The following is a 57,671-nucleotide window of genomic DNA, read 5'->3' on the forward strand; positions in this document are numbered from 1 at the left end:
ACCGCCCTACGGCCTGGGCCAACGATTTTCGTAACACTGCCTAGCTGACCTACCTAGAAATCGGGCACGGCCAGGGGCAATCCGGGCAGGACTGTAGCCACCGGCGGCGTCCCGGCCGCTCCTGGCGAAATCCCACCGGTACTACTTGGCGGGCGGGGACAGGGAGGGTGTACCGGTTCCTCCGGTGTCGGGGGTGGCCACCTCCTCGACACCCCGGGTGCTGTCGCCCCTCCCCCGCAGCTGTCGGCTGAGCAGAAAAGCGACGAAGGCCAGCGGGAGGACACCTGTGGCCCAGGCCAGGACGGCGGCGCGTTGGTCGGCGAGCAGGTCCAGCTCCCAGGGCAGGAGTAGTGAGCGGTAGAACGCCTGGCCCAAGATGGTGTCGAGCTGGAGGAGGTAGACGCCGAAGGGCAGGTGGACCGGCAGGGAAGCGATCAGCCATCCCAGGCGGACCGCGGCTGGGCGGCGGTGCGGAAGAGGATCAGGTCCACACATCCCCCAGAAGTAGAAGCAGCCGGAGACCAGGAGCACGGTGTTCATGATCAGATGTCCTGCGTGCTCGGAGATCAGCAGCTCATAGAGCGGGATGAGCAGGTACATCACGTAGAAGAAGAATAAGAACTGCATGGTGTTGACCACCGGATGAGTGATCATCGCCACCAACCGGCTGCGGGTGAAGGCACACACCCAGTCATGGATGCCTGGCCGGCCGGCCGGGTCGGAGTCATAGGCGGTCATCAGCAGGGTCAGCGGGGCGCCGAGCACGAGGAAGATGGGGATGACCAGCGACAAGATCATGTGACCGAGCATGTGCATCGAGAAGCTGGCGGGCATGTTCATCCCGATCCCTGAGCTCATCGTCGCCAGCAGGGTCACACATCCGGCCAGCCACCAGGCGGTGGAGGTGGTCGACCAGGTTCTGCCGGCCTGGTGGGTGCGCCACACCGCGTAGAGGTAGCCGGCGGCCAGCAGCAGAGCGAGGGTGCCAAAGAGCAGGTCAAAGCGCCACATGCCCCACACGTTGAGGGCGGTGGGTTTCTCGGACAGCTCGTAGCCGAGCTCGGTGGCCATCTGTGAGAGGTTCGGGATGCGCGGTGGCGGCGGCGGGGTGCGCCCCATCGTGATAGCGATACCGGTGACCGCGGCCATGACGAGGATCTCGACGATGGCGACCTGGCGGAACAGGCGGTGATCAGTGGGATCGGCCTGCACCTGCGGGATGACCCAGGCCCGGTGGATCCAGCCGAAGACACCGAGGATGATCACGCCGATGGTCTTGGCGACGATGATCAGCCCATAGCGGGTGGTCAACAGGTCGGTCAGCTCGATACGGATGGCAGCGTTGACCAGCCCGGACACGGCCATGATGATGATCGAGACCAGGGCGATCGTCGAATAGCGGCGCAGTGCGATATTCAGGTCAGGTCCCAGGCGTCGTCCGTGAGCGAGCAGGGCCATGAGCCCGCCGATCCAGATGACCAGGAAGATCAGGTGCCACAGGTAGGAGTTGGTGCCGTGGTCGTGGTCACCGCCCGAGGAGGAGTGTCCCGTCAGGCCGAGGGGGATGATCATGAGGATCGCCCCGAGCAGGAGCAGGGGTTGGGTGATCCACGCCCGGCCCATCAGGCCCGTAAGTCCGGTGACCAGGGCAATAAGGGCCACGATCAGCCACACCTGGGCCATGGCCACCTGTTGGAGGGCCACCACCAGGGCCTCGGGACCCAGTGTCTGGGCCAGGGGTGTGCCGGAGACATCCGAGAGCACCAGCGGGATCATCAATAACGCAACAAGCCCGAAGCAGAGGGCCGCGACCGCACCGGTACGCGAGGCCAGGTGCCCGTCCACACTCAACGAGGCCTGGTGCAGGCGGGCGTTATCACCGCCGGGCAACCGGGGGGAGATGAGGAAGGCAGAGAACAGGAAGGAACCGGCCGACAGGGCAGCGAGCATCCAACCGACCGCGCGGAAAAACGGCAACCCGAAGGTGGTCGCGATGCCCGGGTCGGGGATCCCCAGGGCCGCGAGGGATTCGCCGAGGAAGCTGTAGGCGATCGTCCCGCCGATGACACCGGCGACACCGAGGAAGAGCAGGTACAGCGGCCACGTGGGGCGTACCCGCTCCTGTGGTCGACCCCCGGTGGGGGGAGCCTTCCCCGCCGTTGTATCCGTGACAGGGGGGATGGTGGTGTCGTTTACCGGGTGGGTCATCTGTGTCCATTTCGCCGTCCAAGCCGCCTCCGCTCTCCTGATGCGTTCGGAAGCTGGCGTGGGGTTCACCCTAATGGGGCCGGCGGGTGTTCGTATAAAGTGCCCGCCCTCCGGCCGATCCGTCCGGTGCACCCCTGCGGGGTGCACCCTGCTGTGGGTAACAACACGTGGTGAACGCGGCGTCGCCGGGAACTTTCCCCCCGTCCGTTCCGACCAGTCCCTTAGTGCCTCCCGCAAGCAGGTGCCTTAGTCGCTCACATCCGGTTGAAGAATCAGCCCAGTCCAGGAGGACGTTCGTGATCATCTCCCCCATGCCCCCTCGTCGTGTCATCGCCGCTGTGGTGGCGGTCGGTGCCCTGAGTGTCGTAGCCACCCCGGCTGCCCTCGCGCATGACTCGGTGATCGGTGGCAATCCCGCCGACGGTGAGGTGGTCGAGGAGTTCCCGCGCAGCATCGAACTGGAGTTCTCGGGGCTTCCCCAGGAGGGTTTCAGCACCGTGGCCATCACCGATCAGGATTCCGGTGACCTCCTGTTCAGTGGTGAGCCGACCATCGAGGATCGACTGGTGACCCTCGACCTGCCGGCGGATATCAGTGGTGGGCCAGGCGACTACACCGTGGGTTTCCAGATCCTCTCCTCCGACGGCCACGCCACCCGCAGCTCAACCACCTTCACCGTCGCCGGCGACGCGGCCGCTGCCACCACGGGTGACGCCGAGCCGGTGGAGGAGACCCCCGCTGCCGAGAACACTGCCGAGGAAGACACCTCCGGATGGAGCGATCTGATAGTCCCGACCCTCGTGGGACTGGCCGTCTTCGGGGCCATCGCCGGTGCCGGTGTCCTGGTCGTCCGACGTCGTGACGCGCGTTAAAGAGTGAAAGAGGCACCCTGTACGTCCTCCCGTGCAGATGTGCCATGCCACGGGCCCCTCTTCCTGCCTCCGGAGGTATTTCAGGACCACACCCCACTTGATGCTGGCCCGGTACCCGAGGATGACTCCGCCGGGGGATGCTTGCAGATTAGTCATTCACCACTGTATGGTCAGCCTATGCTGACCATTGTTTCCCGTCTCGATGTGATGAACCGCCTGGGTCGTGCCATGGCCGATCCCACGCGGTCCCGGATTCTGTTGTCCCTGCTCGATGCCCCGAACTATCCGGCGCAACTGGCCCGGGAACTAGGGTTGACGCGCTCAAACGTCTCCAATCACCTGACGTGCCTGCGGGACTGCGGGATCGTGGTCGCCGAGCCAGAGGGGCGGCGCACCCGCTATGACATTGCTGATGCCCACCTGGCTCAGGCCTTGACCGCTCTGCTGGAGACCACCCTGGCCGTGGATGAAAGCGCACCGTGCCTGGACCCGTCCTGCCCGGTTGAGGGTTGCTGCGACGCTACAGAGGGGCGGTAGAACAATGGACGCCTGTTGCGCGCCCGCCACGGCCACCGCGACCCGAGACCATGAGGAGCCCACCCCGTGGTGGCGTGACCGCGCCATCCTCATCCCGGTGGCTTCCGGACTGACCCTGCTCCTCGGCCTGATCCTCGAGTGGTTTATCCCCGGGGCCGGGTTGGTGGCCACCGCCTTGTTCTGGGTCTCCCTGCTGCTGGGTGCCTCCCAGTTCGTTCCCGGGGCCCTCACGGGACTGTTTACCCGGGGAAAGCTGGGTATCGGGTTGCTGATGACCATCAGCGCCACCGGTGCGGTCCTGCTGGGATTCATTGAGGAGGCCGCCGCCCTGGCCTTCCTCTACTCCATCGCCGAGGCGCTGGAGGATAAGGCGATGGACAAGGCCCGTTCGGGCCTGCGCGCCCTGCTGACCCTCATCCCCTCGACCGCCACGATCGTCGCTGCTCACGGGGGTGCCCGCACCGTACAGGTCGAAGACCTCGTCCCCGGGGACATTCTGCGCCTGGCCGCCGGGGAACGCCTGGCCACCGACGGGGTGGTCCGCTCAGGTCACAGCAGCCTGGATGTCTCGGCGATCACGGGCGAATCCATCCCCGTCGAAGTCGGGCCCGGCGATGCGGTGCTGGCCGGATCCATCAACACCTCCGGCGCCCTCGAGGTCAAGGCCACCGCCGCCGGCACGGACAACTCCCTGACCACCGTCGTCAAGCTGGTGGAGCAGGCCCAGAACGACAAGGGCCGACGGGCCCGGATCGCTGACCGTCTGGCCCGCCCCCTGGTGCCCGGGGTCCTCATCCTGGCCATCCTCGTGGCCGTCATCGGTTCCCTGCTCGGTGATCCCGGTGTGTGGATCGAGCGTGCCCTGGTCGTCCTGGTGGCCGCTTCCCCGTGCGCGTTGGCGATCTCGGTGCCGGTCACGGTGGTCTCGGCGATCGGGGCGGCCAGTAAATTCGGTGTGGTCATCAAATCCGGCGCCGCCTTTGAACGCCTCGGCGGCATCCGGCATCTGGCCCTGGACAAGACCGGCACCCTGACCCGCAACCGACCCACCGTCACGGAGGTGCTCACCACCGGGGGAGTCAGCCGGGCCGAGGTCCTCGACTGGGCGGCGGCACTGGAGGCTCACTCCACCCATCCGCTGGCCGCGGCGATCACCGCCGCCGCACCCCACCCTCCGGTGGCCCAGCAGGTTTCGGAGGCCGCCGGCCAGGGCATTACCGGAGTCATCAACGGAACCCGGATTGCCGTGGGTAGCCCCCGCTGGCTTTCCCCTGGGCCTCTGGCCACCGAGGTGGAGTCCCTGGAAGAACAGGGCATGACCGTGGTCATCGTCCACCGCGACGACCAACCCGTCGGGATAGTCGGGGTCCGCGATGAATTGCGCCCCGAAACCCCCGAGGTCATCAGGTCACTGACTGCCGAAGGCTTCGGGATCACCATGCTCACCGGCGATAACACCCGCACCGCCCAGGCCCTGGCTGTCGAGGCCGGCATCCAGGACGTCCGTGCGCAGCTGCGCCCGGAGGACAAGGCCCGGGCCGTGGCTGACCTGCATGAGCGGGGTCCGGTGGCGATGATCGGCGACGGCATCAACGACGCCCCCGCCCTGGCCTCGGCAGACATCGGCATCGCCATGGGTGCCAGGGGCTCGGACGCCGCTATCGAGTCCGCGGACGTGGCGTTTACCGGCGATGACCTGCGCCTGATCCCCCGTGCCTTGCACCATGCCCGCCGGGGACGGGCCATCATCAACCAGAACATCGTCCTGTCCCTGGCGATCATCATCGTTTTGCTCCCGTTGGCGATCACCGGCGTGCTGGGACTGGCGGCGGTGGTTCTGGTCCACGAGGTGGCCGAGGTCATCGTCATCGCCAACGGTCTGCGGGCCGCCCGCACCCGGCATCCCGACCTCAACCCGGTGGCGACGGCCACGGTTCCCACGGATGAGGATGCGCACGGAAAGACCCGGGTCTACTAGTGTTTTCACCCATCAGCACACTGGAAAAGAATGCATTTTCTCACCGGACGGGGAAGTAGAAGTCATGGCCGTGAGCAGCACACATGAGCACAGGTACGAGCGGGCCCCGCAGAAGAAGGGCTGGAGGACATTCCTCCGTCCCGGCTGGGTGTTCGGTGTCCTCGCCATCATCACCTTCTCCTATTTCTCCTTTACCTTTCTGGCCCCGTGGCAGCTGAGCAGGGACGGTGCCATCGTCGAGCGCAACGATCAGATCGAGGCCGCCTTCGAGGTCGAGCCTGTCCCCGCCGAGGAGGTCTTCGACGCCCAGGGCGGCATCGAGTCTGAGGAGGAATGGGCACGGGTCATCCTTGAGGGCCACTATCTGCCCGAGGATGAGGTCTTGATGCGCAACCGTCCGGTCGACTCCTCCCCTGCCTTCCACGCCCTGACCCCCTTCCAGCTGAACTCCGGTGAGGTGATCCTGGTCAACCGTGGTTTTCAACCGCCGTTCGAGGGCGGTGTCCCCCCGATGGACACCCCGCCGACCGGTGAGCAGTCCATTCTCGGCCACGCCCGATTTGCCGAGCAGACACCGATGTCCCCGCCGATCGAGGACCAGGGCTACCGCCAGGTCTACGGCATCAATACCGAGCAGATCGCCGAGGTGACCGGCACAGATCTCGCACAGGACTATGTGCAGCTCGCCGAGGGACAGGCCGGGGAGATCAACGCCATCCCGGTGCCCATGCTCGACCGCGGCTCACACCTGTCCTACGCCTTCCAGTGGATCGCCTTTGGCATCATGGCCCCGCTCGGCCTGGGCTACTTCATCTGGGCGGAGCTGAAGGAACGCCGCCGCGTGCGCCGCGAGGAGGCCGAGCTTTCCGTCGACGCCGCATCCGCCGAGCAGACCACGGACCGACAGGACGGTGACACGGATTCCGGCACGATGGGCACCCTCCGCACCACCCTCCTGGAGAACGACACCCCTGGCCTCGCCCCTACCGGAACCACCACGTCCGCATCCTCCGGTGCCCGTTCACGCATGTTGCACGACCGCTACGGTGACAGTCGACCGGATCACTCCCGGAAATTCGCTCGTCGCCAGCGCGAGCGGTTCTAACCGTGGCCTTCCCCGCAGCACCGTTCGACCCGCCTCACACTTGCGTGGGCCGTACCAGACCGGATGCCATCAAGCATTTTCAATAAGCTTTCAATAAGGGGTTTTCCCGGCTAGGCTACAGGCATGAGCACGCCCGACCACGGCCATGACCCCGACCAGCCCCATGCCCCGAATGGATCCCCCACAACCCTGACACCGACAGCGCCGACCACCCCTACCGACGATCATGCCCACGGTTCCGCACGCTGGGAGTTGGGGTTTTCGATCGCCGCCGGCGTGACTTACGCCGGTGGGATGATTGCGCAGTTCGCCTTGGGGTTGCCGATGGTCGGATGGCCGTTGGCGTTCTTTCTCGCCACCTACTTCTTCGGCGGGTTCTTCACCATCCGCACCGCGATCTCCTCCACGCTGCGGGGGAAGTTCGAGGTTGACTTCCTCATGCTTGTCGCCGCGGTCGGCGCTGCCCTCATCGGCCGGTGGGCGGAGGGAGCGGTGCTGCTGTTCTTGTTCAGCCTCGGCCACGCCCTCGAGGAGTACGCCCTCAGCCGCGCCAGCAAGTCCATTGAGGCCCTCGCCGAACTCGCCCCCCGCCACGCCCTGGTGCGCCGCGGTGATACCGAACCCGTGGAAGTGCCCGTGGAGGAACTCGTGGTCGGAGACATCGTGGTCATCCGCCCGAATTCCCGCATCCCCTCGGACGGGTTCGTGATCTCCGGGATGTCCGCCGTTGATCAATCAGCGGTCACGGGCGAGTCGATCCCCGTGGAGAAGGAACCGGTGGCCGACCCACAGCGGACGATGCACATGATCGACACCCTCCCCGCTGTCAATCGAGTGTTCGCCGGCACCGTGAACGGGTCCGGCGTGCTCGAGATCGAGGTCACCGCGACCGCCGCCGACTCAACGCTGAGCAAAGTCGTCGAGCTCGTTCGCACCGCCGATCAGGCCGCGTCCCCGACCCAGCAGTTCATCGACCGGTTCCAGCGCTGGTACGTGCCCGCCGTGATCCTCGGGGTCATCGCCACCTTGTTGGTGTCGATGTTCGTGTTCGCGCAGCTGTTCTCCGACGCTTTCTACCTCGCCATGACCGTGCTCGTCGCCGCGAGTCCATGTGCTCTCGCGATCGCCACCCCAGCCGCGGTCCTGGCGGGTGTGGCTCGCGCTGCCCGTGCCGGCGTGCTCGTCAAGGGCGGTGCCCCGCTCGAGACACTGGGCCGAGTAAAGGCGATAGCGTTCGACAAGACCGGCACCCTCACGTGGGGCGCGCCCCGAGTGACCTCACTGGCTCCCGCCAACGATACGTCCGAAGCGGAACTGATCCCCACACTGGTGGCGGTCGAATCGCTCAGCGATCACCCCCTCGCTGCCGCGATCGTCCGCGACCTTGCCCCCCGCGTCCCGGAGACCGAGCGGTTGGTGGCCACCGATCTCTCTGCCCTCACTGGACGCGGCATCACTGCGACGATCGACGGAGAACGGGTGGAAGTGGGCAACCTCCGCATGTTCGACGAGCAGCAGCTTAAGCTGCCTCCTTCGCTGGCCGAGGCCTACACGAAGGCCCGCGACTCGGGGCAGACGTTGATGGTGGTCCGTCGCGGTGACCGCTTCCTTGGGGTCGTCGGAGTGATGGATGCCTCCCGCAACGAATCTGCCCAGGTGCTCAGCATGCTCCGGGACACAGGGGTGGGCCATCTGATCATGATCTCCGGCGACAACCAGCGGGTGGCCGACGCGGTCGGCCGGGAAGTCGGCGTCGACACGGCGATCGGAGAGCTGCTCCCCGAGGATAAGGTCACCCACATCACGGGCCTGGCCAAGACATACCATCCGATCGCGATGGTCGGCGACGGTGTCAACGATGCCCCCGCCATGGCCCGCGCTGATGTCGGCATTGCGATGGGTGCCGCTGGATCGACGGTCGCGCTGGAGACCTGTGACATCGCGTTGATGAGTGACGACCTCGGACGCGTCCCGTTCGCTGTCCGGCTGAGCCGGGCGACTGGCCAGATCATCCGGCAGAACCTCATCGCCAGCCTCGCAGTCGTCGTTGTCCTCATCATCGCGACCTTCCTCGGGTTGAATATCGGCGCCGTCGTGCTCATCCACGAGGGATCCACTCTCATCGTCGTCGCGAACGCGCTGCGCCTGCTCAACTTCCAGAAGGGCAAGGAACACGCCGGCATCGACCACGAAGATAAGCCCACGCACTGACGCTTCCCCCTGCCAGTCACCAGTGGGGGCAGTTTCGAGAACAGTCCGAAGCCGCGTTCACCCTCAGGCCAGCGAAACCGTCTCTGACCTACTATCGACTCCGCGTGACAGTGTCATACCTCGGCGCCTAGCTGTACTGACCGGGGAGGTTAGTTAACCGGCTCACCGGTGGCTGACCTCCGCACGCGGAATGGGGCCGGTGGTGATTGGAGTCATGGATCCACCGGCCCAACGCGTTTCTCCGCTCTTGCTCGGACAGGTAGTGCTTCGCGTAGGCCCACCCGTCGGCCATCGTCCGGTGGAACCGTTCGACCTTGCCGTTTGTCTGCGGGCGGTAGGGCCTGGTCCACTTCGGCGTGATCCCCAACTTCCCGCAGGTCTGAGCCCACAACCGCGACCGGTAGGCGGAGCCGTTGTCGCTGATCACCCGGGCCACGGTGATCCCCCGGTCGGCGAACCAGGCCGTAGCCCGTTGAAGTACCCCGGCAGCGGTGACAGCTTTTTCATCGTCATGGATCTCGGCATAGGCCACCCTGGAGTGGTCATCGATGACGGTATGGACGAAACAGTGCCCCATCTTCGGGTTGCGGTGGGCGCTTTTTGGTTTGCCCGGGGTGGCGGCCCGGTGGCGGTCACCCTGTTGGCGTCCGACAAACCGCCAGCCACCCCCATCGGGGATCTGCCCGAACTTGGTGACGTCGACATGGAGGAGATCACCCGGGGCATCGTGCTCATAGCGGCGCACGGTTTCCCCGGTGGCGCGGTCGGTGTACGACAGGCGGCCCAGCCGACACCGCCGGAGGATCTGGTGCGCGGTCGAGGGGGCGACCCCACACAGCACACCCAACTGCAGGGGCCCGAGGCGTTTGCGCAGGCGCAGGGACACGATCCGTTGGACGACCTTTTTCGGTGTCTTTGTCGGGCTGGTGTGCGGTCGGGAGGAGCGGTCAGCCATGGATTCCCCGGCCCGGTAGCGATCCGCCCAGCGTTTGACGGTGGGCCAGGAGCACTGGAACCGGGCGGCGACCTCGCTGATGGGGTATCCGTCGTCGACGACGAGTTTCGCGGCCTTGAGACGGTGACGGGGCGTGAGGGCTGCATTAGTGTGGAGCACAGAAGACCTCCTGTGTGGCTGGGTTGGATTAAGGCACTTCCCATTCCACACGGAGGTCTTCGTCATGTCAGCGGGTCACACAGATCCGACCAACGTCTCCGGTCAGTACACCTAGCCACACACATCCTCCGTAAGGTAAAGGCAGGCAAACGACTTCTGCCCCTGACAGCAAGAATCGTCTGACGTGATCATTCAACTGCCCTCCCCTGCAGATAAAGACAGCCACCCAGGATGAGTTCCTGCATGTCCTCTCTGATGAAGAATTCGTGAAGATTCTCGCCCCAGGCTGGCTTTATGCCTCATTCTCCTCAATAGTCGAGGTAGGAGAACATGCCACCTATTCTGGTGGCCACAGGCAGAAGAAGAGCTGCTGGCGGTACTGATCCGGAAAATTCGGAAGGCCTGGCGTTCCCCCGGCGACGATGGTCAGCTGCTCGGGAAACCCCGAAGGAGTGAAACATGCACTGGGATGGAGACCACATGGGGGGTTGGGGCCTGGGAATGGGCTGGTTGGTCCTGGCCCTACTCGTGCTCGGTATCGTGGTCTTGATCATGATCATGGTCGGCATTTTCCGCGGCGGAATAGGACGAGGCCCAGGAGGCGATGACAGGGCTCAGGGACCGGAGCGCAATCGGGCACGAGACATGCTCGATGAGCGCTATGCCCGAGGTGAGATCGACGCCACTGAGTACGACGAGAAACGGCGGCGTCTTGAGAACCGTAAGGATAAAGACTAGGCCCTGACGCCACTCAGCCGAGGACAATGGGCCCGGGTGGAATCCGTCTCCAAGACCGGGTTGCCCTGGGCCCCACCCATCCGCCTCTTCTCCCAGGTCTCTGGTGGCGACGGCGCGGGCATCCTCGTGGGAGGAGACCTATGGCAGCCGGAAGTACTTCACAGCCAGGACGGGCTACTGCAGGTGAAGATAGTTGCCGCCCAGCAAGAGGTGGATATCCGCGGATGTCAGGCTCAGGTTCTGGCTTATAATGGCACGATTCCGGGATGGACCTAGCGGGTGAGCCCCGGGGACTAGTTCATCCTAGAGCGGTTCCTTTTTTCGTGCCTTACGCGGTGACGATGCTCCTCCGGGAAGCCTTGGTCGCTTCCCGCGGTTACGGCACCATGTACGCCGCGCTGGCTGGCGTCGCCATCATCACGGCCGTCTTCTATCACGGGGTCCACCGGCGTAGAGCTGTCTGACCCCCGCTTATCCACGCCACCCCCTCCCCACCTTTCCTTCAAGGCCACACGCTCCCGGGAGCGTGTGGTCTTTGTGATTCGGGGCGCATTTCTCCACTCAGAAACTGGGTCTGAGCTGGAAGAATCCTGACACCCTTCGCCCACGTGCGCGCTAACCTGGGCTTTTTCCCCTGCATACGGCCCGGGATTCTGACAGTCAAATTATAGGCGGACGGGGGGCTTGCATACCCCAAGGCCCGTATGTATGGTTCTGCGAATCAATAACGAAACGGTCACGATGTGCTCACGATTGAGTTATCGCCCAGGCCCGTGCAGCGGGCAGCATGACAGGAGTAGAACCATTTCCAGCCCGAATCAGCGGTCCACTAAGAGCCGCATCGCCCTCATGGCCGCTGCCATCGGCGCAGTCTCCACCGCCGGCATCGGCGGCGCGGCCGCAGCGACTCTGCAGGCCGATTCCGTCCCCGCCCAGAAATCCTTCACCGCCGACTACCAGCTTGCCAACGACTCTCAGCAGGTGCTCTACCCCGAGACCGATTCCGCCCCGCAGATCCTGACCATCGCCGAGCACAAGCCGGTGGACAACCTCGACGAGCAGCTGAACAAGTCCATCGAACTCGCCGCCGAGCGTGCTGCCGCCGAGGCAGAGGCAATCGCCGCCGCTGAAGCAGAGGCTGCCGCTGCTGAGGCTGCCGCCGCGGAGGCAGAGCTGGCCGCGCAGGCTCCGTCCGCCTCTGTGGTCAAGCCGGCCGAGGGCACCTTCACCTCCGGTTTCGGTATGCGCTGGGGCAGCCTCCACGCCGGCCTCGACATCGCCAACGCCGTGGGTACCCCGATTCTTGCCGCCATGGGAGGCACCGTCATTGACTCCGGTCCGGCCTCCGGTTTCGGCCAGTGGATCCGCATCCAGCACGACGATGGCTCCATTGCCGTCTACGGACACATGGAAACCCTCGACGTCAGCGTCGGTGAGCAGGTCACCGCCGGCCAGAAGATCGCCGGCATGGGTAACCGAGGATTTTCCACCGGGTCCCACCTGCATTTTGAGCTCTACCCCACCGGCAGCGGCGCCGTCGACCCTGCCCCCTGGTTCGCCCAGCACGGCATCACCTTCTAACCCCACCCCACCGGCAAGAAAACCCGGCCTTGGCCCTCAGGGCCGCGTCTGTGGCCGGGGTGCCGAACACGCTCCCGCTTATCGGGGGTTAGTGCGCTGAGTGCATTGAGGCTTAGTACAGGGGACTGTGTACTGTCTATCGTTATGAGCACGGTGACCCTGCCTCACATCTCCGCCTTGTCCTGGATGGGCCATGCCCTGTCCGATGACACCCGGACCGGAATTTTGCTGGCCCTGCGCCACGGGCCGGCTCGACCGTCCGAGCTGGCCCGGCAGTTGGCTGTCTCCAAGCAGGTGATGTCGAATCAGTTGGCCTGCCTGCGCGGATGCGGACTGGTGGTCTCCACCCCGCAGGGGCGCAACGTCTGGTATTCGCTGGCTGATCCTCGGCTGGGTCACGCCTTGGGCGAGTTGCTTGAGTTGGTGGTCACCATTGATCCGACCTGCTGCTCGCCGGATGGATGCACCTGTTCATGACCCTCCCAGGTAGAGGGCTTCGTCGGCAGGTTGCCGGGCGACCCTGGGCCTGCTGCCTTGACACCCCTGATTCCCACCAGAGATAGAACGGAACCCTCGTGAGCACTCCCACCAACCGCACCACCCGGCCGTCCGGGAACTGGAGAAAAGCCCGGATCATTGTCTGGGCATTGCTAGCCGTCGTCGTGATCGCCGGGATCGTGGCCTTCCTCATCGGCCGGGCGGACTCCACTTCTGCGCCCACCCCCGAAACTGTGGCCAGTGATGCGGGCCAGGTGGTGAGGGACAACAGTCGGGTGCTGTCCCAGGCGCCGAACGAGAAGGCTGTGCTGGTGGAGTTCCTCGACTTCGAGTGCGAGGCCTGCCGAGCGGCGTACCCCTTCGTGGAGGACCTGCGCGCGGAGTATTCCGACACCGTCACCTTCGTCCATCGTTACTTCCCGCTGCCGGGCCACCGCAACTCCATGCCGGCGGCCGTGGCCGTGGAGGCCGCCGCCCAGCAGGGCCAGTACGAAGCGATGTATCACCGCATGTTCGAGACCCAGTCCGAGTGGGGCGAGTCCTCGGAAGACCACAGTGCGGTCTTCCGCGGCTTCGCCGAGGACCTGGGCCTGGACCTGGCCGCCTATGACGCCGCTATCGCCGATCCGGCCACCGAGGCACGGGTCCAGCTCGATGTGGCCGACGGCACGGCCTTGGGTGTGCGCGGCACCCCGACCTTTTTCCTCGACGGCCAGCTTTTGACTCCGGACTCCCTGGAGCAGTTCCGGGCCGAGGTCGACGCGGCCGCCGCCGACTAACCCGAACCCATGACGCACCCACCCACCGCCGAAGACGAAACTGAGGTTCTCGTGACCGAGACGAACACTGATACCTCTCTACCGACCGTCGCCCGGGACCGTCCTTTCGCCCTCATCCTGCTGATCACCGGTGTGATCGGATGGGTGGCCTCGGGCATCCTGGTGCTCGAACGCCTGGCCCTCTACGAGGACGCCGAACATGTCACCACCTGCGACATCAACGCGTTAGTTTCCTGCGGAAAGGTGATGGGCACCTGGCAGTCCGAACTGCTCGGCTTCCCCAACCCCCTGATCGGCATCGTCGCTTTCGCCGTGGTCATCACCACGGCGATGGCCATGCTGTCCGGGGCCCGCTTCGCCGACTGGTACTGGGGGGCTCTGCAGGCAGGGGTGACCGTGGGCCTGCTGTTCATCGTCTGGTTGTGGTACCAGGCCCTGTTCGTCATCCACATTCTCTGCCTGTACTGCATGGTGGTGTGGGCCATGATGGTTCCGCTGTTCATCCTGCTTACCGTGCGCAACCTCGCTCATGGGCTCTTCCCCGCCTCCCCGGCTGTGGTGCGGTTTTCCTCCCAATGGGCGGGCACCCTGATCGCCGTGATCTACGTCGCCGTCGCAGCCTCGGTGTTTGTCAGCTTCTACTCCGATTTCACCAGCCTCTGACCTTGGCGAGCGGCCACTTCCCAGCGCCGGTGATTCCGGGGCCATGTGTGACGCAGGCCCAGACCTGGGGTGACCTGCATCAACTCGAATGGGCTTCGGGTGGGGACCTTCGTCACGTTCTCGGAACTTTCCGTTCAGCCGGACCGACAACTTGGGTATACCTGAATTTAGATCGGGTGTCGGCAGGAATCGCGAGCCGGGAGTGTGTGAGGCCAGTTCGCCGCGCCTGCCGGAAAAGAAGCTGTCGCGGTGGCGATGAGTTACTGTGCCGGTTTTTCAACTGCGAAAGGCATACGCTGTGGATCTTGTCGATGTCTCACGCTGGCAATTTGGCATCACGACTGTCTATCACTTCATTTTCGTCCCCCTGACCATCGGACTCGCTCCGCTGGTGGCAATCATGCAGACGGCCTGGCATCGCACCGGTAAAGATATGTGGTACCGCGCCACCCGGTTTTTCGGCACGCTGTTCCTGGTCAACTTCGCCATGGGCGTGGTCACCGGCCTTGTCCAGGAGTTCCAGTTCGGCATGAACTGGAGTGAGTACTCTCGCTTTGTCGGCGATGTTTTCGGTGGTCCGCTCGCCCTGGAGGGGCTGGCAGCTTTCTTCTTTGAGTCCATCTTCTTGGGCATTTGGATCTTTGGTTGGGGAAGAGTCCCCCGCTGGATACACCTGGCGTCCATCTGGATCGTCGCAGCCGCGACTAATGTCTCGGCCTACTTCATCATCGTGGCGAACTCCTTTATGCAGCACCCGGTGGGGGCGGCGATGAACTACGAGAACGGTCGCGCGGAACTGATCAACGTCTGGGAACTGCTGAGCAATCCGGTGGCCCTGGTGGCCTTCCCGCACGCGGTGGCCGGTTCCGTGCTTGTGGCCGGCACCTTCGTCGCTGGCATTAGTGCGTGGTGGATGGTGCGCGATCGTCGTCACGCCGCAAAGACGGGCGAAAACGCCGAGGATGCCGGGCAGTTGTGGCGGCCCCTGCTGCGCATGGGACTGTGGGTCACATTATTGGGGATCGTCTCCGTTTCCATCACCGGTGATCTGCAGGCCAAGGTGATGTTCGAGGTCCAGCCGATGAAGATGGCCTCCGCGGAGGCCCTTTGCTATACGGAGGAGGACCCGTGGTTTTCCATCTTGGCTATCAGCACGTTCAACGACTGCAACTCCGTCTCCGAGATTTTCAGTGTGCCCTGGGTTCTGTCATTCCTGGCCGGCGGCCAATTCAGCGGTGTAACGCTGCAGGGTGTCACGGACCTGCAGGCCCAGGCCGAGCAGCTCTACGGTCCGGGCAACTACTCTCCGAACCTGTTCGTGACCTACTGGTCCTTCCGTCTGATGATCGGCTTCATGGCCGCCTCCATCCTGGTGGTTATCGTCGGTTTCTGGTTGACCCGTAAGAAACGCACCACCGACAGGCGGTGGTTCGCCTGGCTGGGTCTCATCGCGATTCCGTTCCCCTTCCTGTCTAACTCCGCCGGCTGGATCTTCACCGAGATGGGGCGCCAGCCCTGGGTGGTGTACCCGAATCCTGACTTCGGTCCGGAGAATAGCCCGAACGGGGAGAACGACATCCACCTGATCGTGGACTTCGGGGTGTCCAACCACTCGGTGGCCACCGTCTGGATTTCCCTGATCGCCTTCACCCTGATCTACGGCATCCTCGCCGTGGTCTGGTTCTGGCTCATGCGCCGCTTCGTGGTTGCCGGGGCACTGGCATCTGGCGCTTCCGAGAACATCGTCGAGGACACCTACGGGCCGGACGCCGAGGAGCTAGAACCGCTGAGCTTCAACGCCGACAGCTCCGACGACTTCCCCAGCGCCGAAGAGTCCGAACCCGCCGACCGGGGTTCCGCAGCTGTCACCACGAAACCACGCCGACAGCGTGATGAGCGCACCGTTGATGAGAAGGGGAATTGATCATGGATCTGCAGACCTTGTGGTTCATCGTGATCGCTTTCCTGTTCGTCGGTTATTTCGTCCTGGAGGGTTTCGACTTCGGTGTCGGTATGCTTCTGCCCTTCCTGGGCGGTGACGGTGAGGAGCGTGCGCGGCGTCGCGACGCGGTGGCCACTAGCATCGGACCGGTGTGGAACGGCAACGAGGTGTGGCTTATCGTGGCGGTGGGTGGCATGTTCGCAGCCTTCCCTGAGTGGTACGCCACGATGTTTTCCGGTTTCTATCTCCCGTTGCTGCTCATTTTGCTCTCCCTAATCCTGCGGGGCGTCGCCCTGGAGTGGCGCGTCAAAGTCGACACCCAGGCCTGGCGGGACCGCTGCGATATCGGGTTGGCTATCGGCAGTTGGGTGCCAGCGATTTTTTGGGGTGTAGCCTTCGCCAATATCGTCCAGGGCGTGGCGATCGACGCCAACCGGCAGATCGATTCCAGTCTGACCGCGATGTTTGGCCTGTTCAATCCCTACGGTCTGCTGGGAGCGGGGACCTTCGTTCTGGTGTTCATGGTGCACGGCGCGACCTTTTTGGGGCTCAAGGTGCACGAACCGTTGCGCAGCCGGGCCCATCGCCTAGCCCAACGGCTGACTATCCCGACAGCCGTGGTGGCCGTCGGGTTCGCGGTATGGACTCAGCTGGCACATGGTGATCCCGTCATCTGGATCGCGGTGGGTGTGCTCGCACTGTGCGTGCTCATCGGTTCGGTGGCCATCATGCGGGGCCACGACGGCCTCGCGTTCGCGGCCACTGCCGTGGCTGTGGCCACCCTGGTGGTGCAGATTTTCGTCACCTTGTTCCCGAACGTGATGCCTACCTCCCTGCCGGGCGGGGTGTCTCTGGACATCTATAACGCCTCTAGTTCGGACTACACGCTGGTCTTTTTGTCCTGGGGTGTGCTGATCCTGGTGCCGTTCATCCTGGCCGCTCAGGGCTGGACCTTCTGGTCCTTCGCCAAGCGGATCACGGTGTGAGCCGCGTGCAGGGACCCATTGACCCCAGACTCCTTGCTCTGGTTCCGCCGGTGTGGGGCCTGATCCTGCGTACCGGCGTTCTGCAGGCGCTCACCACCGTGTTAGTGCTCGCCCGCGGGGTGCTCATCGGCTGGATCGCAGCCCGCGTCATCTTGGACCGCGGCGCCGACTGGGACGTGCTGACCTGGCCAGTGGTGGCACTTTTCGTGGTCATTGCTGTCCACGGCGTCGTGTCCGGTCATGCGCAACGCGCCTCCTCGGAGAGCGTCGGACGGGTCGTGGATACGCTGCGGGCCAAGGCTCTGACCGCGTTGCGACGCCGCGATCCCCGCCGCGTGCAGGAGGAATCGGCCCACTGGCGTGAGGTACTCACCGACGGTATCGAGGACTTCCGGCCCTACTTGAGCGAATTTCTGCCCTCGCTGGTCGCCGTCGTGCTGGCTACTCCGGCCGCTTTGGTGGTGGTGCTGGTGGCGGACCCGGTCTCCGGAATCTTGGCGCTGGTGACGGTGCCGCTGATCCCGGCCTTCATGGTGTTGATCGGCAAGCTGACCGCCGCGCATACCCGACGCCGCCTGGAGGTGACCGCTGCTTTGGGCGGGCAGCTGGCGGATCTACTCTCCGGCTCGCTAACGCTGCGGGCGCTGGGAGCCATCCGTCATCCGAGTAGGCAGCTGCGGTCCACGGGGCGTCGCCATGAAAAGGCCACCATGTCGGTGCTGCGCCTGGCATTCCTCTCTTCCTTCGCCCTGGAGTTCCTGGCCACCCTCGCGGTGGCGCTAGTTGCTGTGAGCATCGGGCTGCGCCTGGTGGACGGGAACATGGAGTTGACCGCCGGGCTGATCGCGCTGATCGTGGTCCCGGAGGTGTACAACCCGATCCGGCAGGTGGGTACGAACTTCCACGCCGCAGCCGATGGGCTGGCCGCCGTCGAGGAGATCTTGGAGCTGCTGGATGAGGATGCCAAAGCAACCGACACATCCGGGGCCGGAGCGGACCACCGCGGCCGGACCTATCTGACCCACCGCGAATCACCTGGAGACGCCCAACTGACGGTCACCGGCCTCAGCGTGAGAGGCCGCGACGGCATGAAGCCGGAGAACTTGAGCTTCACCGCCGAACCTGGGACGATCACCGTGTTGTACGGCGACAACGGTTCCGGAAAATCCACTGTGTTCCTCGCCGTCCTGGGCGCGCTGCCGGATGATCTGGTCACCGGACGGGTCGTCGCTGCGCCGTTGGTGCGCACGGCCTATCTGCCGGCCCGGCCGGTACTGGTGCAGGGCAGCGTAGAGGACAACCTCGTGCTGCTGGGTGCGGAGCGTGGGCCGGCCACCGAAACCGCTCGGAACCTGGGCTTCGACGTGTCGCTGGAACGCCGCCTCGGACCGGCGGGGGAAGGCATCTCGGCGGGCCAGGGCCAACGCCTGGCCCTGGCGCGCACCCTGGCGGGCGGCACCGGCCCCACGCTGTATCTGCTGGATGAACCTAGCGCGCACTTGAGTCCGGAGCTGGTGGAGGCCCTCTCCGCTGAGCTGCGGCGGCGTGCAACGGCCGGACACACGGTGGTGGTGGCCAGTCATGACGTCCGGCTGGCCGCGATCGCGGATGAGGTGGTGTACCTGTGAAGTCCGAATTTCGCGCCCTGAGCGCCATGCTGCGCCTGGCCGGCGTGCGCTACCGCGAGGTCGTCGCGGGTATCGCTGCCGGTTCCATCACGCTGATCTCTGCGTTGACCCTGACGATCGTTTCCGGTTGGTTAATCACCAAGGCTTGGCAGATGCCACCGGTGCTGGACCTCTCGGTCGCGGTCACCGCGGTGCGCGGCCTGGGCATCTCCCGGGCAGTATTCCGCTACGTGGACCGGCTGCTCAGCCACCGCATCGCGCTGCGGGCCCTGACCACATTGCGGTCACGGGTCTTCGACGCGCTGGCTTTTGACCACACCGGCACCGGCCGAGGACACCTCTTCACCCGCGGTGACGGGCTGGTGCGCCTGGTCGCCGACACCGAACGCATCACTGACGTCATCGTCCGTTCTGTCGTCCCCGGTGGGGTGGCATTGGTGCTCACCGTGTTCGCGGTGGCCGGCGCTACCTGGCTGCACCCGGCAGCGGGCCTGGTCCTGACTCTCGGCTTCATGGTCACCGGCCTTATCACCCCGTGGCTGGCGGTGCGGGCGGCCAGACGTTCACGCCGAGTGTTCGCCGAGGACAACCTCGACGTGGCCCTGGATGAACTGCTGGACCACCGCGTCGAGTTCGCCGCCGCCGGCCTGGGGGCGAAACGCGAGGAGTGGGCCCTCACGGCGTCGCGACGCAGCAGCGACGCCACCGTCGCCGCCGAGAAACCGCTGGCCACCTCACAGGTCTTGATCACCTGGTCCACCGGTCTGGCGGCGGCGCTGACCGTGGTCGTTGGCGCGCTGACCTACACCGGGGACCCCACCTGGCTGGGCATGATGGTGCTGCTGCCGCTGGCCGCCTTCGAGTCTCACGCCCAGCTCTCAGAAGCTGCGATCCACGCCGACGAGGCCTCCCGCAGCGCCCACCGACTCACCGACCTGGTCAAAGAATCCGACACCACTTCGGCGACGGACGGCGGGGAGGCGACGGCGTGGGAGCTCGATGGCTGTCACCTTAAAGCCACCGACCTACGTTGCCGCTTCGGCGATACCACCTGGCAGGTGGATCTGCCACCCGGTGAGCGCATGGTCATTCGCGGCCCCAGCGGTTGCGGCAAGACCACACTGCTGCAGACCCTGGGTGGCCTGGTGCCACCACGCAGCGGTTCTGTCACGCTGGGAGGGCAACGTGTGCCGGAGATCGACCCGGCCGCGTTGCGGAAGACCGTCCGCGTGCACGCGGAGGACGAATGGCTCTTCTCCACCACTATCCGACAGAACCTCCTCGTGGCCAACCCGGCCGCCAGTGACGGGGAACTATGGGAGGTCCTGCATGCGGTGGGGTTAGATGACTGGCTGCGGGAGACTGTGGGACCGGTCACCGACCCGCTGGACCTGCTGCTTGCCGACGGCGCGGGTTCCCTGTCGAGCGGGCAGCGCCGCCGTCTGCTGCTGGCCAGGGCGCTATGTTCCACCGCGCCGGTGCTGCTGTTAGATGAGCCGACCGAACACATTGACGCGGCAGATGCCGACGACCTGCTGGACACCCTCCTGGCCAAGCCGCTACCCGGACCGCGGACCCGACGCAGCGTCATCGTGGTCACCCACCGGTCGGATAAGCAGGACGGCGGGAACACTGAAGTCGGAGAAGTAGACATCCGCCGCTACGCCGACCCGGTGACGGAGCACCCCTAAGTGCTTATCTGCTTGTCGACGCCTCCTGAGCCCGGAGGCAAGTCGGGGTGAGCCGGTCACCGCAGGGTGATGCCGATGTGCTCGACACCCACCAAACCGGCATCGAGCTGCCCCTCACAAGGCAAGAGAACACCGCAATATAAGTACCCAGGTCCCCTGACCGTGTGGTCGGGGACCTGGGTGCTGCCCTCTTCGGTTTCTGCCCTAGTGCGAGTTGATCCTCGTTGACGGTGAGCATCTGCCTCACCATCCGGTAGGCGTGCTCGTCCCACCCTTGGCGTACAGCATCGCGGACGAGTCGGGAGCGTTCCCACCGGTGACCGCAGCCAATGACAGGGGTATTGTCGCGGCGGCGGCCGATCTCCCCGGCAGATGCTCTCGGCCTGGGTCGCCGACCGCAAGTGGTCCCTCATCGACGGGGACGGTCGATGATCGATCGTTCCGGGGGGGCTGGGGCATTTACCCTGATGAGTTGACCTACGTTTCACTCCATTTCCCCTGATCATATACCCCCTAGGGTACCTCTTGTTCAATACCCCTGGGGGTATTATGGTGGTGTCGTAGGACCGGGGAAGACGTCCCCGGCTGTCCCCGATTTCCTGCGAAGGAGAAACCATGCTCATCGAACGCATCTAGGACGAGGACCTGGCCCAGGCGAGCTACTTCATCGGCTGCCAGGCCAAGAACACGGCCGTGGTGGTCGATCCCCGCCGAGACATCGAGGTCTACCGGGCGATGGCCGAAAAAACGACATGACGATCGTCGCGGTGACCGAGACCCACATCCACGCCGACTACCTGTCGGGTACCCGTGAGCTGGCCGAGGCAATTATCAACGGCGCGGAAAACAAGGGCCTGACCGTGGAGATGGTCGACCACGCCACCCCGATCACCGGCAAGGGCATCCGCGCCCAGGTCGACGGTCAGACTGTCGCCGTCGGCTCCGCAGACCTGCTTGATGTCACCCCGGACAACACCCGCATCCTCGAGCTCAACGACCAGGGCAAGACCGCCATGTACGTCGGCGTCGACGGACGCGCCATCGGCATCGTCGCCGTCGCCGACACCATCCGCGATGACGCGTACGCCGCAGTCCAGGCCCTGCACGAGAAGGGCGCCAGAGTCATCATGGCCACCGGTGACGCCGAGCGGGTGGCCCGCAACGTCGCCGCCGAACTCGGGGTCGACGAGGTTCACGCCGAGCTGATGCCTGAGGACAAGCTCACCATCGTGCGTGAGCTGCAGGAAAAGGGCCACACCGTGGCCATGGTCGGTGACGGCGTCAACGACACCCCCGCACTCGCCCAGGCCGACATCGGCGTGGCCATGGGAGCCGCCGGCTCCCCGGCTGCCATCGAAACTGCCGACATCGCCCTGATGGCCGATAAGCTGCCTCGCCTGCCCTACGCCCTGGGTCTGGCTCAGCGCACGGTACGCACCATGCGTGTCAACATCGCCATCGCCCTGGCCACGGTGGCCATCCTCCTGGTCGGCGTGCTGCTTGGTGGAGTGACCATGTCGATTGGCATGCTCGTCCACGAGGCCTCTGTCCTGCTGGTCATCGCCATCGCGATGCTCCTGCTGCGTCCGACCCTGAAGGAGGGCAAGGGCCAGGCAGAGGTCAGCACCGCTGACGCGGCGAAGGAGGCGCTGAGCGCCTGACGAAACAACCCCCACAACCAGCCCCACCGGGTTTTCTCCCAGGTCTTCCCGGTGCGGCTTTCCCATGTGTGCCCCGCTCTCAGGTAGCTGGGTCGTGGCTCAAAGCGGAAACCGAGGCGAGGAAGACGTCGCAACGCGACACCCTTGTCCTCCCTTCCATTTCATGAAATCATATGCACATGCATGCAGATGATAAATGGAGCGTCACCGTCGACAGCGTCTACGTGGAGCTGGCGGTGGAAATGTTTGCCATGCTGGCCGACCCGACCCGGGTGCGCATCATCCTCGCCTTGCGGGAAACGGAACTATCTGTCGGTGAACTCGCTGAAATCGTGGCCAAGTCCCCGGCGGCAGTCTCCCAGCATCTGGCCAAGCTCCGCCTGGCCAGGATGGTGGGTACCCGACAGGAGGGCAAGCGGGTGTTCTACCGCCTGGCCAATGAACATGCCCGTCAACTGGTGACCGATGCCATCTTCCAGGCGGAGCACGCCGTGGAAGCCGAACCCCGCCACCACCGGCAGAGTGCTCCGACATCTGTCACCAAACTCAGAGACGAGTACGAGGCATGATCGAGGTACTGCGTAACCCCTCCTATGCGAAGCTGTTTTCCGCCCAGGTCATCGCCCTGGTGGGCACCGGGTTGCTGACCGTGGCTCTGGGTCTGCTGGCCTTTGATATCGCCGGCGGCAACGCCGGAGTAGTGCTCGGTACCGCGCTGACCATCAAGATGATCGCCTATGTGGCCGTCTCCCCGGTCATGTCCGCGCTGACCGCCCGCCTGCGCCGCAAGCCGGTGCTGGTGAGTGCGGACCTGCTGCGCATGGTGGTGGCCCTGGCCCTGCCGATGGTGGATCAGGCCTGGCAGATCTACGTGCTGATCTTCATCCTGCAGTCCGCTTCCGCGACGTTCACTCCGGCCTTCCAGGCAGTCATCCCTGAGGTGCTGCCTGATGAACGCCGCTACACCCGTGCCTTGTCGCTGTCCCGGTTGGCCTATGACCTTGAGTCCCTGCTCAGTCCGGTGATCGCGGCGGCGCTGCTGACGGTGATGGTCTACAACAATCTCTTCCTGGGCACCGCCCTGGGGTTTCTCACCTCCACTGTGCTGGTGCTGGTCACCCGTTTCCCGGCTGTGCCTCCGACGGAGCCCGTCCCCTTCCTGGACCGGTTGACGCTGGGGGCCCGAATTTTCTGGCGCACCCCACAGCTACGCAGTCTGTTGGCCATGAACCTGGTCGTGGCGGCCGCCAGCGCCATGGTGATCGTCAATACCGTCGTTCTGGTCCAGGGGTATCTGCAGCGTTCGGAGTCCGATGTCGCGCTGCTGCTGGCCGCCTACGGGGCCGGATCCATGATCATCGCCCTGGTCGTCCCTTGGCTCCTAGACCAGGTAGCTGAGCGGCCGGTGATGCTCACCGGGGTCGGCCTCCTGCCGGTGGGTCTCGTGTCAGTCGCCGCCGCGATCGCTTTGCCCACCGGCCCGGGACAGTGGGCGGGACTGCTCCTCGTTTGGTTGGCGCTCGGGGCGGCGACCTCGCTGGTTCTCACCCCGTCGGCCCGTCTGCTGCGCCGTGCCAGCACCGAGGACAACCGTCTGGCGGTCTTCGCCGCCCAGTTCTCCCTGTCCCACGCCTGTTTCCTGCTCACCTACCCTGCCGCGGGAGCCCTCGGGGCCTGGATGGGGCTGTCCGTCACCGCACTCATCCTGGCCGGCCTCGGACTGCTCGGGACAGTCTGGGCCGTCGTGGCCTGGGGCCCGAGCCACGAATCTGCGCCCACGCACCCGTCCACCACAACCAGGCGGTAGCCCCTGGAAGGATCTGACATCCATGAAGTCTCCCGGCAGTAATCATCACCACGACCACCTGCTGCTCATCCGGTTCATGTATCTCTCCGTGGTGGCGGTGGTGACCATCGGATTGAAGATGATTGCGGCCTCCGTCACCGGGTCCGTGGGCTTCTTATCCGACGCTCTGGAATCGGTGGTCAACCTCGTGACGGCGGTCATTGCAGTCATCGCCTTGTCTGTCGCCGCCCGTCCCGCGGATGGCAGCCACAACTTCGGCCACGGGAAAGCCGAGTACTCCTCCGCACTGGCCGAAGGTGCCATGATCCTCCTCGCGGCAGTGCTGATCATCTGGACCTCAGGGCAACGCCTGCTGGCCCCGCACCCCTGGAAGAGGTCGGGATCGGTCTGGTTCTGACCACGGCCGCCCCCGTCATCAACCTCATCGTTGGGATGGTGTTGATCCGGATGGGTAAAAGGCACCGCTCGGTCACCCTCCAGGCCGATGGCCAGCACCTGATGACGGATGTGTGGACCTCAGTCGGGGTGCTCGTCGGGATCGCCGCAGTCTGGCTGACCGGCTGGCTGTGGTTTGACCCGATCATCGCCCTGCTGGTCGGCGCCAACATCTTGTTCACCGGCTACCGTCTGCTGCGCAGCTCACTGAGCAACCTGCTCAACCGGCCCCTCCCTGATGAGGACCTGACCACCCTCAATGCGGCCCTGGCTGACTTCCGGGAGGATCACAGCGTGGAGTTTCCGCCCGCGCGGACCGTACTGTCAGGCCGTCACCGACATGCTTTCGTGGTGATGGCGGTCCCCGGTGACTGGAGCGTGAATATGACCCATGATCTGGCCCACGATCTCGAGGACGCCATCGCCGCGGCTCTCCCCGGGACAGAGACCTTCATCCACGTCGAACCCCTGGCGGGCAGTGACGCGCCTTGACTGTCCCTAGATCCCACTCCTTTCTCAGGGGCGAAGATCTGTTCGCTGAATGCGCCGTGCCCAGGCCGTCAAGGTCCGGGTTCGCCTCGCGCCCCACGCAGCCGTGCGTGTTCTGCCGTCTCGCGGCGAAAACTGTTGCGACGGTCACCGGGGACGCGCCACCTTCTCCGCTGAATCCACGGATCTGCGGGCCACCCTGATATGCGGGGGTTCGTGAGCTAGTTTGTTCGTTCGGTTAGGAGCGGGCGAAGCGGGCGATGGCATCGGTGACTTCCTGAAATTTCGCGTCTGCAGCCTCGCCTCCCGACTGGGCGGCATCGCGCACGCAGTGCCTCATGTGGTCATCGAGCAGGCCCAGGGCGACATTGCGCAGGGCGGAGTTGACCGCGGAGACCTGGGTGAGGATATCGATGCAGTACTGCTCCTCGTCGACCATGCGGTGTATGCCCCGGACCTGGCCCTCGATGCGCTTGAGGCGGGCAAGGTAGCGGTCCTTATCGTTGATGTAGCCGTGGGTGGTGTGGCAGGTGCCTGCCGTTTCGTCACTAGGGACGGTCTGATCAGGGGTGAGGGTATTCATGGGGGTCTCCTTGCTAAAAAGGGGCCGGCTGGTAAGTCGTGGGGTTGGTGAGAAGTTCGATCAGGATGGCAGGCGTGAGGGAAGGTGGATTAGGCATTGATCGGCTGTCGGGGGCTGGCCTCAGTCGTGTTTGGTGCGGGGGCTGTCGCACCGTGACTGGACGTGAAACCACGCAGTCGCAGGGAGTTGGACACGACGAACACGGAGGAAAATGCCATCGCGATACCGGCGAGGATGGGGTTGAGCAGGCCGATGGCGGCCACCGGAATGAGGGCAACGTTGTAGGCGAAGGCCCAGAACAGGTTGCCTTTGATGGTGCCGAGTGTGCGGCGTGACAGCCGGATCGCGTCGACCGCGGAGCGCAGGTCGCTGTTCATCAGGGTGATGTCAGAGGCCTCGATGGCTACATCTGTGCCTGCCCCCATGGCCAGGCCCAGGTCAGCCTGGGCGAGTGCGGCGGCGTCGTTGATGCCGTCGCCGACCATGGCGACATTCTTGCCCTGCTTCTGCAGCCTCTCGATGACTCGGACCTTGTCCTCCGGCATGACCTCGGCGATGACGTGGGCCGGGTCGATGCCGACCTCGGCGGCTACCGCCTTCGCGGCGCCGGCGTTGTCACCGGTGAGCAGCATCGGGGTCAGGCCCAGCTTCTTCAGGCCGGCCACCGCGGCGGCGGAGGTCGGCTTGGCGGTGTCACGCACGGTGATCACCCCGGCGTTGCGGCCGTTGATCTGGACGACCACCGGGGTACCACCCAGGGTTTGGGCGTGAGTGAAGGCACCCTGCAGGGGGCCGGTCAGTCCACCGGCGGGGCGTCCGACGGTCACACTGTGGCCTTCCACCATGCCGGTGACTCCCCGGCCGGCGGCGTTGGCGAAGTCGGTCACCTCGGGCAGGGTTTGGGTGCGTCCGCCTTCCCGGGCGATGGCTTGGGCGATGGGGTGTTCGGAGGCGAACTCGACGGCGGCGGCCTTGGTCAGAACATCGTTACGGTCAAATCCGTCGGCAACGGTGACGCCCGTGACGGACATGACTCCGGTGGTCACGGTGCCGGTCTTGTCCATGACAATGGTGTCCACCTTCTTGGTCGACTCCAGCACCTCGGGGCCCTTGATCAGTAGACCCAGCTCGGCACCACGGCCCGTACCCACCAGCAGCGCGGTCGGGGTGGCCAGACCCAGAGCACACGGGCAGGCGATGATCAGCACCGCGACCGCGGCGGTGAAGGCCGTCGCCAGTCCGGCGTCGAGGAGGAAGACGTGGATCAACAACGTGAGGATCGAGATGACGATGACCACGGGAACGAAGACCGCAGAGATCCGGTCGACCAGGCGCTGCACCGGGGCCTTCTTCGCCTGGGCGTCGGTGACTAGCTTGGCCATCTGCGACAGCGTGGTGTCGGCACCGGTGCGGGTGACCTCCACCAGCAACCGCCCTGAAGTGTTCAGGGTGGCGCCGGTGACCTTGGAACCCTCGGTGACCTCCACCGGCACGGACTCACCGGTGAGCATGGATTCATCCACCGCCGAGGATCCCTCGGTGACACGACCGTCGGTGGCAATCTTCTCGCCCGGGCGGACGACGAAGACATCACCAATCTTGAGCTGGCCCACCGGGACGCGGACCTCCGCGCCGTCGCGGATGACCGCGGCGTCCTTGGCACCCATGTCGAGTAGCTTGCGCAGCGCCGCGGAGGACTGCCCCTTGGCCTTGGTCTCAAACCAGCGACCCAGCAGCAGGAAGGAGATCACCACTGCCGCGGTCTCCAGATAGATCTCGTCCATGGTGGAGTTCGTCGGCAACAGGTGAATCTCCATCGTCATGCCAGGATGGCCGGCATTACCGATGAACAGAGCCCACAACGACCATAGATAAGCCGCTCCTGTGCCGAGTGTGATGAGCGTGTCCATGGTGGTTGCGCCGTGGCGCAGGTTAACCAGGGTGGCCCGGTGGAAGGGGGCGCCGCCCCAGAAGAACACCGGGGTGGTCATGGTAAGGACAGCCCACTGCCAGTTGGTGAACTGCAATGCGGGAATCATACTCAGCAGGACGATTGGCACCGTGAGCAGCGCGGAGATGATCAGGCGCTTCTTCAGGTCAGCGGCCTCATGCTCGCGGGCGGTGTCGACCTGACTCTGGGCACTGCTGGAACCCGAAGCCACTGTCGCGGCGTCGTCCGTACTATCGCCGCCGTCGACCGTCGCACCAGACATGGTGAAGGCACCGTAACCGGTGGCCTTAACCGTCTCGATGAGGTTGTCAGGGTCGACTTTCGCCGGGTCATAGCGCACGGAAGCCGATTCGGTGGCGAAGTTGACGGTCGCCTCCACACCGTCAAGCTTGTTGAGTTTGCGTTCCACCCGCGACGAACACGAGGTACACGTCATGCCGGTCACGCCGAGGTCGACCTGGAGCAGGTCGACCGCTGGTTGAGTCTGGGTCATCACTTATCAGTCCTCAGGGAGAGTGCATCGGTAATTATTGTCCGGTGCGGGCGGCAATCCCCGCCTTCCATAACCCTAACCATATACCCCTGGGGGGTATAAAGCAAGGGTGGGTGATGTCCGCGAATCTGTGGATGAAAACGGGCCCGGCCCCGCTGTGACGCAGTGCGGCGGCCGGGCCCTGGGGGTGGGAACTAGGGCTTGAGGGTGTAACCGGCCTCCTTGATGGCGGCGGCGACATCCTCGTCAGTGAAGTTCTCTCCGGTCACCTCCACGCGGCCGGTGCCGGGGTTCGCCTCCACGGAGTTCACGCCTGCCACCTCGCGGACCTCTTCCTCGACGGAAGACTTGCAGTGTCCGCAGGTCATACCTTTGACCATGTAGTTCTTGGTGACGGTTGCCATGTGAATGTCCTTTCAAGGGGGTGGGGCCGGAGGTGGCGAAGTGGCGTCAGTGCTGGAGCGCCCCTTCGACTATCCTCCAATTTATACCCATGGGGGGTATAAATCAAGGAGGTGGGCAATCAGGGCAAGTGCAGGGTCTGGGCGCACTCGAAACACGCTGTGATGCCTTCCGGTCAGTGTGTCCTTGTCGCTCGGGCTCAGGTCTTTCGGGTGGTGTCCAGCATGGCGCGTGCGTGATGGGTCATGTCGTGCTCCCTATCTCGCGTCGATCCGGAAAAGCCGGTCGAGCCAGCTTGACCACACTCTCGACCCCAGGGGTCTCCCGGCGGGAATCACGGGGTTGAACCATGAAGATTTCATGAAGAAATCCATTCTCCATCCCGCGGCTGTGGCGCTGGAGGGGCGACTCCAATACCTACCCCCACTTCCCTGGGGACGGGCCCGCCCTCTGCGGGCTGTGACCAGCCATTTCCGAGTGTCACCTGGGGTTGTCTCCGGGTGCGGAAGCCCGGTCGCCAGGCTCGTGCACGTGTCGCGGGGAGTGGAAACTCGTGCCCGCTGAGGGTCAGGGCCCGCGTGTTTTCCCTGGGGAATGCGCGGACAGAGGGGTTGTCGGGGTGGGGCATCTGCAATTGAAGCGCTATTGTCATCTCGGAACGATAACGCCATGATCACAATCCCGCATAGGGAAACGACGGAAGAAGATTCAATGCGACTGACGGCTCAGCGGGCTCCCCGAGGAAAACATCGCAAGATCACCACCTCGCAGACCAAGGGGCGCGTGGCACTGGTGGCCGTGGCCGCCAGCGCGGTCTCCTCGGCCGGGATCGGTGGGGCTACTGCCGCCACGCTGCAGGCCCAGGATGAGGCCCCGGCATCTATGGAGGTCACCACCGTCGATGTAGAGCTGGCCGCCAATGACGCCGCCTTGTCCTTCGATGCGACGCAGGTGGCACCGCAGATCTTGGCGATCCCGGAGTATAAGCCGGTAGCCAACGTCGACGAGCAGTTGGACAAGGCGGTGGAATACGCCGTCGAACGTACCGAGGCTGACCGTGCCGCCCGTGCGCCCTCCGTGGTCAAGCCGGCCGAGGGCATCTTCACCTCGGATTTCGGTATGCGCTGGGGAAGTCTGCACCAAGGTATTGACATCGCCAACGCGGTGGGCACCCCCATTCTCGCAGCCATGGGAGGCACCGTCATTGACTCCGGTCCGGCCTCCGGTTTCGGCCAGTGGATCCGCATCCAGCACGACGATGGCTCCATTGCCGTCTACGGACACATGGAAACCCTCGACGTCAGCGTCGGTGAGCAGGTCACCGCCGGCCAGAAGATCGCCGGCATGGGTAACCGAGGATTTTCCACCGGGTCCCACCTGCATTTTGAGCTCTACCCCACCGGCAGCGGCGCCGTCGACCCTGCCCCCTGGTTCGCCCAGCACGGCATCACCTTCTAACCTCCCCACCCCCGAGAACACCCGTCCTTAGTCCCCAGCCCACTCCGGGGTCTGGATGATAGACACGGTCCAGGTCATCGCTGACTGTGGGCCGGTCTGAATGCTCGCCCCGGGAGAGTTGCGGGGACTGTTGATCTTCACACTGCTGGAGGCTCAGGGGGAATCTTCGGGTTGATCCCCGGGCATAGCGCTGGCCGTTGACGTCACGGCTCCAGAAAACCGCCCACCGATACAGGGCACGATCGATGCGCGTATTGCTTTAGCTGCTGCCGGTGACGAGACAGTGATGGGTGTGGTCATGACCACCAGCTTCCGGCTTCTGCCCCTGTGACCGGTGGTATCCCTGTTCCGAACGTGCATTTTGAAGCAGCGTGGTGACGATAGTGAAGCGCCGGGGTGAGCATCGTGAAGCGGTGCTCACCCCGGTGTTTGATCATCACTTCGGTGTCCGGCGGGTTACCTGACCATGGTCGGTGAGAGTCTCATGTTCGGCCCGTCCAGGCTGATGATCTCCGCCCCACAGACAAGACGGTTGAGCAGGGACTCAGCGACGACCTTGTCCGCCATGGAGGTGTACCACTCCTCCGGGTTGAACTGGGAGGTCACCAACGTCGATCCCCGGCCTTCCCGCGCGGACAGGATATTGAACAGCATGTTCGCGGTGTCCGGGCTGATCGGGGTGGTGAGGAAATCATCCAGGACCAGCAGATCCGTGGTGGTGATCTGAGTGACGAACTGCAGACGCTTCGGATCGTGATAATCCATCACCGCCAGCTGCGCGGCCAGGTCATCGGTCCTAAAGAATCGGGCGGTGTAGTCACGCCGGCACGCCGCATTGAGCAGCGCCAGGGCGAGGTAGGTCTTGCCTACGGAGGACTTGCCCAGGATGATGACGTTGCTGGCCTTGGCCACCCATTGACAGCTGCCCAGCCGTGTCGTTAACTCACGGCTGAGGTTGCGATCTGGTCGGTAGTCGATGTCTTCTACGCAGGCATCGGGGTGTGGTGATCTGGATGCCTTGAGTAGTTTCTCAACACGACGCTCCGCCCGGGCCGTGACCTCTTTGTCCAACGCGAACGCGATCTTCTGGGAGAAGGTCCACTCATCAAAGTCGGCGTTGTTGGCGATATCGATGACCGTCTGACCGAAGGCGGTCATCCGAAGTTTGGTGAAGGTGTCCAGCCACGTGTCATCCAGGTGGAGGTTCGGATCCATCACTTCGATTCCTCCTTGTGGTCGCTGGTGTCTGTTCCGGTGAGGGCTTCCAGGCTGAACTGGCCGGCCCCGCCGAGTAGCCCACCACGGTCACCGTGCCACTGCGGTGGTGGTGTAGAACGTGCATGAGCCCGCGGCGTAGGGGTGGTCGCCGGTCGTGTCGCCTGATCGCTACGGACCGCGGCCATCATGTTCTTCACCGCGGTGTACGAGATCGCCCGACGACGGGTGGCATCGCCGACCAGTCGGAGGCAGGCCGCCTCGAGGATGGGCTTGTTGTCGCCTTTACCCATGGCGAGGATGTTGCGGGCCGGCAGATACGCCTGAGCGACAATCGGTCGCGACGCCAGGAGATCAGCGATCGCCGTTCTCGTATGCGGACCCACACGTGAGGCCTGGGTGAGGAAATACTCCGAGGACCACAGATTGTTCGGATTCTCCATCCCCGGTGGGCAGTGGACCACATCGGTGACATACGCCCCGCGTTGCGTGCCCACCGTGTGCGTGGCGATGGTGGCGCCAGCGGCGAAAACTTCCAGCTGATCGCCGCGGATACGCACGTCCACGGTGTCGCCGACATGCTGATAGGGAACGGAGTAGTGCACGGTGGCGATCGTGATGTGCCAGTCCGGGGCCACCTTGGATTTCTTCCACACCGTCGGCAGGAAAGGCTCCTGTGGCAACTGTGCCAACAGCTCGGCTTCGGCTTCCTGGAAGATCTGGCGACGGGAGACAGGCTGCTCCCTAAACGGAGTGCGGTCGTTGATCGCCTCGACCGCTGCCCGCAGGGCCGTGTTGAGATCGTCGAGGTTGCTGAACTCCCGGTCCGCGAGTCGGCGGATCGCCCAGTTGGTGACGACCTTGACCCCGGATTCCACATTGCCCTTGTCCTTGGGGCGCACCGGCCGGGTGGGAAGCGCGGCGGTGTTGTAGTGGGTAAGGAACTCCTCATAAGCGGTGTTGACCCTACGTGCCTTGTCCCCGGTGCGGATGGCATTCGACGCGGTGGAGGCATTATCCGGCACGATGACCTCAGCCACACCCCGGAAGTACTCGAAGGCGTGGCGGTGGGCGGCCAGCCAGTTCGGTTGACGTTCATCAACGCACCCGTAGGCAAAGACCATGCCGGAGTACGGCAAGGTGGCGACGAACACGCTGATGCTGGTGGCCCGGCGGGTGACGGAGTCGATGATGCGCATCTTTGTTCCTGCCCAGTCGACCTGCATCGTATGGCCCGGGATGTGCTGGATCCGGGCGGTGAGCCCACGAACGGAGACTTCCTGGCCCACGAGCTGGCGGAACCGCTCGTAGCTGTAGTGGCGCAAGCCCCCCGCTGGCAGGGTCAGATAGTCGGCCCACAGAACGTTCAGGGGTGTCTTCTTGCGTCCGGTCCGGGCGGCGATGACGGTGTCCATGTCGATGGGGACGAATTCCCCGGCCACGGTCATCCGCCCGTCGCCGACCAGGACATGAAGGTCGTCGTCATGCAATCCCTCGAGTTGGGCGTGGGTGGTGATGTGGTGGTGATCGAGGGCTTTTCCGGCTTTGGCGATGGTGGCGTGCGCGGCACCGCAGCGAGCCTGGATTTCTCGGTAGGAACTGCCCGCCAGGAGCAGTCGCATGATCAACCGGTAGTTGGTCACGGTTGAAGGTCCTTTCAGGTTCCCACACGACCGGGTTGTCGTGCGGTACCTGAAAGTCTGCGGCCTACGTCCGTTTAGCGCTTCACGAAGCTCACCATCGTGCTTCACGATGGTCACCACGGCGCTTCAAACTATCCGTTCCTAACAGTATCCCCGCGGAGGTCCGAGCGTCGGTCCTTCTTTTGGACCTGTCGCAAAAGCATGCCGCCACTCGCTCGATAGAGCAACGCAGGGAATGTCTTCGGGGTGTACTCAGTTTTTCTCCGGCCTCCAGTGGAGGAGCTTGGCAGTACCGGGCTTTGCCCCATTATCGGGGAATGATCTTGTCCCCAGGGCTATCATTGCCGGGTTGTTTCATGGCCACTGTCCGGGCTCCACAGCCTCTCCAGGGACGTCAGACTAGTCCCTCAAGCTGCCATCATGCGGGTTCGTCAGACGCAGCAAGGGCGAGCGTCTCGTCGACGTAGAAAGGTGGTGACGGAATCTGCCTTGAGGAGATACCTCCATGACCCCGTCTTCTCCTGAGCCAGTTGACGAGATCAGAAACCAGCGGCCACGCAAGAGCCAATAACGCGAGAACCAACATGGGCGTATCCCCCATTCGCGCGTACGGCGTCAAGCCAGTATGAAGTGGAACAGTTGCCGTCAGTAGTTCGCTTGTGCTCAAGTCACTGAGTTGTGACACTGTTCCGTCGGGCTGGATGATGGCCGAGTACCCGGTAGGGGCAGCTTGGAGAACTGTGCGGCCAAACTCGCTGGCACGCATCCGGGACGCGGCCACTTCAATGGCGGGTACTTCCTCGGTCACAAATGATGCGGCGTTAGTCGGGGCGAGCAGCAGCTGCCCACCATTGCGGACGGCGTCGGCAACCCGGTCGGCGAAGAACACCTCATAAGAAATGACGATCCCCAGTCGTGGTGCCTCGCTGGGATCGAGCACCGCCGGGCCCTCGCCGATAATGGCGTCGCGGGGGATAAACCGTGCGTCGTCACTGAGTCGTTCAATCAGGTTGCGCATGGGGAGATACTCGCCGAATGGCACACGGTGGTGCTTCTCATAGCGTCCCGACCGGGTGCCGTCTGGTCCCCATAATATGGATGCGTTCCGGAAATGCTCACCGTCGGACTCGGTAATACCGACCACGACGTTCGTGTCGAGCTGGCGGGCCAGCTCGGCAAAAGATGCATCAACAACCGTCCCATCGACCGTCTCGTCGACATTGGCGACGTTTTCGGGCAGCAGAACCAGATCAGGGTCCCCAGTGATGTCTCCGGCAGCTTGTAAATGCCGGCGGGTGGTATCAAACGGATCGGTATTGACCGCGCGAAGCCCGCGGGGGCCACCACCCTGCACGAGGACGACCTTCAGGGTGTCTTCTACCGCATCATCGACGATCGCCGGCGCGAACCCCGGGACAGCGAGTACCACAACAATTGCGACTACGGATAGGCCACGGGCTCGTCGCGGCTCGAGAATGACAGCGGCAACTACGGCCCCGGCAACTGCAGCCAGCGCGGTCGCCAGGAGAGTCCCACCCAGGGGTGCTGCAGCCATAAACGGACCGTCGGCCTGGCTGTATCCGAAAGCAGGAAGCGGAAAACCACCGAATGGGAACCGGTGTTGCACCGCTTCCAGCATCACCAGGGCAGCAGGGGTGAGCAGCCACCAGACAGGCCAGCGACGGCGAAAAGCTGGCTCGCTAGAAGATACCGCGGCAACCAGCATTAATAACAGCGTCTGGATGGCAACAACAGCAACGTATCCGGCAGTATTAAAGTCGGTGAGCCAACGCAGAGCAAGAGCGTAGTGGACCACCCCGCCCAGCACACCGAGCCACAGACGGTTGCGGAGGGGTTGACCTGCCAGCGCCAATATGAATATAGCCACACCTACCGGGAACAGCACCCACCAACCCCGTGGGGGCAGCGCCAGCCACCACGCGACCGCGGCCCCCACCATGAGCGCGGAATGGCTGGCCAATCTACGTCCGTTAGTACCCGCTATCTCCCGGGAAATCCGGGACGTCCTCGTACCCACTGCAGTACCAGGTCTCACCGGAGAGCACGATCTTTTCTGGACCGCTGATGAGCCGTGAACAGGAACAATCCTTCCAGCCATCCACCGCAACTTTCAATGCTTTTCCGCGTCTCTGAAGGTGTCCACCCGACTGCTGATGAAGCCAGATTTAGTTCAGGCCAGCGTAGGAATGCAGACCAGAGACCACCAGGTTGACGAAAAACAGGTTGAAGATCATCGTGGCCAAGGCCAGAATATTGATCCACGCGGCCTTGTGATCACGCCACCCGGCCGTGGCCCGGGCGTGCAAGTAGGCGGCATAGAGCACCCAGGAGATAAAGGAGGCGGTCTCCTTCGGATCCCACCCCCAGAACCGGCCCCAGGCAGCTTCCGCCCAGATCGCCCCCAGGACAATGCCCAGACCCAGCACCGGCAACGTGATGATGGCGGACTTGTAGGCCAGGGCATCCAACTTTTTCGCACTCGGCAGCGGCTTGGCCACAGCCCCGAAGAAGCCGCGCTCCGCACCCTTGGGTTGCCAGATGCGCAGCAGGTAGAGCAGGGAGGCGATACCCGACACGATGCCGATCGCCGCGCCCAGAGACACGGTGGAGACATGGACGGGCAACCAGTAGGATTGCAGGGCAGGCACCACCGGGGCGGAGTCGGAGTAGAGGCTGGTGCCGGCGAAGAACAGCAGGACGAGGACGGGGACCAGCAGCCAGGGCCACATGCTGCGCCATTCGCGGCGCTGAATGGCCAGGGCTGCGGCCATGACCGCCAGCACACAGATCATGGAGATGTACTCGTACATGTTGCCCAGCGGGAAGCGATCAGTGGCTAAGCCCCGCAGGACCACCGACATCAGGTGGACCACTGCACCCAACCAGACCAGCATCTGGGTCATGCCGCCGAATTTATGGGCGGAAGCCTCCCGGGCAGCAAATTGCTCATCGCTGAGCGGGGAATCCTCGGCGACGTCCCCCGTGGAGCGGTCACTGAGGTCAGCAGTACCGCTACCGGCGCCCACGGCGGCATATTCGGGGTGTGGGATGTCTTCGCGGGCCCGTCGGGCATCGATGACCCCCTGCATTTTCACGTAGTGCACGAGGGAGAGCACCAGGGCGAGCAGGTAGATCACGAACGCGGTCTGGAAGGCGGTATCGGAGAAGACGGACAGAGTCTGATTAACAGGCATCAATGGATGAAGTCCTTATCGCTTAAAGGGCGGGTGTTACTGACGGGGGGTCGTGACCAGCACGGGGATGTTCTCCTCGGCCTCCTCATCGATGTCGTCCGGATCGGGCAGGCCGAGCAGGTCACGGTGGAGCCGGTCGAACTCCCCACCCCAGCCGGCACGGTCGGTGCGGGCCAGGCCACCCATCTCCACAACTGTGGCGGTGCCGTCAGCAGAAGGTCGCAGACGGATCCAGATCCGCCGGCGCTTGATGACCAGTGAGCCGATCAGGGAGGACAGCATGAGCACGGTGGTCACCAGCACCCAGGGTTGGAAGGGGTCGTGGCTGATCTGGAAGTTGGCGAATTCACTGGCCCCGTCGAAGGCGACGGTCGTCCCGTCATCCAGGGTCACCTCCTCGCCCTGCAGGAGGTTGACCCGTTCGATCTTCTGCAACTGTCCGTTGCTGATCAGGGTGGGATCGAGTTCGAAGATCGACTGGGAGCGCCCGGTATCCAGACCCGCATCACCGCGGTAGATGTCAATGGCCACCGCTGGGTCGCGCATCGCTGGAAACGCGGAGGTCAATAGTTGACCGTTGTCCCCGCCCCACTCGGCGGTGGGGGCAAAGAGGCCTTCCAGGGCGATCTGGTTCTGGCGACGGTCATAAATGTCGGGGTACATCCCTGCCGGCGGATCAAACCGCATGGCCCCAGAGGACAGGAAGAAGACCGGATCCTCCGGGCCGAACTGCAGGGTCTGCGTGCGGGATTCCCCGTTGGGCCAGGTGACGGTGAAAGTCGGGGCATAGCCGTGGCCCATGAGGTAGATGCGGTCGCCTGCCACCCGCAGGGGGTGGTTGACCTGCAGCTGGTAGTCGGTCCACTCCTCCTTGGGCTTAAGAATGTCCTCACCGATGGCATAGGAGATATTGGAGGTGAACATCTCCGCCTGCCCGTTGGGCAGGTAATCAGCCGCGAAGTCATGCGCATCGAAGCAAAACGTGGTCAACCCTGTGCCATCGAAAGTCGGACCGGCCCGGAAGGAGTCGAAGTTCGCGGTGGAGGTGTTACAGAACTCGGTGCTCTGCTCGATCGGCGGGGTCTCGTAGTTGCCGGATTCGGTGACGATGATAACCATGCCCTCGTAGTAGACCATCCGGCCGGCAGCGATCGTGACGAGCATGCCCACCAGGGACAGGTGGAAGATCAGGTTGGCCAGCTCGCGGGTGTATCCGCGCTCCGCCGCCAGGGAAAACACCCCGGCCCGGTCCTTGTCCGGGGTGTATTCAGCGACTTTCCACCGCTTGAGCAGCCCCCGGGCCTCACGGGTGAGCTGGTCCATCGGCTTGTCGACGGTGCCCGTGGCGTGCAGCGGCAGGCGCTCCAGCCGCTTCGGCGCGCGCGCCGGTGGGGTTTTCATCGCCTTATAGTGCTCCCAGGACCGGGGCAGGATGCAGCCGATCAGGGAGAGGGTCAACAGCATGAAGATGGCGTTGAACCAGGTGGATTCGAAGACGTCGAACAGTTGTAGTTGGTCGTAGATCTCGGCGAGCCGGCCGTTGTCGGCAATATAGTCGGCGACGTTGCCCTCATTGAGGCTGCGTTGGGGCAACACGGTACCGGGGATCGCGGCGATCGCCAGGACGAACAGCAGCACCAGGGCGGTGCGCATGCTGGTCAGCCAGTGCCAGGCTTTCTTCGGATACGTTCCTACGGTGCGCATCAGGGGGGTCATGGTGTTCCTTTTCCAGTCCGCGGCCCACACCAGGGGGTGGTGGCTGCGGGGTAGGGATGTCAGTCGGGGGCCGGTGAGGTGAGCGGCCAGGTGCTAGATCAAGGTGGCGCCGTATTCGACGGTCCACTGGCGCACAAAGTTGATGAAATACGCCCACGCCCCGCTGGCCAGGGCAATGCCCACCAGGATCATGAGCACCCCGCCGAACATCTGGATCTTCCGGGAATGACGGCGCAGCCAACCAACCGTGCGCATGGCCCGGGCCGAGCCAAAGGCCATGAGAAGAAACGGCAGGCCCAGTCCCAGGCAGTAGCCGATGATGAGGATGACCCCGCGCACAGCGGTCATGCCCTCGGTGCCGGCGGACACGGAGATGATCGCCGCCAGGGTGGGCCCCAGGCACGGCGTCCACCCCAAGGCGAAGACTCCCCCCAGCAGCGGGGCACCCAACCAGGTGGACCATTTCTTCGGGGCCATCCGGGTGTCGCGTTGCAGGGCGGGCACCATGCCCATGAACGCCAGGCCCATGAGAATGGTGATCACCCCGCCGATGCGCATGAGAATCTCGGCGTTGAGGGTAAGCAGGCTGATCGCCCCGAAGACAGTGACGGTGGCCAGCACAAAGACGATCGTGAAGCCGAGGATGAACAACCCGGCCGCACCGGCTACCGCCCACTGGCGTTTGGTGACCACCGCACCCCGCTGGGCGTCGTAGTCAACCTCCCCGCCGACCACACTGGCCAGATACGACATGTACCCGGGCACCAGGGGTACGACGCACGGGGAGGCGAACGAAATCAGACCTGCAGCTGCCGCAGCCAGGATGCCGATCATCAGCGGCCCGGTGGCCGCGGCGTCAGCGAACTGCTGGCCGATCGCCCACTGGGCCATCACATCAACGGTCATGATGCGGGTGCCTCCTCGGCCAGCGGCAGGGCGACATCGAGGATGTCATCGGCGGTGACCTCGCGGAGGAAGACCGCGGCTGGGCGGTGGCTTCGGTCCAGGACGATGGTGGTGGGGATGACCGAGGTCGGCACCCCGCCGAGTGCCGCGGCGCTACGAAACGGTGGGTCGTAGATCGAGGGGTAGGTCACGCCATTATCGGTGACGAAGTCCTGGGCGATGGTCTGGTTATAGTCGCGGACGTTGATCCCCAGCACCGTGCCCCCGAGGGGTTGGAGAGTCTCCTGGACAAGCTGCAGGTCATCGACTTCCGCCCGACAGGGTGCACACCACTGGCCCCAGGCGTTGAGGACAACGATCTCACCTGCAAAATCAGACAGGTTGATCTCCTCGTCCTCCGCCATGAGGGAGGGGCCGGAGAAGTCCGGCAGCGGGGCGCGTTCTTCTTCTGCGTAGAGGATTTCGGTCTGGCCTCCTGGTGAGTGGAACTGGAAGGTGCCCCCGACGGCGACGGCGTTTCGGGCACCATCGCCCGAGGAACAGGCCACCAGGGTCAGGGCGGTGAGCACCGCGGTAACCGCGGTCGCGGCCCTGCGGGACGTGCTCGACATGGGTGAGATCTCCTTAGTACGGGACGGGTGGAAAAGGGGTCGGTGTTCTGGTTGTCCCGAAAAGACCACAACACCCAAGCAGGTCATACTGCTGCCCGGTGGACGGTCGGTAGCGACCCTGCCCATCCCGGTGATCACTCATGCTGTGGGCTTACTCGTAGCGAAGCGAGCTCATCATCCCGGTTTCCATGTGGTAGGCGTTGTGGCAGTGAAACGCCCACTCGCCAGGGTTGTCGGCGATCAGATCAGCGATCACGGTTTCGCCGTGGCGGAGCAGGACGGTGTCCTTGCGCAGCCCGCCGCTGCCGGGCAGCGACCAGGTGTGGCCGTGGATGTGCATGGGGTGGGGCATCATGGTTCTGTTGCGCATGATCATCCGCAGGCGCTGGCCCTCCCGGACGGTGCCCGGGGAGGATTGGCCGTCGGTGAGAATGCCCCATTCATACGGCATCATCTGCCCGCTCAGGTCAATGCTGGCTTCTCGGTCTGGTTTGCCCTCCGGCAGAAGTGCCCGGTCTGCAGGTTCGAAGGAGGTGAGGAAGGTACCGGCAGCGTTGAGCTCAGGGAAGGTGGTCTCTGGTGCGGGGACCCGGCCCCCGGAGGTCCGGACCACGGCGAAAGCCCGGTCGTCCTTGCCGGCGGCCAGAGCAGTCAGCGGGAACGCCCCATCGCCCAGCACCACCTCCACGTCCACGCGCTCGCCCATCGAGAGGTAGAACGATTCGATGTCGCGGGGGCGGACAGGGAAACCGTCGACGTGGGTGACGGTCAGGCGGTGTCCACCGAGAGCCACCTTGAAGATGGTGTCACCACCGGCGTTGATGAACCGGAGGCGGGCTTTATCCCCCGGCCGGGCGTGGAACGTGCGGTGCGCCCTAGGGATGCGCCCGTTGATGAGATAGTGCGGATACATGACATCACCGGCGTCTCCGCCCAGAGCCGGGTCGGGGGTGCCGTGGGCCATCATGCCCCCGTCACCACCCATATCCATGTCCCCGTGGTCGCCCATGCCCATCCCCGTCAGCATGTGCAGCTGGTCCTCGGGGGTGCTGCCATCGATACCGTCAACCCAGTCGTCGAGCACGATGGTCCATTCGACGTCCTGGTCGTCCGCGTCTTCGGGATCGCGGACGATCAACGGAGCGTGCAGTCCGCGGTCGAGCTGCAGGCCACTGTGGGAATGGTAGAAGTAGGTGCCCCCATGCGGGGTTTCAAAGAGGTAGCGAAACGTCTCCCCCGGTTCAATGGGAGATTGGGTCATCCCCGGAACCCCGTCGGCCGCGTTGTGCAGGGCAATCCCGTGCCAGTGGATGGAGGTGGACTCGGGCAGGTCATTGGTGATGTCGACCTGGAGGACGTCCCCGACGGTGGTTTCGATGGCGGGTTCACCGGTATCGGCGCTATACCCCCAGGTCTGCGCCTCGATGCCGCCGATATCGATCGACATGGGTCGGGCAGTCAGCTTTTTGCGCACCGAGGGTTGTGCCAGGTTCGTCGGTGTCGGGTACGGGCCAGCCGATGAGGAGGAACCGGAGGCAGCAGGGGCATTATTTCCCCCGCAGGCGGCCAGGGCACCGGTCCCGGCGAGCATGAGTCCACCGAGCAGAAGCTGTCGTCGGGAAAAATTATTCGTCATGGTTCAAACGTCCTTGGGGAAGGTCGGAGTGACACAGGGGGAAAGAATCGGGCAGAGCACAGGGCCAGTCCGTCAGGTCAGTCGCAGGTCCGTGACGCAGGTGACGCCGTCGTCGGTGGTGGAGAACTCGGTGGCACCGGTGCGTCCCTGATGGGTGACTTCGATGGTGCCGGTGGCATCATCGGGGATCCAGAAGCCGACGAAGCCGTTGTCGAAGGTGGTCGTCTCCTCATCCACCAGGACCTCGCCGCTCGCCTCGTCGGTGATGGTGACCTGGATGGGCTCGTTGCCGAGCTCGCCAAGGCAGGTGGTCAGGCTGTGGTAGAAGCAGTCGTGCGTCTGGTTCACGTACGGGGCGATCGACACGTACGTCAGGTCCTCCGGCAGCTCGAGGACGACTTCCTGATGATCGTCGGTGAGCAGTAGCTCGTCGGTGCGTACCGAGGCGATCAGGTCAGTGGGGCGGTCAGCGACAGCCATCTGGTCGAGATGATCGATGGCCCTGACGGCGTCCATGCCGGCCAGGCCGTGCGTGGTCAAAAACTCGTCCTGCGAGACATCCCCCGCGGCAGTCGACCCCGACATCGCGGAGGAACAACCGGTCAGTGTCAGTGCGAGGGCGGGGGCCACGATCGCTGCTCGTTTCACGTCAATCTCCTCGGGTCAGGGTGGCATGCAACCTGGGGTTGATGCTATGACTTTTTAGCACCCTGACACCTCTCCCCTGAAATAAAAATGTCTTCTAGCAGCGCTGACATCCTCTTTGAGGGAGCTTGGGCAGTGGCCTAGCTCACCGCAACGGAAGCGTTTTCACCCCGTTTCGATTGTCCCCTGGCTCCCGTGTTGACTACCTGCACAGATGACAATCACCTGGTGGTAATACTTTTCTCCGGGACAGCGGAGCGTGAATACTCCCGGTTCTTGATCAGGTGATCGATGGGGGGAGGACCGAAGTTTTTGAAGACTTGATGAAGATTTCGTCCATAACCGCTCAGAAGCACCTCATTCCACCCGCCCTGGGGTGATACTGGCACCCATGGTTTCCCACACAACGGCGGAAAATCGTCCCGCTGGCCGGGTCCTGGTCGTCGACGACGAAAAACCCCTGGCCGAGATGGTGGCCACCTATCTCGAACGCGCCGGATTTACCGTCACCCAGGCCCACACCGGACCCCAGGCGCTGGAGGAGGCCCGCCGTTTCACCCCAGATGTCATCGTGCTGGATCTCGGCCTGCCCGGGATGGACGGCCTTCAGGTCTGCCGACAGATCCGCGCCTTCTCCGACTGCTACATCCTCATGCTCACCGCGCGTGGCAGTGAGGACGACAAGATCACCGGCCTGACGGCGGGGGCCGATGACTACATCACCAAACCGTTCAGTATCCGGGAACTGGTCACCCGCATCCATGCCGTCCTACGCCGGCCCCGGGCCACCACCATGGCTACCCCGCTGACGGTCGGCGAGCTGGTCATCGATCCCATCGCCCATGAGGCACGGGTCGGCGATGTACTCGTTGATCTGACCCGCACCGAGTGTGAACTGCTGGCCGTCCTCGCACTGCGCCGCGGCCAGGTCCTGTCCCGCCACGAACTGGTCACCGATGTCTGGGACACCTCCTGGGTCGGGGATGAACGCATCATCGACGTCCACATCGGCAACCTCCGCCGCAAGCTCGGCACTGACTCAAAGGGGCGGGGCTTTATCGAGACCGTTCGTGGGGTCGGCTACCGGATGGGGCGGGCATGAAAACCGAAACCAGCCTGACGTTGCGCTTCCTGGCGGCCCAGGTGCTGGTCGTGGCGATCAGCCTGCTCGTGGCCGGGGCCGTGGCTTCCCTGGTGGGTCCACCGGTCTTCCACGATCATATGTTGATGACCGGACAGCCTGACCCTTCCCTGGAGTTGTTCCACGCCGAACAGGCCTACCGGGACGCCAACCTGATCACCCTGGCCGTGGCGCTGCCGACCGCCCTGATCTGCGCGCTGATCGCCAGCCTGTGGCTCTCGCGCCGACTGCGCACGCCCTTGCAGAACCTGACCCGGGCGGCCACCTCCGTCGCTGCCGGCAACTACCGCGTGCGGGTTCCTGCCGGGGATGCCGGACCCGAGGTCGCCACGTTGGCCCAGGCCTTCAACACCATGGCTGATCGACTCGAACATACCGAGGACCTGCGACGACAGATGCTCTCGGATCTGGCGCATGAGATGCGTACTCCGGTCTCCGTGCTGTCGGTCTACCTTGATGGTCTGGAAGACGGCGTGGTGGACTGGGACCTTGCCACAAACTCAGTCATGGCGGAGCAGCTCACCCGCCTGACCCGGCTGGTGGAGGACATCGACGATGTCTCCCGGGCCCAGGAAAATCAGATGGACCTGGATGTGACCGAGGAAGACCTCGGCCAGCTCCTCCACGCCACCGCAGCAGCAGCTCAGGAATCCTACGTCGATAAGGGCGTCGGGTTGCAGGTCGAGGCTGCCACAGGCACGGCCAGGGTGGCCGTCGACCCTCAACGCTTCGGCCAGGTCATGGGCAACCTGCTGACCAACGCACTGCGCCACACCCCGCCCGGCGGTCAGGTCACCATCGGTGCCGCCCGCCGAGGGGCCGACAGTGTCCTCATCGAGGTCACCGACACCGGGGACGGGATGACTGCAGACCAGCTGGGGCACATCTTCGAGCGGTTCTACCGCGGGGACACCGCCCGCGACCGCGACCACGGCGGTTCCGGCATCGGCCTGACCATCTCCCGGGCGCTGGTGGAAGCTCACGGCGGGACACTCACCGCCACCTCTTCCGGACCTGGTGCCGGATCGATCTTCACCATCGCTCTTCCGCTGCTCCCGGAAAGAACCGCACTGATGAGCGCCGACCGTCCCGATGAGACAACGATTCTCACTACCCCTCGAAATATACCCCATAGGGGTATATAGTGAAAGGCGAGACCTTGCCCGATTCACCGATCCGAAGGAGCAATCCGATGACCACCCCGACTCCCCCCTTGCTGCCGATGGCCTCCGACGGCTGTGGGTGCTGCGCACCCTCTGCCCCCTCTACGCCTTCCGTGAAAACCTCCTCCGCCCCTGCCGCCACGAAAACCAACGCAGGCCCCGATGTTCCCACCGTCTACCAGGTCACCGGCATGACCTGCGGTCACTGCACCGACAGCGTCACCAAGGCTGTCCGTGCGCTGCCCCAGGTCGACGACGTTCAGATTGACCTTGCCGCCGGTGGTGTCTCCACCGTCACCGTCACTGGTGCCGCCTCCCCGCAGGTGGTCAAGGACGCCATTGCAGCAGCCGGCTACAGCGTCATTTCCTGATTGGTCCATCCACCAGCTCAACCCTGACCGGGTTGAACAGAAGGAATGTCATGAACACTCCCCACCATCACGGTGATCACCACGGTGATCACCCCGCCCCGGAAGCGGGGCACACCAACCTCACGGACCAGGCCGGTCACGAGCACCATGCGGATACCGACACCCACGGCCAGGCGATGCCGCACGAGCACCCGCACTCGGCCCTGGATGAGGATCACCAGGTCCACAGTCACGGCGACCACGCCGGTCACAGCACCGCGATGTTCAGAAAATACTTCTGGTGGTCGCTGATCCTGTCGGTGCCGGTAGTGTTTTTCAGCCCGATGTTCGCCGATCTACTGGGATACAGTATTCCGGAGATTCCGGGAGCCTACTGGATTCCTCCGGTCCTGGGCACAATCATCTTCGTCTACGGCGGCAGCCCCTTCCTCAAGGGTGCAATGACCGAGCTGAAATCCCGCCAGCCGGGGATGATGCTGCTGATCGCCATGGCCATCACCGTGGCGTTCGTCGCCTCCTGGGTCACCACCCTGGAGATTGGCGGATTCCACCTGGATTTCTGGTGGGAGCTGGCCCTGCTGGTGACCATCATGCTGCTGGGCCACTGGCTGGAGATGCGCGCCCTCGGTGCGGCCTCCTCAGCACTCGACGCCCTGGCCGCACTCCTGCCGGATGAGGCCGAAAAAGTGGAAGACGGGACCACCCGCACCGTCGCCATCTCAGAGCTCACCGTCGACGATGTCGTGCTCGTGCGGGCCGGTGCCCGGGTGCCGGCCGACGGAATCATCATTGATGGTGCGGCCGAATTCGATGAGGCGATGATCACCGGCGAATCCCGGCCCGTCTTCCGCGACACCGGTGACAAGGTGGTCGCGGGTACCGTGGCCACCGACAACACCGTCCGCGTGCGCGTCGAGGCCACCGGCGGGGACACCGCCCTGGCCGGGATCCAGCGCATGGTCGCCGACGCCCAGGCATCCTCCTCCCGGGCACAAGCCCTGGCCGACCGCGCAGCAGCCTTCCTGTTCTGGTTTGCCCTCATCGTTGCCCTGATCACCGCGGTGGTGTGGACCGTGCTGGGTAGCCCAGACGATGCCGTGGTGCGCGCGGTGACGGTGCTGATCATCGCCTGCCCGCACGCCCTGGGACTGGCGATCCCCCTGGTCATCGCGATCTCCACCGAGCGGGCCGCGAAATCCGGGGTGCTCATCAAGGACCGGTTGGCCCTGGAGCGCATGCGCACCATCGATGTGGTGCTCTTCGACAAGACCGGCACCCTGACCGAAGGCGCGCACGCCGTCACCGGTGTCGTAGCAGCCGACGCCGTCACCGAGGGCGAGCTGCTGGCGCTGGCGGCTGCGGCGGAGGCCGACAGTGAGCACCCCGTGGCCCGTGCCATCGTCGCAGCCGCCGCCGCACACCCCGAGGCCTCCCGCCAGCACATGCGCGGCGAGAACTTCACTGCGGCCTCCGGCCGAGGGGTGCGTGCCCGGGTGAACGGCTCCGACATTGTCGTCGGTGGGCCGAACATGCTGCGCGAGTTCGGCCTCACCCCACCGGGTGAGATCACCGACACCACCAGCTCCTGGACCGGGCGTGGGGCCGGTGTCCTCCATGTCGTCCGTGACGGAGAGATCATCGGTGCCGTGGCGGTCGAGGACAAGGTCCGCCCCGAATCCCGTGCCGCAGTGCGCGCCCTGCAGCGCCATGGCATCAAGGTCGCGATGATCACCGGCGACGCCCAACAGGTCGCCCAGGCAGTGGGCAGGGACCTGGGGATTGACGAGGTCTTTGCCGAAGTCCTGCCCCAGGACAAGGACACCAAGGTCACGCAGCTGCAGGACCGTGGCCTGAGCGTGGCCATGGTCGGTGACGGCGTCAACGACGCCCCCGCTCTGGCGCGTGCCGAAGTCGGCATCGCCATTGGTGCCGGCACCGATGTGGCCATGGAATCCGCCGGGGTGGTCCTGGCCAGCGACGATCCGCGGGCGGTGTTGTCGATGATTGAGCTCTCGCGGGCCAGCTACCGCAAAATGGTCCAGAACCTCGTCTGGGCGACCGGTTACAACATCGTGGCCGTGCCGTTGGCTGCCGGTGTGCTTGCCCCCATCGGTATTCTGCTTCCCCCGGCGGCCGCCGCCATCTTGATGTCCCTGTCCACGATCATCGTCGCCCTAAACGCCCAGCTGCTGCGTCGGATTGATCTGGATCCGGCCCACCTGGCCCCCACTGACCGGAAGGATGAGCACACTGCCCTGAGCCCTGCGGCCACCGTCCATTGACATGTACTCCATCATCGACTCCCCCCATGCATACCTTCTGAAAGGGAACCTCATGAAGCGCACTATCACCCTCGCCACCCTCGCCGTGGCCTCCACCCTGGTTTTGTCCGCCTGTGCAGACGGTACCGAGGGAGAAAACACCGACGCCACGACCATCGCCACGACATCAGCCCCCGACACCGCCGAGACGACCGGAGCCACCACAGGTACTGAAACAGAGACGGGGGCGGTTGGAGAGGTCTCCGCCGAGCACAATGACGCCGACATCATGTTCGCGCAGATGATGATCCCGCATCACCAGCAGGCCGTGGAGATGAGCGAGATGCTCCTGGCCAAGGATGATATCCCGACCGAGGTCGCTGACTTCGCCGAGGGCGTCATTGACGCTCAGGGCCCCGAGATTGACCGGATGAACACCATGCTCGAGGCCTGGGGAGAAGAGCCGGTCACCGGTGACATGGGTGGGATGGACCATGGCGGGATGAGCGGGATGATGAGCGAGCAGGACATGGCAGCCCTCGACGACGCCCAGGGCACTGAGGCAGCCCAACTCTACCTGGAGCAGATGACCGCCCACCACGAGGGCGCTGTCGAGATGGCCCGCGATGAGGTCACTGACGGCCAGAACCCGCAGGCCATCGCCCTGGCTGAACAGGTCATTGAAGACCAGGAGGCCGAGATCACCCAGATGGAGCAGATGCTCAACGCGCTCTGAACAAAGACAGTGCCTGACCACACCAGATGAGAAGCACGACGATACGACCATCAGGTCACACCAGGATTTCCGGTAAGGACGAAGAATATGCCAACTAAGATCAAGGTTGCAGTAAACGGGTACGGTGTCATCGGTAAACGGGTAGCCGACGCGGTGAGAGCCCAGGAGGACATGGAACTCCTCGGGGTCAGCGACGTCACCACCGATTACCGGGTCGCCACCGCCATCACACTGGGCATCCCGGTTTATGCTTCCACCGAAGAAGCCCACCAGGAGATGAGCGAGGCCGGATATCCTGTCGCCGGAAACCTATCGGACCTGCTCGACAACGCTGACGTCGTGGTGGACTGCACCCCGGCCACAATCGGGGCCGGCAACCTCGACCTCTACCGCACGCATGGAGTCAAGTCCGTGTTCCAGGGCGGGGAGAAGCACAGTCTCACCGGTCACTCTTTTGTTGCCAACGCCAACTACAGTTCCACGCTCGGACGCGACACCACCCGCGTGGTGTCCTGCAACACCACCGGAACTGTCCGCACTCTGACCGCACTCAAAAACGCTGGGTTGCTGACCAAAGCACGCGGAGTGCTCGTCCGACGGGCCACCGATCCGTGGGAATCCGATCACTCGGGGATCATGAACACCATCGTTCCCGAAGGCAAGATCCCCAGCCATCAGGGCCCGGACGCCCAGTCGGTGGTCCCCGACCTGGATGTGGTGACCATGGCGGCCAAGGGAGCACACACCCACAACCACCTGCATTTCTGGACCATCGAGCTGACCCGTCCGGCAGACGCAGCAGAGGTTCTCGAGGCGTTGAAGGCGATGCCGCGGATCGCTTTCGTGCGACGCTCCGATGGCATCGTGGCGGTCAACAGCACCGTCGAACTGATGCGAGATCTAGGTAGGCCACGAGGTGATATGTATGAGGTCGCCATCTGGGAGGACATCCTGACCGTGCAGGGCAATGAGTTGTACTGGACGTACACGGTCGATAACCAGGCCATCGTGGTCCCCGAGAACATCGACGCGATCCGTGCCCTGGCTGGCACCGTGGAAGACGGTGATGAATCCATCCAGCGCACCGATCGTGCCCTGGGGGTACGCGCGGACTTTGTCTCCCCTGCGCCCACCAGCTGATTCACGCAGCAGACACCCACGGCGGTGCCCGACCCGGATATGAACTATCCGGGTCGGGCACTGCCGTTTGCCCAGGTGATCAGACGCACCGCGCCTTCTTTCGAAGACGCACTCAGGTGCGAGATGCTTCCGCGATGGTACCGATTGCTTCCGCCAGGACAGCGTCGAATTCGACGTCATCCTGGGTGACGGTGAGCCCTTCGGTCAGGGCGCGGGAGAAACTGGCGATCATCCCGCGGTTGCGTGCTAGGCGGGCATTCGCTTCCGCGCGTGAGTAGCCCCCCGATAGTGCCAGCACCCGGATCACCCGCGGATGTTCCACGAACTCGCGGTAGAAGTCATCCGTGTCCGGAAGCGTCAGTTTGAGGATAACCAGCTGGTCCTCCTTGAGCTGGTCCAGCTCTGTGCGCAGGGCCCCCCGGAGCTGGTCTTCTACCTCGGTTTTCCGGGGACTGTGGATGTCGACCTCAGGCTCAACAATGGGCACCAGCCCGAACCCGAGGATCTGCTGAGCGATCGCAAACTGCTGCGCCACGACAGCGTCCACCCCCTGCCCGGGAAGCTTGATGAACGAGCGCATTTTGGTACCGAACATCTTCTTGCTGACCGCACGGGCAAGCAGGTCATCTAAGTCAGGGAGAGGCTTCATGACCTGAGCCCCATCGGTTTCTTCCGCCAGGCCCTTGTCAATCTTGAGGAACGGCACCATGCCTTTGACATTCCACAGGTACTCCCCGGTGGGTATTCCCCCGATGTCGCGGTCCATGGTGTCCTCGAACATAATCACCCCCAGGATCTCGTCACAGTCGAAGCTGGGGCTGGTGATGATGCGCCGACGCATCTTATGCACCAGCTCAAACATCTCCTCCTCACTGGAGTAGGCGTCCTCATTGATCCCATAAAGTTTCAGCGCTTTCGGGGTACTGCCCCCACTTTGATCCAACGCCGCGATGAAACCGGTCCCGGCCCTGATCACGTTGTATTTTCCTGAATCCATGACATGTCCTTCCACCTAGCCAATTGTGACCATATTTTCGAGCCTGCTCTACCCCGGTCCCAGGACACTGTGCTCGTTGTCGTACCCCGGTGTGGTTCCTGTCCCTGTCGTTGACCGAGAGAAAAGACACTCCTCCGGTAACTACCACGGGCCTGCGTCATGAGGACTCTTTCCCGGGTGGTGCGCGGCCAGCGTGCATCTTCGACAGCTACCCTCTCCGCCGGAGGGAGCAGGTCGTGCCCAAGGCCTCTTTCTGCGGGGTGGACATCAAGGGTCTTCTCCCCTGGTTATGCCCGAGGGAGAGATGTCCGGCGGGTCGCGTCGTATCCCCAACAGGTCCGTTGACTGCCCACCGGCGAGTTCCACATACGCTCCCGCGCTCCCGACCGAGATGGGTGGGGCAGTACTGGGGTGTAGGTGGATGACCAAACTATCGATGCTCAGGGCAACATCGATCAGGTGCCCGCGGTACTGGATCTGGAACTCCACTTTTTCCAGGTGGGCAGGCAGTCGGGGAGTAAAAGTGAGGGCGTTGGCTTCGGTCTGCAGACCGGCAAAAGAGCGGGTAAGGATATCCACCGTGCCCGCCATCGCACCCAGGTGAATTCCTTCGCCCGTGGTTCCCCCCTGGGTGTCATCCAGGTCAGCGACAAGGGCTTCGCGAAACAGTGCCCAGGCCTGGTCTTCGTTGAAGCGGGAGAGCACCGAGGAATGGACCACCCGGCTGAGGGTGGATCCTTCTGAGGTGCGGGACACGTAGTACTCCACGGTGCGTTTCAGATCAGTGTCGGAGAAAGAATAACCGAGCCTGCCGAGTTGAGTGATGACACCGGCTGGCCCCAACAGATAGACGAGCATCAATACATCGGCTTGTTTGGCCAGTTTATACCGATTGGTGGTGTCCTTTTCGGCTTCCAGGATGAGGTCGAGCCGACCGATGTTGCCGTACTTTGCCCGGTATCGCGACCAGTCCAGTTCCAGCAGGTCCTCGTACCCGTCGAATTGACTGATCATCCCGTCGGAGTGGAACACGACGTTCAGGGCGCTGCTCAGCTGGGACCAGTGGTGGATTTCGTCGGGGGTGATCTCCAATCGGTCGATGAGGTCATGTTCGTGGTGGCCGGCCAGTTCCCGGAGGGCATCGATCGCCCGTTCACAGACCCAGGAGAGAAGAATGTTGGTGTAGGCATTATCGCTCAGGCCCTCTCCGGGATGATCGGGGTAGCCATCGTGGTATTCGTCCGGCCCCATCACCCCGGTGAGGTGATATCTTCCGGTGGCATCGTCATAGGTGGTCAGGGAGGCGAACATCCTGGTTATCTCGATGATCAGTTCCGCTCCGCGGGTGGCCAGCCAGTCCCGGTCACCGGTGGCCTGAAAATACTGCCAGGCGTTGTAGGCGATGGCCAGACCGACGTGGCGCTGCCGGCTGGAGTTGTCTGGCATCCACCGGGCGGATCGTGGATTGTAGAGCCACTGGGGTGTCTCCTCCCGCCCGTCGCTGCCGCTCTGCCACGGAAACAGTGCTCCGTTGAGATCCTGCGCCCGGGCGGCGGCCCGCGCAGCGTCCAGCCGCTGCCACCGGTACTCCAGAAGTGCTTGACTTACCTGCGGCAGCCGCAGCCCGATAACCGGCAGGACGAACAGTTCATCCCAAAAGATATGCCCGCGGTACCCTTCCCCGTGCAGGCCCCGGGCCGGCACCCCGGCATCCAGTTCCGCGGTGTGCTCGGATATTGCCTGCAGCAGGTGAAACACGTGCAGGTTGAGTATCAACCGGGACTGGCGGTCCCCGTCGAAGGTCACCCCGAAGCGATCCCACAGGCGACGCCAGGCTGCTTCATGGTCGTGGAGCAGGGTGTCGAAGTCGCCGACATGGCGGGAGAGCTCGGTGAGCGCTGCCTCTCCCGGCGAGGAGATCGCCACATCCCGTGAGGTTACTACCGCCGCAGTTTTCATCGTCGTGGCGGTTTCCCCGTCGACCAGCTGAACATCAAAGGTGCGTAGGTGTCTCCTGCCGCCATCGTCGACGTCCCTGGCTGTTGCTTCCCGGCCAGGAAACTGCGTGCGTACCGCGAGGGCGATCCGAATCTGGCTCTGGTTGGTCTTCACCTCACACAGAACGGTGTGGTCGTCTAGGTCGGTAAAGACGGCGTCGCTCAGGTGCCTCTGCCCGCTGCCGATGTAGTCACGGACGTTGGTGTTGGCGACCTGCGCATCAATTCCGGCCCGGATGCTGACCGTACCGTTGAACCCGTGTGCCGTCACCGTGGTTTCCAGCGCCGCCAGGTGGGGGTTGTGCATGGAAACCAGCCGTCGCTGCACCACGATAAGCTGTGCGTCCCCGGGGCCGATGAGAGTGACCCGGCGGGTGAGCGTCCCGCGACGCAGATCGAGTTCAGTGCGATCCTCGGAGGCTCCCATCTCTCCGGTGGACCACCAGGGACCGTCGCCGATGCGAACGTCGACCGGCAGCCAGTTGGGGACGTTGACCAGGTGTTCTTCTTCCATTTCGCGGCCGTGGATGATGCCGGCCGTCCGGTTGTAGATACCCGAGAGGTAGGTCCCCGGATAGTGGATCCCGTCATCACCGCGTTCCGGGCGCACACCGCGGGTGGCCATGTAGCCGTTACCCAGGGCGGTCAGGGCCTCCCTATGGCCCTCGTGGGCCGGGTCGAATCCTTCGTAGACCAGCATCCAGGGGTCGGTGCGCGATGCGCCCAGATCCAACTGACCCACATCACCCAGGACGACATCAGCACCCGCCGCCTCCAGTTGCTCCCGGTACCCGGCGTGATCGATGCCCACCACCAGTCCGAAACCGCCGTCACGTCCTGCCTTAACCCCGGACACGGCATCCTCGATGACCACGGCACGCTCCGGGGACACTCCCAGCCGACGGGCCGCCTCGAGGAACATCGCCGGGTCCGGCTTGCTGGGCAAACCCTGCTCCGCGGCCACCTGACCGTCAATGATCACATCAAATGCCGACTCCAGGCCCGCGGCCTCCACCAGGGCATGCGCATTGCGGCTGGCCGTGACAAGACCCACCGGGACGCCTCCGCTGCGTAGACGTTCCAGCAACGCCACGGCTCCGGGATACACACTGACACCATCACGGGCCAGCGCAGCCAGAAACAGGTCATTTTTGCGGGCCCCCAGTCCGGCGACCGACCAGGCCTCCGGTCCATCCTCCGGGCTGCCGGTGGGAAGCCGGATACCGCGCGAGGTTAAAAACGCACGGATGCCGTCTTCGCGGATCCGCCCGTCCACATAAAGCCGGTAGTCCCGGTCGGCGTCAAACAGCGACGTGTCCGCTCCCACCCCGGATCTCGGGTCGGCCAGGACGGAGTCGAAGAGCTCCTTCCAGGCCGCCGCATGCACGTGGGCAGTCCGGGTGACGACCCCGTCCATGTCGAACAGCACCGCGTCATAGGGCAAGGCTGTGGGATGATTCGACGGCAGGGGAGGTGGGGTCTTCGGAGGATGTGACGGTGTCATCTCAGGCCGGTTCCTCCCGTGATGCCTGATCACGGGGAAGGTCGGGACCGGGGACAGCTGACCATTGCCAGTTGCTGATTTCCGGCATGTCTTCGCCGTGGGTGCGAATGTACTGGCGATGTTCGATCAAGGCGTTCTTGAATTTTTCGCGCGCGCTGGCCGACACGTCCTTGAGCCGGGGCACTCTGTCAATCACAGCCATGGCCAGGTGGAACCGGTCGATCCGGTTGAGCACACACATATCAAACGGTGTCGTCGTAGTGCCTTCCTCCCTAAAACCGTGGACATGGAAGTTGCCGTGGTTGGTCCGCCGGTAAGTGAGCCGGTGAATCAACCACGGATAACCGTGGTAGGCGAAGATCACTGGCTTGTCCGTGGTGAACAGCGCGTCGAAATCGGTGTCCGACAGCCCGTGCGGGCCTTCCGACTCGTGCTGCAGCCGGAGGAGGTCTACGACGTTGACCACCCGGATCGACAAATCCGGAAAGTGGGTGCGCAAAAGGTCCACGGCGGCGAGGGTCTCCATGGTGGGAACGTCCCCGGCACAACCCAGCACGACGTCCGGTTCCGCGTCCGGTTGTGTGCTGGCCCAGTCCCAGATGCCGATGCCCTTGGTGCAGTGGACGATGGCATCGTCCATGTCCAGGTACTGCAGCTGTGGCTGTTTACCGGCGACGATGACATTGACGTACTGACGGCTGCGCAGGCAGTGGTCAGCCACCGACAGCAGCGTGTTCGCATCCGGTGGTAGGTATACCCGGATGACCTCGGGTTTCTTGTTGAGCACGTGATCGATGAAGCCGGGATCCTGATGGGAGAAACCATTGTGGTCCTGCCGCCAGACGTGGGAGGTCACCAGATAGTTCAGGGAGGCCACCGGCCTGCGCCACGGGATACCGTTGGCCGTGTCCAACCACTTGGCGTGCTGATTGAACATGGAGTCCACAATATGGATGAAGGCCTCATAGCAGGAGAAGAATCCGTGTCGACCGGTGAGCAGGTAGCCCTCCAGCCAGCCCTGACAGGTGTGCTCGGACAGGATTTCCATGACTCGCCCGTCACGGGCCAGATGATCATCCCCGGGGACTGTTCCGGCATTCCAGGCCCGGTCCGTGGCCTCCAGAACCGCGGTCAGGCGGTTGGAGTTGTTCTCATCCGGGGCGAAGACCCGAAAATTGTCCATATTCGCAGCCATAATGTCGCGCAACATCTGCCCCAGCACCCGGGTTGCCTCGACCTGACCGGTGCCGGGTTCTTCCACCGGCACCGCGTAATCGCGAAAATCCGGCATCCGTAGATCCCGCAATAACGTGCCGCCATTGACATGGGGGTTGGCACTCATCCGTCTGTCCCCGACAGGGTGCAGAGTGCCGATCTCTTCGACCGGTTTCCCGGAGTCGTCGAAGAGCTCCTCTGGGCGGTAGCTGCGTAACCAGTCTTCGAGGATCTGCCGGTGGCTCTCGTTTTCCCGTGCCTCGCTGAAGGGAACCTGGTGGGAGCGCCAGGATCCTTCCACGTCCTGCCCATCCACTTCCGCCGGGCCGGTCCATCCCTTGGGGGAGCGCAACACGATCATCGGCCAGCGGGGCCTGTGCGTCTCTCCGTTCTCGCGGGCACGACGCTGGATCTGCGCAATTTCCTCCAGACAGGTATCCAAGGCACGGGCGAAGTCCTGGTGCATCTGTTCCGGGTCGTGGCCCTCCACGTAATAGGGCGTATGCCCGTAACCGCGCAGCAAGTCGTCCAACTCGTTATGGTCAATCCGTGCCAGGACGGTGGGACTGGCGATCTTGTAGCCGTTGAGGTGCAGGATCGGCAACACAGCTCCGTCGCGTGCCGGATTCATGAACTTGTTGGAGTGCCAGCTGGCTGCCAGCGGACCGGTTTCCGCCTCCCCATCGCCCACCACGGCCGCGACAATAAGGTCGGGGTTGTCGAAGGCCGCCCCGTAGGCGTGGGAGAGGGCGTAACCCAGTTCCCCGCCCTCGTGAATGGAGCCAGGAGTTTCCGGGGCCACATGGCTGGGAATCCCTCCGGGGAAGGAGAACTGCTTAAATAACTGTTTCATCCCCGCCAGGTCCTGGCTCACGTCCGGATAAGTCTGGCTATACGTCCCTTCCAGCCATCCCGCTGCCACCGGGCCTGGTCCACCGTGGCCGGGGCCCATGACGTAGATCATGTTGAGATCGCGTTTGATGATGCTGTGGTTTAAATGCGCGTAGATGAAGTTCAACCCCGGGGTGGTGCCCCAGTGCCCCAACAACCGGGGTTTGATGTGTTCGGGCTGCAACGGTTCGCGCAGCAGGGGATTGTCCATCAGGTAGATCTGCCCGACGGACAGATAGTTCGCTGCCCGCCACCAGGCATGAAGCCGGGTGAGTTCGGTGGGTGTCAGGCCCCCACCATCAGAGTGCATGTCAGTAGTGTTATTTACCATCTCATCTGTGCTTTCCCTCGGAATGTCGATGATCTGAACCACTGCGCTCACCTCGTGGCCACAACCGCAGGTGCGGGGCAATAGTGCTGGAGCAACGTCTCATTCGCGACGTTCCCGGAGAGCGAAGGCTCCTGCCTATCGGGAGGTGGGGGCGATAGTGAGCGTGGTCGTGGTGCGGGGTTAGCTCAAGGTGGCGAGCAGCTGCGCGCAGGCTTGTTCACACCGACGGCAGGCCTCGGCACAGACCTTGCAGTGCTCATGCATCTCAGCGTGGCGATCGCATTCCTCCCCACACGCCTGACACGCAGTACGACAGGCCTCCAGGAGGGAGCGGATGAGGTTGACATCCCAACCGCCGGGACGCGAAAGCACCCGGCCGGTGGTCTCACAGATGTCAGCGCAGTCGAGGTTGAGGCGGATGCAGGTGGTCAGCTCCGCGACCATGTTCTCGCTCAGGCAGGCATCCGCGCAGGCGGTGCAGGTCTGGGCGCACTCGAAGCAGGCTGCGATGCATTCGGCCAGTGCATCCTGGTCGATCTGGCTCAGGTCTTTCGGGTGGGTATCCAGCATGGTGCGTACGTGATGAGTCATGTCGTGCTCCCTATCTCGCGTCGATCCGAAAAAAGCCGGTCGAGCCGACCAGCCCACACCCTCGACCCTAGGGGTCTCCCGGTTCGAATCACGGGGTTAGATCATGAAGATTTCATGAAGAAACCCCTTCTCCGCCCCGCGGCTTAAAGCCGCTAGGAAGTCCCTGGGTAACGTGGCCAGTGCCCGGGCAGTAGCTGCGTCGAGTGGGCCGACCACAGGCTCCCCAGAGCCGGACGCTGTCCTACCCCAGGCCTTAGCCCAGTGGCACCTATCGAGCCGGAGGAGTGACAAGCCACGACGCTAGTGAACAGCACCATCCCTTTCTGACTCTCAGCTTCTGCACCAACCAAGAAACCTAGAAAGCATTATCGTGAAACGCACCATTGCTCTAGCCGCCCTCACCCTCACCTCTACCCTGGTACTGGCCGCCTGCGCGGACGACACCGCATCCGACGCACCCGAGACCACGACCACCCAGGCCTCCGCGGAGGCTGGCATGGACGCAGAAGGTCATGACCATCCGGCTGATGGTGGGCAACCCCCGGCAGGGATCGTAGCGGAGGAGAATCCGACCTACCCGGTGGGCACTGAGGTCATCCTCACCGCCGATCACATGCCGGGCATGGAGGGGGCCACCGCGACGGTCTCCGGGGCGTTTGACACCACCACCTACTCCGTCAGCTACACCCCCACCACCGGTGGCGGCCCGGTCACCGATCACCGGTGGGTAGTCCATGAGGAGCTCGTCGACCCGGGTGCGGCTCCGCTGCCCGATGGGGCCGCGGTCGTCCTCGACGCCGAGCACATGACGGGGATGCATGGGGCGGAAGCCAACATCGACTATTCCACTGATGAGACGGTGTACATGGTGGATCTCACCGTCGACGGGATGACCATGACCAATCACAAGTGGGTCACCGAAAGCGAGATCTCCCCGGCGGAGTAAGACGCACCAACCGCAACCTAAACACCCAGGGGCCTCACCTATCTGGTTGAGGTCCCTGGGTGTTTGTGTCTTGGGTTTCTCCCCTAGGGTGAGGTGGTTCTTGTCGTGGGTGAGCATCTTCCGGGCCAGTCGGTAGGCGTGGGTGTTGCCTCCCTGGCGGACGACGTCACGGACGAGTCGGGAGCGTTCCCACCGGTGACTCTGCCGGTGGCGGGGGTGTTTGCTTGATGGCGGCCGATCTTCACGGGGTGGCGGATGTTCTCTGATTTGCTGGCCAGCCATAGCCCTCGGGAGGCGAGATGGCCTCGCACCAGATCCAGCACCGGTCATCGTTACCGCTGATGACCTGGCCTTATTAGTTGCAGCTTATCTTCGCTAAACAGCTACGTACTGTACCCAGAGTTACCGGGGTTGTGGTCGGCGATACTCGGCTTCTGCACTACGAACCGCAGGACCAGACCACCGTACGCGGAGCGAAGTCGAAGCGGTTCCAGACCAGCTTGTTTCAGGGCGGATTCGAAGGCGGCGGCCTCGAAGAGGCGGTGCGGGGAGCCGTCGACCCGGTGAAGCCAATTCGCCGCGCGCGAGGAGAGCAGGTCGTATCCCACGAATAACCCGCCCGGGCGCAGGACCCGAGTCACCTCAGCCACCGCCTGCTCCCATTCGACCACGTGATGGAGCATGAGAAAGCTCAACACCGTGTCGAAGGATTCGTCGGCAAAGGGCAGGGCAGTGGCATCGGCCTGACGTGTCTCAATGGGAAGTCCTGCGAGGGATCGCTGCGCAGCCTGGACCATAGCGGGATCCACGTCGGTCGTCGTGAGGTTCACCTGACCGTGGGACTGGATGATTGCTTCAGCCATCGCTCCGCTGCCGCCCCCGATCTCCAGAATACGTCCAGTGAGGGACCAGCCCTGAGTAATCCAGGGAACCATCTTTGGGGCCAGAAGACGCCACAGCGCACTGCGGCAGAACGAAGCTTCTACAGTT

The 57,671-nt window shown here is 63.9% G+C and carries 43 protein-coding genes and 3 pseudogenes (1 of these 46 running past the window's edge); 27 read left to right on the forward strand and 19 right to left on the reverse strand.

What is annotated here, in order from left to right:
• Nucleotides 1-141: 141 nt before the first annotated feature.
• Nucleotides 142-2,208 carry a bifunctional copper resistance protein CopD/cytochrome c oxidase assembly protein gene (locus tag NYP18_RS12955; RefSeq protein ID WP_259428629.1) on the reverse strand — a complete coding sequence of 689 codons (2,067 nt, stop codon included), beginning with the start codon at nucleotides 2,206-2,208 and terminating at the stop codon, nucleotides 142-144.
• Between the two features lie 311 nt (nucleotides 2,209-2,519).
• Here NYP18_RS12955 and NYP18_RS12960 point away from each other — a divergent pair, with 311 nt between their 5' ends.
• The 5 genes from NYP18_RS12960 (at nucleotide 2,520) to NYP18_RS12980 (ending at nucleotide 8,911) form a co-directional block, all read left to right on the forward strand.
• Nucleotides 2,520-3,080, forward strand: coding sequence for a copper resistance CopC family protein (locus NYP18_RS12960; protein WP_259428630.1), 561 nt, complete (start codon nucleotides 2,520-2,522; stop codon nucleotides 3,078-3,080).
• A gap of 177 nt (nucleotides 3,081-3,257) precedes the next feature.
• Nucleotides 3,258-3,617: a Cd(II)/Pb(II)-sensing metalloregulatory transcriptional regulator CmtR gene (gene cmtR, locus NYP18_RS12965; protein ID WP_126121946.1), complete on the forward strand. Its 360-nt coding sequence runs from the start codon at nucleotides 3,258-3,260 to the stop codon at nucleotides 3,615-3,617.
• A gap of 4 nt (nucleotides 3,618-3,621) precedes the next feature.
• The gene (locus tag NYP18_RS12970; RefSeq protein WP_259428632.1) at nucleotides 3,622-5,595 is read left to right on the forward strand and encodes a heavy metal translocating P-type ATPase; all 1,974 of its coding nucleotides are present in this window, start codon (nucleotides 3,622-3,624) and stop codon (nucleotides 5,593-5,595) included.
• 64 nt (nucleotides 5,596-5,659) lie between these two features.
• Nucleotides 5,660-6,700 (forward strand): SURF1 family cytochrome oxidase biogenesis protein, encoded by a 1,041-nt coding sequence (locus tag NYP18_RS12975; RefSeq protein ID WP_259428633.1) that lies wholly within the window; start codon nucleotides 5,660-5,662, stop codon nucleotides 6,698-6,700.
• 123 nt (nucleotides 6,701-6,823) lie between these two features.
• A complete protein-coding gene (locus tag NYP18_RS12980; protein WP_259428634.1) occupies nucleotides 6,824-8,911 on the forward strand; it encodes a heavy metal translocating P-type ATPase in 2,088 nt (695 codons plus the stop codon).
• A 127-nt stretch (nucleotides 8,912-9,038) separates the two neighbouring features.
• On the opposite strand, the gene NYP18_RS12985 is transcribed toward NYP18_RS12980, so the two are convergent.
• Nucleotides 9,039-10,025, reverse strand: a complete 987-nt coding sequence (locus NYP18_RS12985; protein ID WP_126121950.1) for an IS481 family transposase — start codon at nucleotides 10,023-10,025, stop codon at nucleotides 9,039-9,041.
• A gap of 459 nt (nucleotides 10,026-10,484) precedes the next feature.
• On the opposite strand from NYP18_RS12985, the gene NYP18_RS12990 reads away from it, so the two are divergent.
• The 14 genes and pseudogenes from NYP18_RS12990 (at nucleotide 10,485) to NYP18_RS13055 (ending at nucleotide 24,926) form a co-directional block, all read left to right on the forward strand.
• Nucleotides 10,485-10,763 (forward strand): SHOCT domain-containing protein, encoded by a 279-nt coding sequence (locus NYP18_RS12990; protein WP_126121951.1) that lies wholly within the window; start codon nucleotides 10,485-10,487, stop codon nucleotides 10,761-10,763.
• A gap of 849 nt (nucleotides 10,764-11,612) precedes the next feature.
• Nucleotides 11,613-12,344, forward strand: coding sequence for a M23 family metallopeptidase (locus tag NYP18_RS12995; RefSeq protein WP_126121952.1), 732 nt, complete (start codon nucleotides 11,613-11,615; stop codon nucleotides 12,342-12,344).
• Between the two features lie 144 nt (nucleotides 12,345-12,488).
• Nucleotides 12,489-12,821: an ArsR/SmtB family transcription factor gene (locus tag NYP18_RS13000; RefSeq protein ID WP_259428635.1), complete on the forward strand. Its 333-nt coding sequence runs from the start codon at nucleotides 12,489-12,491 to the stop codon at nucleotides 12,819-12,821.
• 98 nt (nucleotides 12,822-12,919) lie between these two features.
• Nucleotides 12,920-13,621 (forward strand): DsbA family protein, encoded by a 702-nt coding sequence (locus NYP18_RS13005; RefSeq protein ID WP_259428637.1) that lies wholly within the window; start codon nucleotides 12,920-12,922, stop codon nucleotides 13,619-13,621.
• A gap of 9 nt (nucleotides 13,622-13,630) precedes the next feature.
• Entirely contained in the window at nucleotides 13,631-14,284 is a 654-nt protein-coding gene (locus NYP18_RS13010; protein ID WP_259428638.1) for a vitamin K epoxide reductase family protein, read from the forward strand.
• 298 nt (nucleotides 14,285-14,582) lie between these two features.
• On the forward strand, nucleotides 14,583-16,208 hold the full coding sequence (locus NYP18_RS13015; RefSeq protein ID WP_040355493.1) for a cytochrome ubiquinol oxidase subunit I: 1,626 nt from the start codon (nucleotides 14,583-14,585) through the stop codon (nucleotides 16,206-16,208).
• Between the two features lie 2 nt (nucleotides 16,209-16,210).
• Nucleotides 16,211-17,212 carry a cytochrome d ubiquinol oxidase subunit II gene (cydB, locus tag NYP18_RS13020; protein WP_003847484.1) on the forward strand — a complete coding sequence of 334 codons (1,002 nt, stop codon included), beginning with the start codon at nucleotides 16,211-16,213 and terminating at the stop codon, nucleotides 17,210-17,212.
• Nucleotides 17,213-17,217: 5 nt separating this feature from the next.
• Nucleotides 17,218-18,840, forward strand: a complete 1,623-nt coding sequence (locus NYP18_RS13025) for an ABC transporter ATP-binding protein/permease (RefSeq protein WP_040355498.1) — start codon at nucleotides 17,218-17,220, stop codon at nucleotides 18,838-18,840.
• Between the two features lie 26 nt (nucleotides 18,841-18,866).
• Nucleotides 18,867-20,531 carry a thiol reductant ABC exporter subunit CydC gene (cydC, locus tag NYP18_RS13030; RefSeq protein ID WP_040355500.1) on the forward strand — a complete coding sequence of 555 codons (1,665 nt, stop codon included), beginning with the start codon at nucleotides 18,867-18,869 and terminating at the stop codon, nucleotides 20,529-20,531.
• Between the two features lie 645 nt (nucleotides 20,532-21,176).
• A pseudogene (locus tag NYP18_RS13035) lies at nucleotides 21,177-21,358 on the forward strand (MBL fold metallo-hydrolase); the annotation flags it as partial.
• A pseudogene (locus tag NYP18_RS13040) lies at nucleotides 21,347-22,192 on the forward strand (heavy metal translocating P-type ATPase); the annotation flags it as partial. The pseudogenes NYP18_RS13035 and NYP18_RS13040, both read left to right, overlap by 12 nt.
• 173 nt (nucleotides 22,193-22,365) lie before the next feature.
• Complete coding sequence (locus tag NYP18_RS13045) at nucleotides 22,366-22,761, forward strand: ArsR/SmtB family transcription factor (protein WP_259428639.1); 396 nt, start codon at nucleotides 22,366-22,368, stop codon at nucleotides 22,759-22,761.
• Nucleotides 22,758-23,999, forward strand: coding sequence for an MFS transporter (locus NYP18_RS13050; protein ID WP_259428640.1), 1,242 nt, complete (start codon nucleotides 22,758-22,760; stop codon nucleotides 23,997-23,999). The genes NYP18_RS13045 and NYP18_RS13050 overlap by 4 nt, the downstream gene beginning before the upstream one ends.
• A 22-nt stretch (nucleotides 24,000-24,021) precedes the next feature.
• Nucleotides 24,022-24,926, forward strand: a pseudogene (locus NYP18_RS13055) (cation diffusion facilitator family transporter).
• 235 nt (nucleotides 24,927-25,161) lie between these two features.
• Here NYP18_RS13055 and NYP18_RS13060 read toward each other — a convergent pair.
• The 3 genes from NYP18_RS13060 to NYP18_RS13070 form a co-directional block, all read right to left on the reverse strand.
• The gene (locus NYP18_RS13060; protein ID WP_259428641.1) at nucleotides 25,162-25,506 is read right to left on the reverse strand and encodes a metal-sensitive transcriptional regulator; all 345 of its coding nucleotides are present in this window, start codon (nucleotides 25,504-25,506) and stop codon (nucleotides 25,162-25,164) included.
• A gap of 89 nt (nucleotides 25,507-25,595) precedes the next feature.
• On the reverse strand, nucleotides 25,596-27,950 hold the full coding sequence (locus NYP18_RS13065; RefSeq protein ID WP_259428642.1) for a heavy metal translocating P-type ATPase: 2,355 nt from the start codon (nucleotides 27,948-27,950) through the stop codon (nucleotides 25,596-25,598).
• A 194-nt stretch (nucleotides 27,951-28,144) separates the two neighbouring features.
• Nucleotides 28,145-28,354, reverse strand: a complete 210-nt coding sequence (locus NYP18_RS13070; RefSeq protein ID WP_042622816.1) for a heavy-metal-associated domain-containing protein — start codon at nucleotides 28,352-28,354, stop codon at nucleotides 28,145-28,147.
• Between the two features lie 709 nt (nucleotides 28,355-29,063).
• Between NYP18_RS13070 and NYP18_RS13075 the strand changes: the two genes are divergently transcribed.
• Complete coding sequence (locus NYP18_RS13075; RefSeq protein WP_259428643.1) at nucleotides 29,064-29,810, forward strand: M23 family metallopeptidase; 747 nt, start codon at nucleotides 29,064-29,066, stop codon at nucleotides 29,808-29,810.
• Between the two features lie 456 nt (nucleotides 29,811-30,266).
• On the opposite strand, the gene NYP18_RS13080 is transcribed toward NYP18_RS13075, so the two are convergent.
• The 9 genes from NYP18_RS13080 to NYP18_RS13120 all read right to left on the reverse strand — a co-directional run bounded on the left by NYP18_RS13080 (nucleotide 30,267) and on the right by NYP18_RS13120 (nucleotide 41,400).
• Nucleotides 30,267-31,025: an ATP-binding protein gene (locus tag NYP18_RS13080; protein ID WP_259428644.1), complete on the reverse strand. Its 759-nt coding sequence runs from the start codon at nucleotides 31,023-31,025 to the stop codon at nucleotides 30,267-30,269.
• The gene (gene istA / locus NYP18_RS13085; protein WP_259428645.1) at nucleotides 31,025-32,668 is read right to left on the reverse strand and encodes an IS21 family transposase; all 1,644 of its coding nucleotides are present in this window, start codon (nucleotides 32,666-32,668) and stop codon (nucleotides 31,025-31,027) included. Before istA ends, NYP18_RS13080 begins: the two co-directional genes overlap by 1 nt.
• A 418-nt stretch (nucleotides 32,669-33,086) precedes the next feature.
• Entirely contained in the window at nucleotides 33,087-34,649 is a 1,563-nt protein-coding gene (lnt, locus tag NYP18_RS13090; RefSeq protein ID WP_241228478.1) for an apolipoprotein N-acyltransferase, read from the reverse strand.
• 205 nt (nucleotides 34,650-34,854) lie between these two features.
• Nucleotides 34,855-35,883, reverse strand: coding sequence for a c-type cytochrome biogenesis protein CcsB (gene ccsB / locus NYP18_RS13095; RefSeq protein WP_259428646.1), 1,029 nt, complete (start codon nucleotides 35,881-35,883; stop codon nucleotides 34,855-34,857).
• A gap of 36 nt (nucleotides 35,884-35,919) precedes the next feature.
• A complete protein-coding gene (gene resB, locus NYP18_RS13100; protein ID WP_259428647.1) occupies nucleotides 35,920-37,599 on the reverse strand; it encodes a cytochrome c biogenesis protein ResB in 1,680 nt (559 codons plus the stop codon).
• A gap of 93 nt (nucleotides 37,600-37,692) precedes the next feature.
• Nucleotides 37,693-38,505, reverse strand: coding sequence for a cytochrome c biogenesis CcdA family protein (locus NYP18_RS13105; protein ID WP_259428648.1), 813 nt, complete (start codon nucleotides 38,503-38,505; stop codon nucleotides 37,693-37,695).
• On the reverse strand, nucleotides 38,502-39,116 hold the full coding sequence (locus tag NYP18_RS13110; protein WP_259428649.1) for a TlpA family protein disulfide reductase: 615 nt from the start codon (nucleotides 39,114-39,116) through the stop codon (nucleotides 38,502-38,504). Before NYP18_RS13110 ends, NYP18_RS13105 begins: the two co-directional genes overlap by 4 nt.
• Nucleotides 39,117-39,267: 151 nt before the next feature.
• Nucleotides 39,268-40,752 carry a multicopper oxidase family protein gene (locus NYP18_RS13115; protein WP_259428650.1) on the reverse strand — a complete coding sequence of 495 codons (1,485 nt, stop codon included), beginning with the start codon at nucleotides 40,750-40,752 and terminating at the stop codon, nucleotides 39,268-39,270.
• 72 nt (nucleotides 40,753-40,824) lie between these two features.
• Nucleotides 40,825-41,400 carry a CueP family metal-binding protein gene (locus NYP18_RS13120; protein ID WP_259428651.1) on the reverse strand — a complete coding sequence of 192 codons (576 nt, stop codon included), beginning with the start codon at nucleotides 41,398-41,400 and terminating at the stop codon, nucleotides 40,825-40,827.
• A 388-nt stretch (nucleotides 41,401-41,788) separates the two neighbouring features.
• Between NYP18_RS13120 and NYP18_RS13125 the strand changes: the two genes are divergently transcribed.
• The 6 genes from NYP18_RS13125 to NYP18_RS13150 all read left to right on the forward strand — a co-directional run bounded on the left by NYP18_RS13125 (nucleotide 41,789) and on the right by NYP18_RS13150 (nucleotide 48,209).
• Nucleotides 41,789-42,499, forward strand: a complete 711-nt coding sequence (locus NYP18_RS13125) for a response regulator transcription factor (protein ID WP_156229580.1) — start codon at nucleotides 41,789-41,791, stop codon at nucleotides 42,497-42,499.
• Nucleotides 42,496-43,683: a sensor histidine kinase gene (locus NYP18_RS13130; protein ID WP_259428652.1), complete on the forward strand. Its 1,188-nt coding sequence runs from the start codon at nucleotides 42,496-42,498 to the stop codon at nucleotides 43,681-43,683. Before NYP18_RS13125 ends, NYP18_RS13130 begins: the two co-directional genes overlap by 4 nt.
• Nucleotides 43,684-43,730: 47 nt before the next feature.
• On the forward strand, nucleotides 43,731-44,072 hold the full coding sequence (locus tag NYP18_RS13135) for a heavy-metal-associated domain-containing protein (protein WP_259428653.1): 342 nt from the start codon (nucleotides 43,731-43,733) through the stop codon (nucleotides 44,070-44,072).
• 50 nt (nucleotides 44,073-44,122) lie between these two features.
• Nucleotides 44,123-46,354 (forward strand): copper-translocating P-type ATPase, encoded by a 2,232-nt coding sequence (locus NYP18_RS13140; protein ID WP_259428654.1) that lies wholly within the window; start codon nucleotides 44,123-44,125, stop codon nucleotides 46,352-46,354.
• 52 nt (nucleotides 46,355-46,406) lie between these two features.
• Nucleotides 46,407-47,069 (forward strand): DUF305 domain-containing protein, encoded by a 663-nt coding sequence (locus NYP18_RS13145; protein ID WP_259428655.1) that lies wholly within the window; start codon nucleotides 46,407-46,409, stop codon nucleotides 47,067-47,069.
• 87 nt (nucleotides 47,070-47,156) lie between these two features.
• A complete protein-coding gene (locus NYP18_RS13150) occupies nucleotides 47,157-48,209 on the forward strand; it encodes a type II glyceraldehyde-3-phosphate dehydrogenase (protein WP_259428656.1) in 1,053 nt (350 codons plus the stop codon).
• Nucleotides 48,210-48,321: 112 nt separating this feature from the next.
• On the opposite strand, the gene NYP18_RS13155 is transcribed toward NYP18_RS13150, so the two are convergent.
• The 4 genes from NYP18_RS13155 to NYP18_RS13170 form a co-directional block, all read right to left on the reverse strand.
• Nucleotides 48,322-49,206, reverse strand: a complete 885-nt coding sequence (locus tag NYP18_RS13155) for a fructose bisphosphate aldolase (protein ID WP_259428666.1) — start codon at nucleotides 49,204-49,206, stop codon at nucleotides 48,322-48,324.
• Between the two features lie 267 nt (nucleotides 49,207-49,473).
• On the reverse strand, nucleotides 49,474-52,707 hold the full coding sequence (locus NYP18_RS13160) for a beta-phosphoglucomutase family hydrolase (protein ID WP_259428657.1): 3,234 nt from the start codon (nucleotides 52,705-52,707) through the stop codon (nucleotides 49,474-49,476).
• A 1-nt stretch (nucleotide 52,708) separates the two neighbouring features.
• On the reverse strand, nucleotides 52,709-55,123 hold the full coding sequence (locus NYP18_RS13165) for a phosphoketolase family protein (protein WP_259428667.1): 2,415 nt from the start codon (nucleotides 55,121-55,123) through the stop codon (nucleotides 52,709-52,711).
• A 201-nt stretch (nucleotides 55,124-55,324) separates the two neighbouring features.
• Nucleotides 55,325-55,735 (reverse strand): four-helix bundle copper-binding protein, encoded by a 411-nt coding sequence (locus NYP18_RS13170; protein ID WP_259428658.1) that lies wholly within the window; start codon nucleotides 55,733-55,735, stop codon nucleotides 55,325-55,327.
• 370 nt (nucleotides 55,736-56,105) lie between these two features.
• Between NYP18_RS13170 and NYP18_RS13175 the strand changes: the two genes are divergently transcribed.
• Complete coding sequence (locus NYP18_RS13175; protein WP_259428659.1) at nucleotides 56,106-56,681, forward strand: YdhK family protein; 576 nt, start codon at nucleotides 56,106-56,108, stop codon at nucleotides 56,679-56,681.
• A gap of 383 nt (nucleotides 56,682-57,064) precedes the next feature.
• On the opposite strand, the gene NYP18_RS13180 is transcribed toward NYP18_RS13175, so the two are convergent.
• A protein-coding gene (locus NYP18_RS13180; protein ID WP_259428660.1) for a methyltransferase domain-containing protein crosses the window boundary here: on the reverse strand, nucleotides 57,065-57,671 show its 3' portion. It continues 5 nt past the right edge of the window; only the last 607 of its 612 coding nucleotides appear in the window; its start codon lies off the right edge, out of view; its stop codon occupies nucleotides 57,065-57,067.

The sequence above is a fragment of the Corynebacterium lemuris genome (assembly GCF_024919295.1).
Lineage (GTDB): Bacteria > Actinomycetota > Actinomycetes > Mycobacteriales > Mycobacteriaceae > Corynebacterium > Corynebacterium lemuris.

Coding starts and splice junctions, on each gene's coding strand:
- NYP18_RS12955 (WP_259428629.1), bottom strand. CDS start 2,208: ATGACCCACCCGGTAAACGACACCACCATCCCCCCTGTCACGGATACA.
- NYP18_RS12960 (WP_259428630.1), top strand. CDS start 2,520: ATGCCCCCTCGTCGTGTCATCGCCGCTGTGGTGGCGGTCGGTGCCCTG.
- cmtR (WP_126121946.1), top strand. CDS start 3,258: ATGCTGACCATTGTTTCCCGTCTCGATGTGATGAACCGCCTGGGTCGT.
- NYP18_RS12970 (WP_259428632.1), top strand. CDS start 3,622: ATGGACGCCTGTTGCGCGCCCGCCACGGCCACCGCGACCCGAGACCAT.
- NYP18_RS12975 (WP_259428633.1), top strand. CDS start 5,660: ATGGCCGTGAGCAGCACACATGAGCACAGGTACGAGCGGGCCCCGCAG.
- NYP18_RS12980 (WP_259428634.1), top strand. CDS start 6,824: ATGAGCACGCCCGACCACGGCCATGACCCCGACCAGCCCCATGCCCCG.
- NYP18_RS12990 (WP_126121951.1), top strand. CDS start 10,485: ATGCACTGGGATGGAGACCACATGGGGGGTTGGGGCCTGGGAATGGGC.
- NYP18_RS12995 (WP_126121952.1), top strand. CDS start 11,613: ATGGCCGCTGCCATCGGCGCAGTCTCCACCGCCGGCATCGGCGGCGCG.
- NYP18_RS13000 (WP_259428635.1), top strand. CDS start 12,489: ATGAGCACGGTGACCCTGCCTCACATCTCCGCCTTGTCCTGGATGGGC.
- NYP18_RS13010 (WP_259428638.1), top strand. CDS start 13,631: ATGACGCACCCACCCACCGCCGAAGACGAAACTGAGGTTCTCGTGACC.
- cydB (WP_003847484.1), top strand. CDS start 16,211: ATGGATCTGCAGACCTTGTGGTTCATCGTGATCGCTTTCCTGTTCGTC.
- cydC (WP_040355500.1), top strand. CDS start 18,867: ATGCTGCGCCTGGCCGGCGTGCGCTACCGCGAGGTCGTCGCGGGTATC.
- NYP18_RS13045 (WP_259428639.1), top strand. CDS start 22,366: ATGCACATGCATGCAGATGATAAATGGAGCGTCACCGTCGACAGCGTC.
- NYP18_RS13050 (WP_259428640.1), top strand. CDS start 22,758: ATGATCGAGGTACTGCGTAACCCCTCCTATGCGAAGCTGTTTTCCGCC.
- NYP18_RS13060 (WP_259428641.1), bottom strand. CDS start 25,506: ATGAATACCCTCACCCCTGATCAGACCGTCCCTAGTGACGAAACGGCA.
- NYP18_RS13065 (WP_259428642.1), bottom strand. CDS start 27,950: ATGACCCAGACTCAACCAGCGGTCGACCTGCTCCAGGTCGACCTCGGC.
- NYP18_RS13070 (WP_042622816.1), bottom strand. CDS start 28,354: ATGGCAACCGTCACCAAGAACTACATGGTCAAAGGTATGACCTGCGGA.
- NYP18_RS13075 (WP_259428643.1), top strand. CDS start 29,064: ATGCGACTGACGGCTCAGCGGGCTCCCCGAGGAAAACATCGCAAGATC.
- NYP18_RS13080 (WP_259428644.1), bottom strand. CDS start 31,025: ATGGATCCGAACCTCCACCTGGATGACACGTGGCTGGACACCTTCACC.
- ccsB (WP_259428646.1), bottom strand. CDS start 35,883: ATGCCTGTTAATCAGACTCTGTCCGTCTTCTCCGATACCGCCTTCCAG.
- resB (WP_259428647.1), bottom strand. CDS start 37,599: ATGACCCCCCTGATGCGCACCGTAGGAACGTATCCGAAGAAAGCCTGG.
- NYP18_RS13105 (WP_259428648.1), bottom strand. CDS start 38,505: ATGACCGTTGATGTGATGGCCCAGTGGGCGATCGGCCAGCAGTTCGCT.
- NYP18_RS13110 (WP_259428649.1), bottom strand. CDS start 39,116: ATGTCGAGCACGTCCCGCAGGGCCGCGACCGCGGTTACCGCGGTGCTC.
- NYP18_RS13115 (WP_259428650.1), bottom strand. CDS start 40,752: ATGACGAATAATTTTTCCCGACGACAGCTTCTGCTCGGTGGACTCATG.
- NYP18_RS13125 (WP_156229580.1), top strand. CDS start 41,789: ATGGTTTCCCACACAACGGCGGAAAATCGTCCCGCTGGCCGGGTCCTG.
- NYP18_RS13130 (WP_259428652.1), top strand. CDS start 42,496: ATGAAAACCGAAACCAGCCTGACGTTGCGCTTCCTGGCGGCCCAGGTG.
- NYP18_RS13135 (WP_259428653.1), top strand. CDS start 43,731: ATGACCACCCCGACTCCCCCCTTGCTGCCGATGGCCTCCGACGGCTGT.
- NYP18_RS13140 (WP_259428654.1), top strand. CDS start 44,123: ATGAACACTCCCCACCATCACGGTGATCACCACGGTGATCACCCCGCC.
- NYP18_RS13145 (WP_259428655.1), top strand. CDS start 46,407: ATGAAGCGCACTATCACCCTCGCCACCCTCGCCGTGGCCTCCACCCTG.
- NYP18_RS13150 (WP_259428656.1), top strand. CDS start 47,157: ATGCCAACTAAGATCAAGGTTGCAGTAAACGGGTACGGTGTCATCGGT.
- NYP18_RS13155 (WP_259428666.1), bottom strand. CDS start 49,206: ATGGATTCAGGAAAATACAACGTGATCAGGGCCGGGACCGGTTTCATC.
- NYP18_RS13160 (WP_259428657.1), bottom strand. CDS start 52,707: ATGACACCGTCACATCCTCCGAAGACCCCACCTCCCCTGCCGTCGAAT.
- NYP18_RS13165 (WP_259428667.1), bottom strand. CDS start 55,123: ATGCACTCTGATGGTGGGGGCCTGACACCCACCGAACTCACCCGGCTT.
- NYP18_RS13170 (WP_259428658.1), bottom strand. CDS start 55,735: ATGACTCATCACGTACGCACCATGCTGGATACCCACCCGAAAGACCTG.